This is a genomic window from Crossiella sp. S99.2, from assembly GCF_023094165.1.
Classification (GTDB): domain Bacteria; phylum Actinomycetota; class Actinomycetes; order Mycobacteriales; family Pseudonocardiaceae; genus Crossiella.
This window is the reverse complement of record NZ_JALMDK010000028.1, coordinates 1-48,348: the sequence shown is the minus strand read 5'-3', so window position 1 is coordinate 48,348 and position 48,348 is coordinate 1. Positions and strand designations below refer to the sequence as shown.

Genomic DNA, 48,348 nt, shown 5'->3' with positions numbered 1-48,348 from the left:
TAGGACGCCGCCGAACTAAATTTGCGTGTGGCCTCAGAACTTCGGTTCTGGGGCCACACGCTTTTTTTGCGTTCGAACCCGGGCGCGGGCGTGGGTGGCGCCGAGGCCGTGGCCGCAAAATTGAGTCGCCGGAACCTTCGACCCGGCGCACCCTGGGTACATGGATGCGCAGGTGCACACCAATCCTCAGCTCTTCTGGAAGCTTGCGGGGCCGCACTTCCTCGCGGACCCCGTGCGCAACACCGTCGCGATCACCGTCATGGAGCGCTGCCTGACCGGCACCGAGCCCGGTTACGCCAATCCGCTCATGCTCACGGTGCACGACAACTCCGGCGCGTTGGTCGGCGCCAGCCTGCGTACCGCGCCCTGGCCACTGCACATCGGCGGGCTACCGCTGGAAACCGTCCCCGCCGCCGTGGACGCGGTACTCCTGCATGCCCCTGACCTGACCGCGGTGTATGGGCCGCGGGAGGCTGCCGCGGCGTTCGCGCGGGCCTGGACTGAGCGGACCGGGCAGCTGACCCAGGAGAAAATGGCTTCGCGGCTGTTCCGGTTGGGGGAGTTGGCGCCGCCGGCAGTCGCCGGTGCGGCCCGGATTGGCGGGGTGGCTGATCTGGAGCTGTTGGTGAAGTGGCGGGAGGCGTTCGGCCTGGAGCTGGACGGGGTGGGGCATTCGCTGGATGAGCGGGCCGGCGTGCTGGCCGCGTTCGAGGCGGGGGATCCGCACTTCGTCTGGGAGGTGGACGGGACGCCGGTGTCGTTGGCGTTCACCAATGTGCCCAGCGGGGGGATGGCCCGGGTCCGGTACGTCTACACGCCGGTGCGGCACCGGGGGCATGGTTATGCCTCGGCGGCCACGGCGGCGGCCTCGCGGTGGGCGCTCGACCAGGGGGCCACTGACGTGCTGTTGTTCACCGATCTCCGGGATCCGGTGACGAACCGGATCTATCCGCGGCTGGGTTATCGGCCGGTGTTCGACGCCGTGGAGATCGCCTTCTCAGCCGGGACTGCTGACGGGGCGGTTCCGCACATGCGAGGAGAACACGAGTGACGTGGTCGTCTCGCCGTACTGCTGCGCGTGATCGACGAGCTGCTCCAGTTCGGCCATCGACTTACATCGCACCCGCAGCAGCCAGCAGTCGTCGCCGGTCACGTGGTCGGCGTCGCACACCGACGGCAGGGCCAGCACCCGCTCGCGGAACCGCGGCGAGTCCAGGCTTCTGACCCGGACCCGGACGATGGCCTGAACGGGCAGGCCGAGCAGCTGGGGGTCGACCACCGCGGCGTAACCCGTGATCACTCCCAGCTGCTCCAGCCTGCGCACGCGTTCCGTGGTGGCGGGGGCGGACAGGTTGACCCGGCGGGCCAGCTCGGTGAAGGTCATCCGGCCGTCCTGCTGCAGCAGGTCCAGGATGCGCCAGTCCAGTTCATCTAGGTCCACGCGACCAAATCCTCGTCAAAGCTCGATTTTCGCGGGGAAACACAGGCACAACCAGGCTAGAACCAGGAACGCCCCATGTTCGAGGGCGTCCCACTGCCCGAGAATTTCCAGCATGCAGACCACTTCCCACGTGCTTTCCCTCCCACTGGCCGAGCCCGCGGTGGCAGCGGCGCACTTCGCCGCCGAACTCGCCTTCGAGGCCGATCCGGACGACGTGCACCGGGATCTGGTGGCAGGGACGGTCACCGGGTACGTGCTGGTGGAGTGCCGGCGGCCGGCGGCGTTCGCGGCGGCCAGGATCCCCGGTGCGATCAACCTGCCCTACGCCACGCTGACCGAGGAGAGCACCGCGCAGCTGGACCGTGACCTGGTCTATGTCTGCTACTGCGAGAGCTTCCAGTGCAACGCCGCGACCAAGGGCGCCGCCCGGCTGGCCGGACTGGGGTTCACGGTGAAGCGGCTGGCCGGCGGGATCCAGGCCTGGATCGGGGCGGGCTATCCGGTCGAGGGCACCGCGGTGGGAGCGGGTGATCACATCCACCGGGCGGTGGCCTGCGCCTGTTAGGCGGTAGCGCCTAGGCTTTCTCCCATGACCTCGGTGCTTGTCATCCAGCCTTCCGACCTGGACCCGCTCGGCCCGCTCGCCGACTGGCTACTGGATGCCGGCGCCGAGATCCACCTGGTCCGGGCCGGGCAGGAACCCATCCCGGCCAGCGTCGAGGGCTACCAGGCACTGGTGTGCCTCGGCGGTGAGATGGGCGCCTACGACGACGCCGAACACCCCTGGCTCAAGGACGTGCGGGCGCTGCTGGCCAACGCGGTCGGCCGCCGGGTGCCGGTACTCGGCATCTGCCTCGGCGGGCAGCTCCTGGCCGCAGCCACCGGTGGCCAGGTCCGGCCCGGTGTGGCGGGGCCCGAGGTGGGCACCCTGCTGATCGCCAAGCGGGACGCGGCGGCGGGAGATCCGCTGTTCGAGCCGTTGCCGATGACGCCCGACGTGCTCCAGTACCACGTCGACGAGATCTCCGCGCTGCCCGGCGGGGCGGTCCTGCTGGCCTCCTCGCCGAAGTACGTCAACCAGGCGTTCCGGGTGGGGGACAACGCCTACGGGCTCCAGTTCCACATCGAGACCACCCCGGAACTGGTCCAGCGCTGGGCCGAGCACTCGCCCGAGGAGGCGGCGTTCGCGCCGCGTGGACACCTGGAACACGACCACCTGGTCGAGCGGCATCAGGACCTGGCCGAGGTGTGGCAGCCGTTCACCGAGCGGTTCGTCCGGCTCGCCGCCGGTGAGCTGAGTCAGGCGGGGCCCGGCCGGCGTCTGCCGCTGGTGTAGCGGATGACCTTCACCGATCCCAGCCGGGCCACGCCCTCGCCCGCGCGGTTCGGGCTGACCGATCCGCGCGCGGCCGACCTGCTCGGCGAGGTCGGCTGGTGGGGCAGGCCGGGTGCGGAGACCAAACTCGCCGCGCTCTCCCGCAGCGCTGATCCGGATCTGACCCTGCGCTGCCTGGTCCGGCTGCGTGAGGCCATCGGCGAGGGCTGGCCCGCGCTGGACGAACGGCTGCGCACCGAGGCGGGACTGCGCACCCGGTTGTTCGCGGTGTTCGGCGCCTCCAGCGCGCTCGCCGACTTCGTCATCGCCGATCCGGCCCGGCTGGAAGTGCTCGACGGCGCGCTGGACGCGCCACTGCCCGAGGTCGCCGAACTGACCGCGCGGCTACTCGCCGCGGTCGGCGCCGACCCGGCACAACCGGTGTGGCGGGCCGGACTCCGCGGGCCCGAGGCGGTGCGCACGCTGCGCGAGGCATACCGGCTGGAGCTGCTGCGGATCGCCGCCGCGGACCTGGCGCACACCATCGACGGCGACGCCCCGCAGGTCTCCTACGAGAACGTGGCCGCGGTGCTCTCCGACCTGGCCGGGGCCGCGCTGCAGGCCGCGCTGGCCGTGGGTGTGCTGGAGATCGTGCCCGCGGACACCGACGGGCTGCCCTGCCGGATCGCGGTGATCGCGATGGGCAAGTGCGGGGCGCGGGAACTCAACTACGTCAGCGATGTCGACGTCATCTTCGTGGCCGAGGGCGATATCGGCGTGGCCACCCGGCTGGCCGCCGCGCTGATGCGGGTCGCCGGCGAGGCGTGTTTCCAGGTGGACGCGGCGCTGCGGCCCGAGGGCAAGGCCGGTGCGCTGGTGCGCACCCTGGACGGGCACATCGCCTACTACAAGCGGTGGGCGCGGACCTGGGAGTTCCAGGCGCTGCTCAAGGCGCGGCCGGTGGCCGGGGACGCCGAACTCGGTCAGTCCTATGTGGACTCGCTCTCGCCGATGGTGTGGTCGGCGGGGGACCGGGACCACTTCGTGGCCGATGTGCAGGCCATGCGGCGCAAGGTCGAGGAGCACGTGCCCGCCGGGCTGGGCGACCGGGAGCTGAAACTCGGGCGGGGCGGGCTGCGCGATGTCGAGTTCGCCGTGCAGCTACTGCAACTCGTGCACGGGCGCGGCGCCGCCGAACTCCGCGTTCTGTCCACAATGGACGCGTTGCGGGTGCTCGGGCACGGCGGTTACGTCGGCCGCGCGGACGCGGCGGGGCTGGCCGAGTCCTACCGGTTCCTGCGCACCCTGGAGCATCGCCTGCAATTGCAACGGTTGCGGCGCACCCACCTCTTCCCCGCCGATGACGACCGCCTCGGCCTGCGCTGGCTGGCCCGCGCCGCCGGGGTCCGGCCGGATGGGCGGCGCAGTTCGGGCGCGGTGCTGCAGGCGGAGTTCCGCTCGCACTGCAACCGGGTCCGGCGGCTGCACGAGAAGCTGTTCTACCGGCCGCTGCTGGAAGCCGTGGCCAGGGTGCCCAGCGAGGCGCTGCGGCTGTCCACCGACTCGGCCAAGCTGCGGCTGGCCGCGCTCGGCTACGCCTCCCCGGACGGCGCGCTGCGGCACATCGAGGCGCTGACCACCGGGGTGTCCCGGCGGGCCGCGATCCAGGGCGCGTTGCTGCCGGTGCTGCTGGACCTGTTCGCGCACAGCCCCGACCCCGACGGCGCGCTGCTGGCCTACCGCCGGGTGTCCGAGGCGCTGGCCACCACGCCCTGGTACCTGCGGCTGCTGCGCGATGAGGGCGCGGTGGCCGAGCGGCTGGCCTTCCTGCTGGGCACCTCCCGGACGGTGCCGGACCTGCTGGTGCGCGCGCCGGAGGTGCTGCGGCTGCTCGCCGACACCCCCGCGCTGGCCGGCCGCGAGCCCGCCGAGGTCGCGATCTCCTTGCGCAGCACCGTCGCCCGCTACGCCGACCCGGTCACCGCGGTCACCGCCGCGCGCTCGATGCGCCGCCACGAACTGCTCAGGGTGGCCTGTGCGGACCTGCTCGGTGAACTGGAACTGCCCGCGGTGTGCGCCGCGCTGAGCAGCGTGTGGGTGGCGGTGCTGGAGGCCGCGGTGGACGCGGCCTGCCGTGCGGTGGCCGCCGAACGCGGGTCCCAGCCGGCCCGGATCGCGGTGATCGGCATGGGTCGTCTTGGCGGCGCCGAACTCGGCTACAGCTCCGACGCCGATGTGCTCTTCGTGTGCGAACCCGTTGCGGGCGCGGGGGAAACCGAGGCGGTGCGGTACGCGGCCGCGGTCGCCGAACTCATCCGCAGACTGCTCGGCGCGCCCAGCCAGGACCCGGCGCTGCAGGTCGACGCCGACCTGCGACCAGAAGGCCGCAGCGGACCGCTGGTGCGCACCCTGGAGTCCTACCGCGCCTACTACGCCCAGTGGGCCGAGGTGTGGGAGCAGCAGGCGCTGCTGCGGGCCCGGCCGATCGCGGGCGATCCCGGACTGGGACAACGATTCGTCGAGATGATCGACCCGGTGCGCTACCCGGCGGCCGGCCTCGACCACGCCAGTGTGCTGCAGATCCGGCGGATCAAGGCCAGGGTGGACGCCGAACGGCTGCCCCGCGGCGCCGATCCGGCCACCCATACCAAACTCGGCCGCGGCGGGCTGGCCGACGTCGAGTGGACGCTGCAGGTGCTCCAGCTTCAGCACGCGCACACCGTGCCTGCCCTCCGCACACCGTCCACAGTGGAGGGACTGGCGGCCGCGGAGACCGCGGGACTGGTCCAGCACGCCGACGCCGCCGCGTTGCAGGCGGCCTGGACCATGGCCACCAGGGCCCGCAACGCGGCCACCCTGGTCCGCGGCAAACCCACCGACCAGCTGCCCCGGCAGGGCCGGGAGCTGGCCGCGGTGGCCCGCGCCATGGGCTACCCGGCCGCGGCCGACCCCGGTGAGTTCATCGACGAGTACCGCCGGGTAACCCGTCGTGCCCGGGCGGTGGTGGAGCGGCTGTTCTACGATTCCTGAGAGTGAAGGCAATCGCGTTCGACGAGTTCGGCGGCCCCGAGGTTCTGCGCCTCCAGGAACTGCCCGAACCGCTCCTCGGTCCGGAGAACTCGCTCATCCAGGTGCGTGCCGCGGGGGTGAACCCGGTGGACTTCAAGATCCGCCTGGGCTACCTCCAGGGCGTGATGCCGCACCACCTGCCGTTGATCCCCGGCTGGGACGTCGCCGGGGTGGTGACCGCGGTGTTCCCCAACGTCACCGAGTTCGCCCCGGGTGACGAGGTGTTCGGCTACATCCGCAAGGACAGCGTGGAACACGGCGCCTACGCCGAACAGGTCGCCGCCCCGCAGCGCGCCATCGTGCGCAAACCGGCAGGCCTGGACTGGGTGACCGCGGGCGCGCTGCCACTGGTCGGCCTGACCGCGTTGCAGGCCCTGCGCGCGGCAGGCGTCGGCGATGGCGACACCGTCATCGTGCACGCCGCCGCGGGCGGGGTCGGCCACGTCGCGGTGCAGCTGGCCAGGGAACTGGGCGCCAAGCGGGTCATCGGCACCGCCTCCGAGCGCAACCACGACTACCTGCGCGAACTGGGCGCTGAACCGGTCACCTACGGCGAGGGCCTGGTGGAGCGGGTGGCCGCGCTGGTCGGTGGCGACGGCAAGGTGGACGCCGCGGTCGACCTGATCGGCGGCCAGGCGCTCACCGACTCACCCCGGCTGATCCGCGACCCGGCCCGGCACTCCTCGATCGTCGGCAACGAGGTGCTGGCCCAGGGCGGCCGCTACGTCTTCGCCCAGGCGGACAAGGAACAGCTCACCTTCCTGGGCGAGCTGGCCGCGGCAGGCCGGCTGCGGGTGGACGTGCAGCAGACCTTCCCACTGGCCGAAGCCGCCGCGGCGCACCGCCTCCTGGAGGAGGGGCACGTCCGCGGCAAGCTGGTGTTGGTGGTGGACTGAGTTACGGCGTGGCTTGCCCGGCGGGCACGGCGGCGATCTCTTCGTCGTCGTCCTCGTCGGGGAGGTCGTCCTCGTCCTCCTCCAACGGCGGCGCGTCGTAGACATCGACCACCCACTCCTCCAGCAGCACCTCGCCGCTGTCGTCGTTGGCGCCCTGCAGGACCACGCGATTGCGCACGGTCACGCCGAGTCCGAGCCGCTCGGCGGCCTCCAGGGACTCGACCGCGTCGGCGAGGTTGTCGTAGAAGTGGCTGACAATGCGGGTGGGCACATCGGGCTCGTCTTCGCGGAGACTGTCGGTCACGCCTGGCAAGCTACTCGCCGAGGAGCCGGAACGCGGGGAGGCACGAGCGTGATCAGCGAGGCGGACTACCTGTTCTTCGTCGACCGGGCCCTGGACGGTATGACCGAGGTGCTGCTGGAGCTGGGTGACGAGCTGGCCAACCGGAAGCCGGACCTGCCGGGGGCGAACACGCCCTACCAGATCCTGACCCACTGCCTGGGCGTGGTCGCCTTCTGGGGCGGGCAGGTGGTGGCCGGGCGGGAGGTCGAGCGGGACCGGCCAGCCGAGTTCACCGCGGCCGGGCCGGTGGCCGAACTGGTCGAGCGGACCGCGGTGGTGCGGGCCCGGTTCGGCGCTGACGTGGCCACCGCCGAGTACGACCAGCCGGTCCGGCGGGAGCCGCCGCCGCACTGGCGCACCTTCCCCGGCGGCATCAGCCAGGGCGCGGCGCTGCAGCACGTCTACGAGGAGCTGGCGCAGCACCACGGTCAGCTCCAGGTCACCAGGGATGCCCTGCTCGGCGGTTGAGCGTTCACCGCGGTCTGCCAGGATGAGGGCTGTCGTCCAGGAGGAGTGAGAGTGGCCATCTCCCGCGCCAGCGCGTCCCTGCGGTTGTTCAGCACCAAGGCCGCCGCGGCCGTGGTCACCGAAACCCTCGGGTTGGACCCGACCACCGTCGCCGAGCGCGGTGAGCCGATCGGCAAGAGCATCTCGACCCTGCGCGAGCAGTCCATGTGGCTGCTGGAGAGCGAGGCCGAGCCGGCCGAGCCGCTGTCCGCGCACCTGGAGTGGCTGCTCGACGAGCTGGACGGGAAGCTGGGCGCGCTCGCCGGGCTGCTCGGCGACTTCGAGGTCGACGTGTGGTGCACGGTGGAGGCCACCAACGGCCAGGGCCAGCTCACCTTCACCCCGGCGCTGACCGCCCGGCTGGCGGGCCTGCCCTGCCCGTTCTCGGTCGACCTCTACCTCTCCGATGCCGAGGATGAGGACGAAGAGGACGAATTCTGAAGATCTTGTCCAGGTATCCGGACCAACTCCAGGGTGCAAGGCGGATTGTCATCCCACGCGGGTAAGCGCTGGTCAACAGCGTGTTTGCGATCATTTGCGCGGCGTCCGGAATCGATTCCGACGCGCTCCGCAGTCGCAGATTCGCCTGATGGGGTGACGCGGACCGGCCTAGCCTCGTGGGCAGTTGGTTAGTACCCGGCTGGAGGAGGACGTAATGGTCGAGCAGAACGGGCAGTCGCCACGGGCCGCCAGTGACCAGGCCGCTCGGACATCGCCGGTGCACCGCGCCCCCTCGCCCATGCTGTTGGCCGAGGCCGCGCGCGCCCGCAAGGAACGGGCCCAGGCGGAGACCCAGCCCCAGGAGCACCAGTCCTGACCCTCTGACTCAAGGAGTCCCAGGGCCGGGCGGCGACACGCTGCCCGGCCCTCGGTCTGTCTGCCCTCGGTCTGTCTGCTGAGTGCGGCCGCGACCACAGGTGGACGCGGGCTGACGACCCCGGTCGGTACCAAGGAGACAGCAGAGTGGACGGGGGAGCGTGTGGACGACCGGGTGTACTGCTGGCACATCCCGCTCAAGGAGCACCTGGCCGTGCACCGGCTGGCCGGCCAGTACCAGGGCGCGCTGCGCCGACTCCCGCAGCTGCACCCGTGCGCCCCGCCCTGGCTGCGCTTGCCACTGCGCGAGCTGGGCCCGGCCGAGCGCCTGCGCTACACCGAGGTGCAGGCCATCACCGCGGCCGCGCGGGAACGGCTGGCCGAGGTCCCGGCCCGGGAACTGGTCACCGGCCGGGTCATCCGGCGGCGCGGCACGGTGGCGCTGGCCGTGACCGGCGACCTGCGACCGGTGCGCCGGGCGCTGGCGGCCGCGGTGGCCGGGGTGCTCGGCAGGCGCCCGCGGTGGCCCCAGCCGTCCCGGCTGCTGCTGGCCGAGCACACCGAGCCGGTTGACGGGGCTCAGCTGCGCCGGATCCTGGCCGCGGTGCGGGCCGAGCCGGTGCGGATCCCGGTGGAGTGCGTGTCGCTGGCGTTGCTGCGCAGGCACCGCGGGCAGCGGCTGTGGAGCGAGCTGGACCGGGTGGAGCTGGGCCTGCCGGTCAGCCGCTGAGTTCCTCGGCGGACTCCTGCGCGGCCAGCACCTCGTCCCCGTGCCGGTAGGCCCAGGCGCCGAATGCCTCGATCGGCCCGAGCAGGCTGCGGCCCGGGTCGGTCAGCCGGTACTCCACCCGCGGCGGGGCCTCCCGGTAGCAGTCCCTGGCGATCAGGCCGTGGTAGGTCAGCCGGTGCAGGGTCTCGGTGAGCACCTTGGTGCGGATGCCGCCGATCTCCCGGCGCAGCCGCACCGGCCGGCGCGGCCCGTCCTTGAGCGCCCACAGCACGACCGGGTTCCAGGTGTTGGCCATCAGGTCGAAGGCCAGCCGCGCCCGGCAGTCGGCCAGTAGGTCCCGTTCCAGCGTGAACACCGCCCCAGCCTGCCGCACTCGACGGACACCAAACGGTGCCCATCGTCCTTCCTACCGTGTGCCCATCGCCAACTCCAACGGAAGGAACCTGATGCGCATCGGCATCCTGGGCGCGGGCAACATGGCCGAGGCCCTCGGCACCCAGTGGATCCGCAAGGGCCACGACCTGATGATCGCCACCCGCGCCAACCCCGCCCCGCTGGCCTCCCGCCTGGAGGCCCGCACCGGCAGCTACGCCGAGGCGGCGGCCTTCGGCGAGGTGCTCCTGCTGGCCGTGCCCGCGGCCGCGGCCCTGGACGTGCTCACCGAGGCGGGCGCGACGGGTCGCACCGTGATCGACTGCACCAACCCGGTCGGCCCCGACTGGACCCTGACCACCAAGGACATCAGCCTGGCCGAACAGCTCGCCACTACCGGCGCGCACGTGGTCAAGGCGTTCAACCTGTGCCACGTGGATACCTGGCGGCTGACACCCCCGGTCTTCGCCGGCCGCCCCCTGGTGGTCCCGCTCTGCGGCGACGACCCCACCGCCCTGGACCAGGTCCAGACCCTGGTCCGGGACCTGGGCTGCGATCCGGTGGTGGCCGGTCCGCTGTCCAGGGCCGGACTGCTGGAGGCCACCGCGGCCTTCGCCATCGGGCTGTGGATGCGGGGTGCGGACGCCCAGGCGATCCTGCCGCCGCTGGGCTGAGCCTCAGTCCCAGTGGTTGAAGGTCAGCTCGCCGACGGTGTCCGGCCGCCAGTGGCGGATCTGCTTGTGCTCGAACGTGTTCAGCTCGCTGAGGTCCACTCTGGACAGTGGGGTGTCGAGTTCTTCCTTGGTGTAGACCCGGAATTCCGACCTGGCCTGGAGCAGCTCGGCCCAGGGCGGCTCGTTCCGGAAGACCGGTGGCGCGCCGGGAGTTGTTGACACCTCGGCGAAAGCGAGCAGGAACAGCGAGTCGTGGCAGAGCAGCTCGAAGCGCCGCTGCCGTTCGTTGACGCGGGCGGTGACGTGGTTCGGTGTCCCGTCGGGGACCAGGAACTCCTCGACGTGGGCGCCGAACTCCCGGGCCACGGCGGTGATCAGGGTGCGGAAGTGCTTCGGGCCGGGGCCGGGGGTGGTGATGTTGAAGCTGGTCGAGCCGTGCGGGAGGCGCATGTGGACAGTGTGCCGTCCGCGATAGTGCCTGGGCGCCCCGGAAACCGATGGCCCGGCCGGTCCGCGCTGACTAGCCTCGGCGACCATGACCGACTGGGCGCGCGGGGTGCGGCGGATCGCCGTGCTGACCGGCGCGGGCATCTCCACCGACTCCGGCATCCCCGACTACCGGGGCCCGGACGGCATCTGGACCCGCGATCCCAAGCTGGCCAACCTGTTCACCCTGGACAACTTCCTGTCCGACCCGGAGATCCGGCAGCGTTTCTGGCAGCGTTACCTGGCGCACCCGGCCTGGCTCGCGCAGCCCAACCCAGCTCACCTGGCGCTGGCCGGGTTAAGCGCGGGGCCCGCGGTCCGGGTGCTGACCCAGAACATCGACGGCCTGCACCAGCGGGCCGGGGTGCCCGCCCGCAAGGTCCTGGAACTGCACGGCAGCATGCATGGCGCCGTCTGCGTCGGCTGTGCCGCGCGCACGCCGACGCCGGCGGTGCTGGACAGGGTCCGCGGTGGTGAGCTGGACCCGTCCTGTGTGGACTGTGGCGGCATCCTGAAGCTCGCGGTGATCCTGTTCGGCCAGCAGTTGGACGGCGAGGTCATCGGCAAGGCGCGCACGATCGCCGCGGCCAGTGAGGTGTTCCTGGCGGTGGGCAGTTCGCTGCAGGTCGAGCCGGCCGCCTCGCTGTGCGCGGTGGCGGTGCGGGCCGGGGCGAAGCTGGTGGTGGTCAACGCGGCGCCGACGCCCTATGACGAGTACGCGACCGAGGTGATCCGCGAGCCGATCGGCGTGGCGCTGCCCCGGATCTGCCAGGCGTTGCTGGCCAGGTGATCCGGGGCCGCGGGGGTCAGACCAGGCCGGTGAGCCGGTCGGCCAGGTAGGCGAGTTTGGCGTCCTGGTCGCGGGCGGATTCCAGGTAGTGCGACCAGGCCACCCGCTCGTGCGTGGTGGGGCCGAGCTCCCACACGCACTGGGTCGGGGTGAGGCCGTCCGCCTGCTGCACGGGGGTGAACGGGCCGCCGCCGGTGCTGGCGTAGGCGGCCTGCCACATCTCGTTGACGCCGCGCCACAGACACAGCAGCACGAAGAGCACCTCGCCCGAGCTGTGCAGCACGACGAACCCCAGGTCACCGCGGGTCACTACCCGGCCGTCGGCCACCTCGGCGGTGAGGAACTCCCGCGCGCGGGCGCGGTCCACGGCCGGGATTGGCTGGTCAGGGCGGTGCACGTGGTACCACTTCAGGCAGGTGCCGGGCAGCGCCAGCTCCTCCGCCGGCGTGACCTGCTTGCGCAGGTGCGTCCAGGCCGGGTCGATGTTGCCCAGCGTGGACAGGTCAAGGGTGTCGGGCACGGCGATGCTCCCCGGTCGTGGTGCCGCCCAGTGCGGCTCGCCGCCTACCCTGCGCCCGCGGCGGGCCGCTCCGCCCACCATTTCGCGCTCGCTTAATTGACGGACCCGGCGTTTACCCTGGGGCCGTGATCAGCCTCCGGATGCGTGCCGAGGACCTGACCAAGGTCCGGCTGGCCCGCTCGCCGCTGTACGAGGTGACCGGCAGCCTGCGCACCCTGGGCGACCCGGCGCGGCACTTCGTGCACCAGCGCTGGATCGCCGCGGCCCGCCGCGAGATCACCGGCCTGGACCTGACCGTGGCACTGGCCCTGACCTGCCGCCCCGGCTGGCTGCCCGACTTCCTGCTGCTCCCGCCCGCGGGCTGGGACACCGACTTCGGCGCCGAACTCGACCAGCTGCTGGCCACCCCGGCCACCGCGGTCCGCTCGGCGCTGGAAGAGCTGGCCCCAGCCGCCGCGCTGCCACCCGCACTGCGTCCACTGCACGCCGATCCGGCACGCGAACTGCCCCGCCTCGCCGACACCCTGGTCCGGTACCGGCGGCTGGTCATCGAGCCGAGTCAGCCGCGGATGAACGCGGTGCTGGACGCGGAGTTCACCAGGCTGGCCACCGGCCTGGCCACCGGCGGCACCGCCGCGGCGTTCGACCGACTGCACCCGGATGTCCGCTACACCGATGGCAGGCTCGACATCGACCTGGCCAGGCATTCCGGCGAGAAAGATCTTCCGGGGAACGCGGGATTGCTGCTGGTGCCGACCGTGTTCGCCTGGCCGACTCCCTTTGTCGTGCTGAACGAGCCCTATCGGCCGACCTTGGCTTATCCACCGCACGGCGTGGCTTCGGTCTGGCGAAATCCCGGCGATGCGGAATACGATCTGCCGTTGGGTGATCTCATCGGCCGCAGCCGCGCTTTGTTGTTACTGCAATTGGATTTACCCAGGTCGACCACGCAACTGGCCGCCACGGTGGGCCTGACCGCGCCCGCGGTCAGTCAGCACCTGTCCGTACTGCGGCGCAACGCCCTGGTCACCTCACAGCGGCGGGGCCGGGAGGTGCTGTACGTGCGCACCCGGCTGGCCAGTCAGCTGCTGGCCACAGTGGACCAGAGCGAGACTGGGTAAACGTTGGCGACTGGTCCGAATTGATTTTACCTTGAACCGGACTCGGTGCTGCTTGCCCGATCGGGCAGCATTTGGGACCCTCGATGGCGAGCGGCGGTATTTCCCGCACCGCACTGGGCTCTACTGGACTGAAGGGGCAATTTCGCCCGTCACGGCAAGGGGGAAACACCGTGCTGGAAGTGGAACTCGACATCTTCTCCGGAATGCCGAACCCGACCTGGCGACTCACCGACACGCAGGAACGCGAGCTGATCGAGCGGGTCACCGCCTACCCCGACCAGCTCTCGCCGGTGGCCACCGAGGACGAGCAGTTCAGCCTCGGCTACCGCGGCCTGCTGGTCCGCATGATCAAGTCCACCGACGGCGCCTGGAACGACACCCAGCTGGCCGACGGCGCCGGCCTCCCGCTGACCTTCCGCGTCGGCAGCCGCCCGGCCGACGAGCCGATCGCCGACTGGCTGCTCGGCACGTCCAGCTCGGTCAAGGACAGCGGCGTGGACGACGAACTGACCGAGATCGCCGGCCAGGGCGTCAGCCTCATCCAGACCGCGGCCCAGTCCATGGCGCCCACCGACCGCGTCCAGCAAGCCACCGAAGGCGAAAACCCCGACCAGGCCAACGAGTCCGGCGACCTGGGCGTGCAGGGCGGCACCTGGTGGGCCTGCGGCTCGAACGTGTTCAGCGCCAACGCGAACTACTTCAACGACCCGGCCCACGTCACCCGAAACAACTGCTACTGCTTCGCCAGCAACCACCTCGCCGACGTCCGCTACGCCCTGCCCGGCAGGCGCGGCGGCCGCCCGGCCACCGTGATGAGCTGCGGCAACGTCACCGACGGCCTGCGCGCCGACGGCTGGGTCGACGGCTGCCAGACCAACACCCTGACCATCGCCATGGTCATCTGGCCCGGCCGCGACTACCACTTCTACCGCCTGGTCACCGGCGGCCCGAACTGGTGGTGGGGCCACAAACCCGGCGGCACCCCCGCGAAGTACACCGACGACTGCGGCCACTCGATCTACCAGGAGAACGGCCGAGGCTACGCCCCGAACAACATCTGCCGCGGCAACTACACCGACTTCTGCGGCTACTTCTACCAAAACAACGACACGGCCTACGTGGCATGAAACCCCAGCTCGGCGTCGCACTGCTACTGGCGTTCCTGGTCGCGTGCGGCACACAGCAGTCAGGAGCCCCACCGGTGACCGACCCGATCGAAGTAGAACTCGACATCTACTCGGGAATGCCCAACCCGACCTGGGTGCTCTCGGCCACCGATTCGACCGAACTACGCCGCCGCATCGACGCGCTGCCCACGACCAAGGCCGCGGCCCCCGCGGAGAACCTGGGGTATCGGGGGTTTCTGGTGCGGCTGGCCGAGGGGGCTGAGCCTGCCCGGGTTCGGCAGGTGGTGCGGCTGGCGGACAAGTCGGTGCGGGATGCGGGGGATCGCGGGTTGGAGCGATGGCTGCTGGGCACCGGGCGGGGGAAGGTGCCGGCGGACGTGATCGCCGTGGTGGAGAAGGAACTTGGGTAGGGATCGCGGGTTGGCAACTAGTGCGTCCGTGAGTTCGAAACGGCCGAGGGCCGGGTGGTCGCACTGACCACCCGGCCCTCGGCCGTTTCAGTTACCGCGGATCACACGTCGTAGGAGTGCCACAGCCCGTCCCTTACCAGCGTCGCTTGCATCCGCACCCGTTCTGGCCTGCTGGTTCTCTGTCGATGTTGGTCGTCGTTGGTTGACCTTCGTCGGCCTCAGACGGCCTGGAACGCTTGGGAGTCCAACTGCAAGTAGTTGGTTGAAAGGTCGCACACCTGTTCGATTTCTAGTTGAAAGATGTCCACATGTAGTGTGATCTACTGCTACGTAACACTAGATGTTGCGATCGAGGTGTGAGTGTCGCCTAGGATTTAACGTGCTTCTAACGTAAGCTGCGGCTGCGAGCATGAAAGACCCCGACTGGGGTCTATACCTCAGCCGGGGTCTATGCGTTGGTCGCGCAAGGTGACCCTAACAAGGCAGCGTCGGATGGCAACAGGGCTGTCCGAGGCTTGGTAGTAACGCTTGCGGAAAGGCGGTTCCTGCCATGGCTGGCAAGAAGCTGCCCCCGGGTACCCCTGCCCCTTCGTCCGGTCAGTACAAGATTCCCGGAAGCAAGACCGAAGTCACTGCGGTCGAAGGTAAGCCGCTCCCCCCGACGCCTAAGAAGGGTCAGGGGTACGTCCAGGTCGACAAGACCAAGCACAAGGGTGACTGACATCGGGGTGCGGTCTCGGCCTAGGCGGACCTACGGTCTCCCTGTGGCGCTGACCGGCAGGTCGTGACGCGTCTCGGAGTTTAAGAGGTCGGGCCGAGAGCACCATCTCGGCCCGACCTAGCTGTAGCTACGCCAGTTTTCGTTGGCAAGCCGGTGGGTTGGTCGATCCGGTCACGGGTCGAGCTGTCTACGGGAGCGGCAGCGATTGCCGGAAGCAGTCAATCAGGGTGACCGAGCTGGCGATCGTGACGGCCTGGTACCGCTGGCAGTTCGACTTTGGTATCGGCGCGCGGCCACCGGCACCGGCTGGGAACCGCGGGTTCGCCGGGCGCAGCGGCGGGTCGGGCGCCGCAGCGGAGCGGATGGCGGCCGTGCCCGGATGGGTGCGCCCGGCGAAGGCAGTGCGACCATCCGGGCACGCGCCGCCTGGCGGCGCGCCTTGATCCGGACAAGGGGCGGGTGCTGTTCCGGAAGCTCGGTGAGGACTGGCTGAACTCGCGGACGTTCGATGACTCGAGTCGGGAGGGGACGGAGTTCCGTCTCAAGCTGCGTGTGTTGCCGTACTTGGGAGACAAGGAGATCCGGGCGATCCTGCCGTCCCACATCCAGGAGCGGGACCGGGAGCTTCAGAAGAAGGGGCTCGCCGAGACGTACCGGAGGACGATCTTCGCCAACATTTCGGCAATCTTCCCGGCCGCGATCGACGATGAGCGGATTACGAAGAACCCGTGCAACGCGAAGTCGGTGACGAAGCCGCAGGGCGAGTACCCGAAGGTGGTGCCGTGGCCGGAGGAGCAGGTGCACGCGGCGCGGGCCAAGTTGGGGGAGCGGTACCGGGTCATGATCGATGCTGGGGCTGGGTGCGGGCTCCGGCAGGGTGAGGTGTTCGGGCTCTCGCCGACTGACGTCACTAAGGATGGCCAGACGTTGCGGGTCGAGCGGCAGATCAAGATCGTCCGGGGGCGCCTGGTGTTCGCGCTGTCCAAGCATCGGAAGGTGCGGGAGGTGCCGCTCTCCGCGACCGGGAATGCCTCGATCAAGGCGTACAGCGAGAAGTTCGAGCTGCTGCCGGTGACGCTGCCGTGGGAGGAGCCGGACGGCAAGCTGGTGACGGTGAACCTGCTGCTGTACACGCGGGAGCGGAAGCCGATCTACCGGCACTCGTTTAACCACCACGTGTGGAAGCCCGCGTTGCGGGAGGCCGGGGTGAAGGATCCGAAGTGGGCAGATGGGTTCCACGCGCTGCGGCACTTCTTTGCCTCGCTGCTGCTCGATGACGGGATCAGCATCCGGGCACTGGCCGAGTTCCTCGGGCATGCTGACCCGGCGTTCACACTGCGGGTGTGCACGCACCTGAGCCATCCAGTCATGAGCGCACTCGTGGTGCCGTTGATCGTGTATTCAGCAGCACTAAGAGGGAAGCGGCTTGACCATACCGCTGGCGTTACTCGCCATTGGCGAGGTCACGAGCCAGCGTGACCGTGAGGTCGTCGAGACTGGATTCGATCACTGGCCAGGAGATTTGCTCCGGTGGCGCCTGCTCCAAGGCGACGTAGCCGGTCATCATGTCGAGCTTCTCGACGTGGGTGAGAACCGACGGTGCGGTCTGAGGCGACAGCAAGCGCACGCGCCCCAGAAGGAGATCCATCTGTCGGCGGTCGATGTCACCGGCGGACTTCGCGTTGACCCAGTGGCTCCACAGCTTCGGAGAAGGGGATCGCCCGATGATCATGTGGTGCTGGAACTCCCGAAGGTTGCGCTGCCACTTGTCGACGGTCGCAAGTACGTCGGCGTACAGATCTCGCTTCTGGTCAGTGAATCTGTGGCGGTCCTCGCGCACCCACTGGCTTTCGCGGAGCTTGAACTCTCGCCGTCCTTGCATCAGTTGGCCAACCACAACGCCGGCAAGCGCGATCAGGGCACCGATCGCAGATGCACCCAACGGGATGAGCAGGTTGATGTTGGTCATGCGGACACCGTGAACCGTCAGTGTCACCGAGTGATGCCGACAGGGACACAAATGGCCGAGGGCCGGGTGGTCGTGGTGACCCACCCGGCCCTCGGCCGTTGGAACTGCTGGCGTCTTAGGTCGTAATCACACGGCCTGGGGACGGCCTGCCCAGGGCATCAGACCAGGAAATGCCTGGTAGGAGCCCGGGAGCGATCACACGTCGTAGTAGAGCGCGAACTCGTACGGGTGCGGGCGGAGGCGGATCGGGTCGATCTCGTTCTCGCGCTTGTAGGAGATCCAGGTCTCGATGACGTCTGGGGTGAACACGCCGCCCTCGAGGAGGAAGTCGTGGTCGCGCTCCAGGTTGTTGAGGACCTCGTCCAGGGAGCCGGGGACCTGGGGGACGTTCTTGGCTTCCTCGGGGGGAAGCTCGTACAGGTCCTTGTCGATCGGGGCCGGGGGCTCGATCTTGTTCTTGATGCCGTCCAGGCCGGCCATCAGCATGGCGGCGAAGGCCAGGTACGGGTTGCCGGAGGAGTCCGGGCAGCGGAACTCGACGCGCTTGGCCTTGGGGTTGTTCCCGGTGATCGGGATGCGGATGCAGGCCGAGCGGTTGCGGGAGCTGTAGACCAGGTTGACCGGGGCCTCGTAGCCGGGGACCAGGCGGTGGTAGGAGTTCACCGTCGGGTTGGTGAAGGCCAGCAGGCTCGGGGCGTGGTGCAGCAGGCCGCCGACGTAGTGCCGGGCGGTGTCGGACAGGCCGCCGTAGCCGGACTCGTCGTGGAAGAGCGGGGAGCCTTCCTTCCACAGCGACTGGTGGGCGTGCATGCCCGAGCCGTTGTCACCGAAGAGCGGCTTCGGCATGAAGGTGGCGGTCTTGCCGTTGGCCCACGCGGTGTTCTTGACGATGTACTTGAACAGCTGCAGGTCGTCCGCGGCGTGCAGCAGGGTGTTGAACTTGTAGTTGATCTCGGCCTGTCCGGCGGTGCCGACCTCGTGGTGGGCGCGCTCGACGGTGAAGCCGGAGTCGATCAGGTTCAGCGTGATCTTGTCGCGCAGGTCGGCGAAGTGGTCGGTCGGGGAGACCGGGAAGTAGCCGCCCTTGAACTTGACCTTGTAGCCCTTGTTGCCGCCCTCTTCGTCGGTGCCGGTGTTCCACCAGCCCGCGACGGAGTCGATCTCGTGGAAGGAGGCGTTCTCGGTGGTGTCGAAGCGCACCGAGTCGAACAGGTAGAACTCCGCCTCGGCGCCGAAGAAGCAGCTGTCGGCGATGCCGGACTCGGCGATGTACTGCTCGGCCTTGCGCGCGATGTTGCGCGGGTCGCGGCTGTACGGCTCCCGGGTCAGCGGGTCGTGCACGAAGAAGTTGATGATGAGGGTCTTCTCGATCCGGAACGGGTCGAGGCGCGAGGTGGCCACGTCGGGCAGCAGCAGCATGTCCGACTCGTGGATCGACTGGAAACCACGCACCGAGGACCCGTCGAAGGCGAGGCCCTCCTCGAACGTCTCGCGCTCGAACGAGGTGGCCGGCACGGTGAAGTGCTGCATGATGCCGGGCAGGTCGCAGAACCGCACGTCAATGAACTTCACATCGTTGTCAGAGATGAAGCTCAGGACCTCGTCGGGATTGGTGAACACCCTCGTTGGCTCCTTCGTCGTTGTGCCGGCAGGGCCGGCGTGCTCGCACGCGGTCAGGAGAACCGGTGCGGGACCGGCCCTGTTGCCAGCAGACCGTATGACCATGGTGTTGCTCGGTCATCACCCGAGTGTTTCACCGGTGTTAACGACACCCCATTTCGGGGAACGGCGCCACCTGGTCGGGGCAAGGTCAACCGCCCGTCCTACCCTTGACACCGTGAGCAGGTGGACGGGTTCGTGGCTGTCAGGACCGGGCTCGGCGCGGGAGAGTGATCCGGCGGCGGAACCTGGTTACCGAGGGGAGCGACTCGGGCTCCCGGAGGCCGGGCTGGGCTCGGTGGCCGGTACCGGTCGCCGGTTCCTGGCCCTGCTCATCGACTGGTTGCCGGGCGCGTTGATCGGCAACTTCCTCACCACCAACCCGGCGGTGTCGGCGATGGCGCTGTTCGCGTTGCTGACCGTGGTCAGCCTGGCCGCCTTCGGCCGGACCCCCGGGCACTGGGTGGCGGGCATCAAGCCGGCCTCGCTGGCCGGCGCCGGGGAGCGGATCTCGTTCGGGCATTCGGTGCTGCGCACCCTGCTGCTGTGCCTGGTGATCCCGCCGCTGGTGATGGATGTGGACGGACGTGGCCTGCACGACCACGTCGCCCGCACCGTCATGACCATCGCGCGCTGACCTGCCGGGAGCCGGGCCGCCAGGGCCCGGCGGCGGCTCAGCGGCGGCGGATGGTGCGCTGCACGTTGCGCATCTTCGCGCCCTGCGGCAGCGGACCCTTGGGCAGGGCCGCGCCGCGGCTGGCCAGCGCGGAGAGCCGCTTCTCGATCACGTCCATCTGCGCCACGGTGATGTTGCGCGGCAGCTTGGACAGGTAGGTCTGCAGGCGGCGCAGCGGGACCTGCTTGTCCGCTTCCTCGTTGCCGACGATGACGTCGTAGATCGGGGTGTCGCCGATGATGCGGCCGATGCGCTTCTTCTCCTGCGCGATCAGCGGCTTCACCCGGTGCGGCGCGCCCTCGGCGACCAGCACCACACCCGGGCGGCCGAGCACCCGGTGCACCGCGTCGAGCTGGGTGGTGCCGGCCACTGCCTGGGTGACCCGCCACTTGCCGCGCAGGTTGTCCAGCGCCCAGGCCGCCGCGCCGGGCTGGCCGTCGGCCTTGGAGTACACGTTGCGCTGCACCCGGCGGCCGAAGATGCTCACCGCGATCAGCGCGCCGATGGCGATACCCAGCGGCAGCACCACCCACGGGTAGCCGATCAGCCAGCCGATGCCGAACACCACGCCGGTAGCGCCCAGCACCGAGAGGATCATCAGCGGCACCAGCCACTTGTCCTCACGGCGCTGCATCTTGAACGCTTCGAAGATCTGCTTGCGACGTGCCTTGGACGCGGCGCGCTTCTCGCGGCTTGCCGCCTTGGCAGCCGCCTTGTCCGGCTTGGGGGGCTTCGAGGCCATGGTCCCAGGATACGGCCGTGGCCCCGGCTCACCTATTCGGGCGGTTGATCCTCACCTCGCGAGCAGGGCGGTGATCTCCTGGGCGCCCGGACCGGCCTCCGAGAGGTGGTTCAGGTGCTCGGGCACCTGCTCGCCGCGGAACTTCTTCGCCTGGGCGTAGAGCCGGCCCGCGCGGTAGGAGGAGCGGACCAGCGGGCCCGCCATGACCCCGGCGAAACCGATCTTCTCCGCGGTCTCCTTGTGCTGCACGAACTCCTCCGGCTTGACCCAGCGCTCCACCGGGTGGTGGCGCAGGCTCGGCCGCAGGTACTGGGTGATGGTGATGATGTCGCAGCCCGCGTCGTGCAGGTCCTGCAGCGCCTCGGTGACCTCCTCGGGGGTCTCGCCCATGCCGAGGATCAGGTTGCTCTTGGTGACCAGGCCGAACTCGCGGGCCTCGGTGATCACCTGCAGGGAGCGCTCGTAGCGGAAGGCAGGGCGGATCCGCTTGAAGATCCGCGGCACCGTCTCCAGGTTGTGCGCCAGCACCTCGGGGCGGGAACCGAAGACCTCGGCCAGCTGCTCGGGGTCGGCGTTGAAGTCCGGGATGAGCAGTTCGACGCCGGTGCCCGGGTTGAGCGCGTGGATCTGGCGGACCGTCTCGGCGTAGAGCCAGGCGCCGCCGTCGGGCAGGTCGTCGCGGGCAACGCCGGTGACGGTGGAGTAGCGCAGGCCCATCGCCTGCACCGACTCGGCGACCCGGCGCGGTTCCTCGGCGTCGAAGTCGGCGGGCTTGCCGGTGTCGATCTGGCAGAAGTCGCAGCGCCGGGTGCACTGGTCACCGCCGATGAGGAAGGTGGCCTCGCGGTCTTCCCAGCACTCGTAGATGTTGGGGCAGCCGGCTTCCTCGCAGACCGTGTGCAGGCCCTCGCGTTTGACGAGGCCCTTCAGCTCGCGGTACTCGGGACCCATCTTCGCCCTGGTCTTGATCCACGAGGGCTTCTTCTCGATGGGCGTCTGGCTGTTACGAACCTCCAGCCGCAGAAGCTTGCGGCCCTCGGGCACCACGGTCATGACCGCCAGCCTACGTCCCCGGGGCCGGGGACCCCAGCCCAGCGGGGGAGTGGCCGATCACACGTCAGGCCGGGTCGGGTGCGATCCCGGTCAACTCGCCGCTCAGCTCGTACAACCCCGCCGCCACCGCGACGTCCTGGGACTCCGGTGAGCAGGCCGCCAGGCCAGGGCCGCCCCACACCTCGCCCGCGCCGGCCGGGCCGTAGTACTGGCCGCCGCGCACCTCCGGCGCGGTGGCCGCGTATAGCTGGGACAGCACGCCGCGCTCGGGGCGCATGGTGGCGACCTTGTTGAACAGGTTGACGCCCAGTTCGAGGACCTTGTTCTTGCGGGCCCGGCCGCCGTTGGCGCCCAGTTCGGTGTCGGTCAGGCCGGGGTGCGCGGCCAGGCTGCGCACGTCCAGGTCGGCCGCGGACAACCGGCGGTCCAGTTCCTGGGCGAACATCAGGTTGGCCAGTTTGGCCTCGCCGTAGCCGGCGAAGGCGTTGTAGCGGCGGCGTTCGTAGTTGAGGTCGTCCAGGCGCAGCGTGGTGCGCCGGTGCGCCAGGCTGGACAGGGTGACCACCCTGGCGCCGGGGCTTTGCCGCAGCGCGGGCATGAGCAGCCAGGTCAGCGCGGCGTGGCCGAGGTGGTTGACGCCCATCTGGGTCTCGAAGCCGTCCGCGGTGCGGCCCAGCGGCGGGCAGAACACGCCCGCGTTGTTCATCAGCACGTGCACCCGGTCGCCCGCGCGTTCCCGGATGTCCGCGGCGGCGGTGCGCACCGAGGCCAGGTCACCGAGGTCGAGGCGGACCAGCTCCACCTTGGCCCGCGGCGCGGTGGTGCGGACCTGGTCGACGGCGCGGGCGCCGCGTTCCGGGGAGCGGCAGGCCAGCAGCAGGTGGGCGCCCTTGGCGGCCAGCGCGTAGGCGCTGTGCAGGCCCAGGCCGGAGTTGGCCCCGGTGATCACCACCGTGCGCCCGTTCTGGTCCGGCATGTCCTCGGCCGTCCAGTTCCGCATGCCGTCCACCCCGTCTCGCCGCCGTCGGGGGTTCAGTGTCCTCGACACTCTGACCAACGCACCGGGCGGCCGGGAGTTCCGCCGCCGCACCCGGTCACCGGGTGCGGCGGGGTGACTCAGGCGCTGGCGGCGAAGCCGCGGAAGAAGTTCCGGGTGGAGGTGCAGCGGGTCGGGCGGGCACCGTCGCGGGCCAGGGCCAGGAAGGCCGCGCCGACGCGTTCGATCTGCTCGGCCGGTTCGCGGGCGTCGGCCAGGCCGGTGACCAGGGCCAGGGTGCGCTGTTCGTGCGCGATGGCGGCCGGGATGGTCTGGGCGCCGGCGTCGAGCAGGCGGCGCAGGGTGGGTTCCTCGGCGGCCAGGCGCTGCCAGGCGCTGGTGGCGGCCTCGACCCGGTCGCCGTGCTCGTGCAGGGCGAGTTCGAGGTGGCCGGTCAGGCGCAGCATCCAGCGGTAGTGCAGGGCGGCCAGCAACTCGGCGCGGTCGGCGAAGGTTTCGGAGACCTGCTTGGCCAGGGTCGACCCTGATGCAGCGGCGTGCGGGGCGTCCTCGAACGGCAGCACTGGATCCCCGGTCCGTTCGGCCTGACGCAGCACGGCGTTGATGACATCGCGCCGTCGGTAGAAGTCGTTCCAGCTCATGACGCCCCTCCTTGCCGTGGACCGCCCGTACCCGGAGTTTCCGGCGTACTGACGGTATGGCTCCGACACGGAGAACATACCATGAGTACGTACTGTCGGTATGTCGTAGTGTTGTGAGTATGGCGACAGCGCGGCCGCGGCGTATGGAATATTCGGAATCCACCAGGCAGGCCCTGGTGGACAGCGCCATGGAGCTGTTCAGTCGGAAGGGCTACGCGGGCACCTCGCTGGATGAGATCGCGGCCAGGGCCCGGGTCACCAAGGGCGCGCTCTACCACCATTTCGGCGGTAAGCAGGCGTTGTTCGAGGCCGCCTTCGACGCGGTGGAGACCGACATGCTGGCCCGGCTGGCCAAGATCGTCTCCCAGCCCGGCGACCCGTGGGAGAGTGCGATGGCGGGTCTGCGCGCCTACCTCAAGGTCTGTCTGGAGCCCTCCTACCAGCGGATCGTGCTGCACGAGGGTCCGGTGGTGATGGGCTGGGAGCGCTGGCGGGAGGCCGAGGAGCAGTTCAGCTACGGCCTGGTGCGGGCCACCGTGGTCGGGCTGGCCGAGTCCGGCGAGATCGACGACCTGCCGATCGAGCCGATGTCCCGGCTGATGTTCGGCGCGCTGGCCGGCAGCGCCACCCAGATCGCCAACGCGGCCGATCCGAAGAAGGCCAGCGAGGAGGTCGGCCTGTGCATCGAGCGGGTGATGGCCGGGCTGCGGCTGCTGCACAAGGTGGGCAACGCCGAACCGATCCGGGTGGAGGCCGCCACACCGCGCCGGACGCGCCGCCGCTGAACCCGGGTTAGCGTGTGCCGGTGGACTTCAGGATCTTCACCGAGCCCCAGCAGGGGGCGACCTACGACGATCTGCTGCGGGTGGCGCGGACTGCCGAGGACGCCGGTTACGACGCGTTCTTCCGCTCCGACCACTACCTCAAGATGGGCTCGGTCAGCGGCCTGCCCGGCCCCACCGACGCCTGGGTGACGCTGGCCGGGCTGGCCAGGGAGACCAGCCGGATCCGGCTGGGCACGCTGATGACCGCGGCCACCTTCCGCTATCCGGGACCGCTGGCGATCCAGGTCGCGCAGGTGGACGAGATGTCCGGCGGCCGGGTGGAGTTCGGGCTGGGCGCGGGCTGGTTCGAGACCGAGCACGCCAACTACGGCATCCCGTTCCCGGACGTGGCCGAGCGCTTCGACCGCTACGCCGAGCAGCTCGCGGTGATCACCGGTCTGTGGCGCACGCCGGTGGGCGAGACCTTCAGCTTCGACGGCGAGCACTACCAGCTGACCGACTCCCCTGCGCTGCCCAAGCCGGTGCAGGCGGGCGGTCCGCCGGTGCTCATCGGTGGCCGGGGTGCCAAGCGCACGCCTGCGCTGGCGGCGCAGTACGCGGCCGAGTTCAACCTGCCCTTCGCCGACCCGGCCACCGCGGTGCGCCAGTTCGAGCGGGTCGAGGCGGCCTGCACGGCCATCGGCCGGGACCCCAAGGAGATCACCCGCTCGGCCGCGCTGGTGCTCTGCGTTGGCCGGGACGAGGCCGAGGTGACCCGCCGGGCCGCGGTGATCGGCCGCGAGGTGCCTGAGCTGCGGGAGAACGGGCTGGCCGGCACGGTGGCCGAGGCGGTGGACAAGCTGGGCGCCTGGCGGGAGCGGACCGGGATCAGCCGGATCTACCTGCAGGTGCTCGACCTGAACGATCTGGATCACCTGGAGCTGGTGGCGACCGAGGTCATGCCGCAGTTCGCCTGAGCGGACCGGAGAACGGGGCCGGACCCACGCCGAGCGTGGGTCCGGCCCCGCTGTCAGGACTTGAGCTGTCCGGCGATGTCCGCGGCGGCGGCCAGCAGGATCAGCACCGGCACCATCGCCGTGGCGCGCAGCCGGTACCGGCCGCGGCCGTCCTGGTCCACCAGGCCGCTGGCGGTCAACGGCTTGAGGTGGTGGTAGAGCTGGCCGGTCGAGCCGACCTCGGCGGCGGCCTGGAGTTCGGCCGCGCCCTGCGGGCCGTGTTGGGCGAGCACGCGCACCACCTTGGCCCGGACCGGGTGGCCCAGCGCGGCCAGCACCTCGAGCCGCGGGCCGTCCGGCAGGCCCAGCACCCTGGCCACCGGCAGCGTGATCGTCCAGTCCAGCTCGCCCGGTTCGGTGAGCCTGCCCTGGTAGGAGACCACGCCGCCGGTGTCGGCCAGCACCTGCTCGGCGATGCCCTCCAGGGCCGCCACCCTGGCCTCCAGTTCGGCCACCCGGCCGGCCAGCTCCGTCTCGCTCATCGGCTCAGCATGCCCGGCTACCCGCGCAGTGCCCGCGCGACCCTGCCCTGCCAGGCCGGATCCAGCATCAGGTCCTCGAACACCGGGAAGAGCAGCGAGCCCTCGGCGTTCATGGCGGTCCAGTCCGCCAGGCTCAGCTCCTGGAGGAGCAACGCCGCCGAGCCGACCCGGCCGTCGTTCCAGCGGGTGTAACCGGCCAGTACCAGCACCCCGGCCAGCGAGCCGCCCTTCCAGCCGATGCCCGCGACGCCGGGCGGCAGCGAACCGGACCGGGTGTGTTCCAGGTGCCGCCGGGTGGCCTCGGGGAACCGGCCGGTGGCCGCGGTCCGGTGGAAGGCGGCCAGGGTGGCCGCACTCGCGCCGCCGCTGTCCCTGGCCCAAGCGACCTGGGCCTCCCAGGACGGGTGCGGGCCGGTGACGACGCGCGCCCTGGCCCGGTCCCGGAAGGCGGGTTCGGTCAGGAAGCGCTGTTCCAGCCGATCGCCCATCTCCCGCCGCGGCACCCCGGGCCGGACCTCCTCCGGCAGCAGCAGGTAGAGGAAGTCGGCCAGCTTGGAGCGGGTGTCCACGCCTGACCAGCCGCCGCGCAGCGCGGCCCGGCGCAGGGCGGCCGCGCCGAGGCGGTGCCGCAGGTAGTCGGTGGCCGCGTTGTCGCTGAAATAGATCATGGTGCCGGCGATCTGGTCCAGGGTGACCTGCTGCGCCGGGTTCTTGGCCAGCTTGGTCGCCGGGTCCGCCTCGATGCCGAGCAGCCGCTGGGAGTGCTCGTGCGCGCCGCCGTCGGTGTGCGGCAGGTAGAAGCGTTCCCACTCGCCGACGGTGACCTTGGTGTCCGGGGCCAGGCCGGAGAGCGTGTAGGCGGCCAGGTGCACTGGTTTGACCGCGGAGGCCAGTGGCTGGGACTCCTGCGCGCGGTGCGACAGGCAGGCGCGCGCGCCGTTGTCGGCGAAGACGCCGACCTGGTCGCGGTGGGTGGCCAGCCAGGCCAGCCAGCCCTCGCGGGTGCTGAAATCGCTGGTCGTGGACGTGCTGGGGGCGGCGTTGGCCAGGCCGGGCAGCAGCAGCGCGGACCCCGCGGTCAGCGCGCCGGCGGTCAGTAGGCGGCGTCGGGACAGCAAAAGAACCCCTCCTCTGGATTTCCGTAATTCCGGAAGTCTAGAGGATCGGAGTCCGTTCGTCAGTCAGGGTTTCGCCGAGCAGGGCCAGGCCGAGGTCCTGTTCCAGGCGCTGGCCGGTGCCGGTGGCCAGCCGGACGGCCTCCTCGGCGCTGGTACGGGCGGCGTCGGGGTCGCCGAGGTCGAGCTGGGCGGCGCCGAGGGCGAGCAGCGCGGCCGGGGTGAACCGGGTGGGTTCGCCCGCGGCGGCGATGAGGTCCAGGGCGGTGCCTGCGCTGTTCAGCGCGTCGCGAGGGCGGCCGGTCTGGCGGTGCGTGCCGGACTGGCCGAGCAGGGCGGCCACCTGGCCCCACACGTGCCCGCCGGAGGTGGCCAGGGCGTGCGCCTGGGCGTGCAGTTCGGCGGCGCGGCGGGGTTCGGCGCAGGCGGCCAGCGCGTTGAGCGCGTTGACCTCGGCGACCCGGTGCGCCATGCCGCGGGCCAGTCGCACCGATTCCTCGGCGTCGGCGCCTGCCCGGTCGTGGTCGCCGAGGTGGCGGCGGGTCTCGGCCAGCGCGGCCAGCACCTCGACCTCCATCCGCCGGTGGCCCAGTTCGCGGAAGGTGGCCAGGGCCTCGGTGAGCACGGTGTCGGCCTGGGCCAGCGCGCCGCGGGCGAGCTGGGCGCGGCCGAGCACGTAGTGGCCGTAGGTGGCCAGCAGCCGGGAGCCTTCGGCGGCGCCGATGGCCACGATGGCCCTGGCGTGCGTTTCGGCCTCGTCCAGGGCGGCCAGGGCCACGCACAGGTGGCCGAGGTTGGCCCTGGCCATGGCGTGCCGGTGCGGGTCGCGGGTGTCGGCGTGCGCGAGCGCGCTGCGCAGGTGCGCGCCGGCCTCGGTGAGCCTGCCCAGGTTGAGGCAGACCAGGCCGAGGTTGTTCAGCGTGGCCAGTTCGCCGTCGAGGTCGCCGAGCCTGCGCTGGATGCGCAGTGCCTGTTCGTAGTGCCCGGCGGCGGCCCGGTTGTCGCCGAGGGTCCAGTGCAGGGTGCCCAGGCTGAGCCGCATGGCGGCCTCGCCGGGTTCGTCGGGTTCGGCCAGCGCGGCGGCCAGGCCGGTCTCCACCACGTGCAGCCAGTCGGCGACGTGGCCGGTGTGGTGGAAGTAGCCGCGCAGCGCGTCGGCGAGCAGCCAGGAGTAGGCGGCGAGCGGGCCTGCGCAGATGGTGGCGGCGGCCACGATGTTGGCGGTTTCCGCGGTGAGCCAGGCGATCGCGGCCGCGGGGCGCGGGGCTGGGGCGGGCCGGGGCGCGGGCAGCGGGAGCTGGACGATCTCCGGGTAGAGGCTGCGGGCGGCGCCGCGGGCGGTGTGCAGGTAGTAGGCCAGCAGGGCGCGGCGTGCGGTGTCCAGTGCCTCGGCGGTCTCCTCGGCGGCGGCGCGTTCGGCCGCGTAGAGGCGGAGCAGGTCGTGTGCCTGGTACCGGTCGCCTGCCTGGTGCTGGACCAGGTTGGCGGTGCCGAGCTGGCGCAGCAGCGGCAGCGCGGCCTCGGGGGTGAGTCCGGCCAGCGCGGCGGCGACCTCCTTGGTGAAGTCGTTGCCGGGCACCAGGCCGAGCAGCCGGAACAGTCGTTGGGCCGGTGGGTCGAGCATGTCGTAGGACAGGTCGAAGGCGGCTTGCACGGCGGTGGCGTCGTCGCCTTCGATGCGCAGTCCGGCCAGGCGTTCGGCGCTGAGTTCGGCCACGTAGTCGGCGATCCGCGCGCTGGGCCGCCCGGCCAGGTTGCCCGCGGCCACCCGCAGGGCCAGGGGCAGGTGACCGCAGAGGCGGGCGAGTTCGGCCGCCGCGGCGGGTTCGGCGGCGACCAGTTCGGGGCCGAGGATGCCGCCGAGCAGGCGGCGGGCGTCGGCGGGGGAGAGGACTTCCAGGGACAGTGGGCGGGCGCCGTCGAGCACGGTCATCCCGCGCAGGGCGTTGCGGCTGGTGATGAGCACCGCACACCCGGGTTCGCCGGGCAGCAGCGCGCGGACCTGTTCCGGGCCGATCGCGTTGTCCAGCACGATGAGCAGCCGCCGCCCGGTGAGCAGCGAGCGGTACTGCGCGGCGCGTTCCTCGGGGTCGAGGGGGATCTGTTCCGGGGTGACGCCGAGGGCGCGCAGGAATCGGCTGAGCACGTCGGCGGGGGCCAGCGGCGGGCCGGGGGAGTAGCCGTGCAGGTTGACGTAGATCTGGCCGTCCGGGAAGTGCGCGCGCACTTCGTGCCCGGCCCGGATGGCCAGCGCGGTCTTGCCCACGCCGGGTGGTCCGGTGAGGGTGACCACGGGCACCGACATGGCCGAGCCCGCGCCGCGCAGCAGATCGCCGAGGTGGGTGATCTCCGGGCCGCGTCCGACGAAGTCGGCCACGCCGGGTGGCAGCTGGGACAGGCCGCTCTGGCGCGGGGCGGTCGTGACGGGGGTGCTGGTGTGCGCGGTGGCCGGGCCGAGTGAGCTGTCGTTGTTGAGGATGGCCCGGTGCAGGGCGCGCAGTTCCTCGCCGGGGTCCACGCCCAGGTCCTCCGACAGCCTGCCGCTGACCGCCTGGAACGCTTCGAGGGCCTCGACCTGCCGGTTGGAGCGGTAGAGGGCGAGCATGAGCTGGGCCCAGAACTGTTCGCGCAGCGGGTACTGGCCGGTGAGCCCGTACAGCTCGCCGACGACTTCCTGGTGCGCGCCCAGCCGCAGCCGGGCGTGCAGCCGGTCGGCCACCGCCTGCAGCCGCAGTTCGTCCAGCCAGCGGGCCTCGCCGCACTGCAGGGATTCCGAGGGCACGTCGGACAGCGCGGCGCCGCGCCAGAGGGCGAGTGCCTCGGTGAGCAGTCCGACGATCCGGCCGGGGTCGTCGCCGGCGAGTTTGACCTGGTCGGTGAGCCGCCGGAAGCGGTGGATGTCCAGGGATTCCGGGTCGAGTTCGAGGCGGTAGCCGTCGGGTTCGGTGTGCAGCTGCACGCCGCCCAGGGCCTGGCGCAACCGCATCACGTAGACCTGGAGGGTCTGCCGGGGCTGGCTGACCTGCTCCTCGCCCCAGACCCGTTCGGCCAGTTCGTCGAAGGCCACGTGCTGGTTGGCGCGCAGCAGCAGACTGGCCAGCACGGTCCGCTGTTTCGCGGCTTTCACCGCGATCGGCTGCCCCCCGCGCAGCACCTGAAGTGGACCGAGCAGACCGAAGGACAACGGGCCGTGCACAGACACCCTCCCCTGGACCGGACCCTCCGGCGCATGACCCCCAGCTTCCGGACAGCGAGGGGCCAGCTTACGTCGGTGAGTGGCGGGATTGGGCACGTCAGGGGTGGTGTAACCCCCGATCGGAGCAGTGCGGGCTAGGTCCGGCGGTTATCTGATCACTCGGAGTGTCAGTTCGGCAGCGCGAAAGTGATTCCGGGAGCGCTCAGTTCGGGACGCGGCACCCAGCATTCGGACAGCGGCAGCGCGCCGGAAAGCGCGTCCAGGACCGCCTTCTCGGCCAGCGGTTCGACCTCGGCCACGGTGACCTGGCGGCCCAGTTCGGCGCTGAGCGAGGTGACCCCGGCATCGGCGATGCCGCACGGGATGATCCGCTCGAACGCGGCCAGGTCGGCATCGCAGTTGATCTCGAAGCCGTGCATGGTGACCCCGCGCTGCACCCGGATGCCGATCGCGGCGATCTTGCGCTCGATCCGGGTCTCGTCGGCGGGCAGCCACACCCCGCTGCGCCCCTCGACCCGGCCGGCGGGCAGGCCGAGGTCGCGGCAGACCTTGATCAGTCCCTGCTCGACCCGGCGCACGTAGTCGACCACGTCCACCGGGTCGGTGAGCTTGACGATCGGGTAGCCGACCAGCTGGCCAGGCCCGTGCCAGGTGATCTTGCCGCCGCGGTCGACCTCGACCACCGGGGTGCCGTCGGTGGGCCGGTCCGCAGGCTGGGTCCGCTTGCCCGCGGTGTAGACGCTGGGGTGTTCCAGCAGCAGCAGGGTGTCCGGCCCGGCGCCGTCGGCACGGGCGTCCAGGACCTCGCGCTGGAGTTCCCAGGCCTTGAGGTAGTCGATGCTGCCGAGGTGGCGGACCAGTACGGGTTCGCCCGACTCCCGGCAGGACAGGGGATCGCTGTTGCGCACGTCTCGACCCTACGCCGCCGGTTCGCCTTCAGGCACGGCGGCGGCCAGGGCCGCGACCACCGTCGGGTGCTGGAAGACGTAGCCCTGCGCGCGCAGCACCCCGGGCAGCGCGCGCTGGCCGAACAACGCCATCTCCTGCGCGGTCTCCGCGCCGAGCACCAGTTTGAGCGCGAACTCCGGCACCACCCAGGGCGCGGGCCGGTGCAGCGAGTCGGCCAGCGCGGCGGTGAACTCGTTGTTGGTCACCGGTTCCGGGCCGGTGAGGTTGACCGGGCCGCTGACCTGGCTGTGTTCCAGGGCGAACCGGATCGCGCCGACCTCGTCGTCCAGGGAGATCCACGGCATGTACTGCGCCCCGCTGCCCAGCCGGCCGCCGAGCAGGAAGGAGAACAGCGGCCGCAGCCGCCCGAGCAGCCCGCCGTGCGCGGAGAGCACCAGCCCGGTGCGCACCCGCACCACCCGCGCGCCCACGTGCTCGGCCGGCTGGGTGGCGGCTTCCCAGTCCCGGCACAGCTCGGCCAGGAAGCCCGCGCCGGTCTCGGCGGTCTCGTCGATCTCCCGGTCGCCGGTGTCGCCGTAGTAGCCGACCGCGGAGCCGCTGACGAACACCGGGATCCGGTGCCGGGCAACGGCTTGCGCCAGCACGGTGGTCGGCACCAGCCTGCTCTCCCGCAGCCTGGCCTTGCGCTCCTCGGTCCAGCGTTTGTCGCCGATGCCCGCGCCGCCGAGGTTGACCACCGCGTCCGCGCCGTCCAGCGCGCCGTCGGCGAGCACACCGGTGGGTGGGTCCCAGCGGCGTTCGTCCGGGGCGGCAGGGGCTCGGCGTACCAGCCGGATGACCTCGTGGTCGTTCTCCCGTAATTCGCTCACCAGGGCGCTGCCGATCAGGCCGGAGGAACCGGCGATCACCACTCGCATGACTCGATCGTGGTGCATGCCAGGACATCGCGCGACCCGCCAATGGCCGAGAGGCCCTCGCCGCGGTGCGCGGCGAGGGCCTCTCGGAGGTCGTGCGAGGTGCCTCAGAGACCCAGGTCGGCCTCGAACGCGCCCTCTTCCAGGCGCTGCTTGACCGCGGTCAGGAAGCGGGCCGCGTCGGCGCCGTCGACCAGCCGGTGGTCGTAGGACAGGGCCAGGTAGACCATGGAGCGGATGGCGATGGTGTCGCCGCCCGCCTCGTCGGTCACCACGACGGCGCGCTTGACCACGCTGCCGGTGCCCAGGATGCCCACCTGCGGCTGGTTGATGATCGGCGTGTCGAACAGGGCGCCCCGGCTGCCGGTGTTGGTCAGCGTGAAGGTGCCGCCGCTCAGCTCGTCCGGCGAGATCTTGCTGCGCCGGGTCCGGTCGGCCACGTCGGCGATCTTGCGGGCCAGGCCCGCGATGTTCAGATCGCCCGCGTCGTGGATGACCGGGACCATCAGGCCCTTCTCGGTGTCCACCGCGATCACCAGGTGCTCGGCGCCGTGGTAGACGACCTCGTTGGCCTCGGCGTTGATCGAGGCGTTCAGCTTCGGGTGCTGCTTGAGCGCCTCGACGGCGGCCTTGGCGAAGAAGGGCAGGAAGGAGAGCTTCACGCCTTCCCGCGCCTCGAAGGTGCCCTTGGCCCGCGCGCGCAGCCGGGCGATCTTGGTGACGTCCACCTCGACCACCGTGGTCAGCTGCGCGGAGGTCTGCAGCGACTCGACCATCCGGCGCGCGATGACCTGGCGGGGCCTGGTCATCTTCACCGTCTTGCCCCGCAGTTCCGCTTCCGGCGTGGAGGCCGGGGCGGCGGCGCGCGGCGCGCCCGCGGCGGCCGGAGCCGACGGGGCGGCGGCGGGCTTGGCCGCGGCGGCCGCGGCTGCCGCCTTGGCCTCCTCGACCGCGGCGAGCACATCCTGCTTGCGGATGCGGCCGCCGACACCGGAGCCCTTGAGCGCGTTCAGGTCGACCTTGTGCTCCGCGGCGAGCTTGCGGACCAGCGGCGTCACGTACGGCGCGTCACCGTTGTCCTCGGCGGACGGCGCGGCCGGGGCCTGCGGGGCAGGCGCGGCGGCCGGAGCCGGTGCCGGGGCGGCCTGCTGCGGCGCGGGGGCCGGAGCGGGAGCCGGTGCGGCGGCCGGGGCGGGCGCGGGAGCCGGGGCAGGCGCCGGAGCGGCCTGCGCGGCGGGTGCGCCGCTGCCGATCACCGCGAGCTGGGCGCCCACGTCGACCGTCTCGTCCTCGCCGACGTTGATCTCCAGCACGGTCCCGGCCACCGGGGACGGGATCTCGGTGTCGACCTTGTCGGTGGAGACCTCCAGCAGCGGCTCGTCCACCTCGACGGTGTCGCCGACCTGCTTGAGCCACCGGGTCACGGTGCCCTCGGTGACGGACTCGCCGAGGGCGGGCATCGGCACCGGGGTGCCCTGCGCCGCGCCACCACCGGCCGGGGCCGCGGCGGGCTCCGGCGCGGGGGCCGGGGCGGCCTGCTGGACGGGCTCGGGCTCGGGGGCGGGCGCTGCCGCGGGAGCCTCGGCCGGCTGCTCGGCGGCGGGCGCCGGGGCGGAACCGCCACCGTCGCCGTCCCCGATGACCGCCAGTTCGGCGCCCACGTCCACGGTCTCGTCCTCGTTCACGACGATGCGCTGCAACACGCCCGCCGCGGGGGAGGGGATCTCGGTGTCCACCTTGTCGGTGGAGACCTCAAGCAAGGGCTCGTCGACCTCAACGATGTCGCCGACCTGCTTGAGCCACCGGGTGACAGTGCCCTCCGTGACGCTCTCGCCGAGCGCCGGCATCTGGACGGAGAAGGCCATCTTTCGCTAGCTCCTCGTGCTTGTGCTCACTGGGTTTGCCTCGCGCCGAGCGATCAGCCGTGCGCGTGCAGCGGCTTGCCGGCCAGGGCGAGGTGTGCCTCGCCGAGGGCTTCGTTCTGGGTGGGGTGCGCGTGCACCAGGGGGGCCACGTCGTCAGCGTATGCCTCCCAGTTGTAGATGAGCTGAGCCTCGCCGATCAGCTCGCCGACGCGGGAGCCGACCATGTGCAGTCCGACCACGGGGCCGTCGGTGGCCTTCACCAGCTTGATGGCGCCCTTGGTCTTGAGGATCTGGCTCTTGCCGTTGCCGGCCAGGTCGTAGGTGACGGTCTCGACGGAACCGTACTTGTCCTTGGCCTGCGCCTCGGTGAGGCCGACCGAGGCGACCTCGGGCTCGCAGTAGGTGACCCGCGGGATGCCCGCCTCGTCGATCGGCTTCGGGTTGAGCCCGGCGATCTGCTCGGCGATCAGGATGCCCTGCTGGAAGCCGCGGTGCGCCAGCTGCAGGCCCGGCACCAGGTCGCCGACCGCGTAGACGTTCGGCAGGTTGGTGCGCAGGTACTCGTCGGTGAGCACGAAGCCGCGGTCCATCGTGACCCCGGCCTCCTCGTAGCCGTGGCCCGCGCTGTTCGGGCCGCGGCCGACCGCGACCAGCAGGATGTCGGCGTCGAGCTGCTCACCGGACTCCAGGGTGATCGACACCGCGGAGTCGGTCTGGGTGGCGCCGGTGAACCGGACGCCGGTCTTGAACTTGATGCCGCGGCGGCGGAAGGCGCGTTCCACCTGCTTGGAGCAGAACTCGTCCTCGGCGGGCACCAGGCGGGGCAGCGCCTCCACGATGGTGACCTCGGCGCCGAAGGAGCGCCACACGCTGGCGAACTCCACGCCGATCACGCCGCCGCCGAGCACGACGACCTTCTCCGGCACGAAGTCCAGGTTGAGGGCCTGGTCGCTGGTCAGGACCCGGCCGCCGATCTCCAGGCCGGGCAGCGAGCGGGCGTAGGAGCCGGTGGCGAGCACGACGTTCTTGCCGGTGTAGCGCTGGCCGTCGACGACCACGGTGTTCGGGCCGACGAAGGTGCCCGCGCCCTCCACCACGGTCACGCCCTTGCGCGACTTGAACATCCCGGCCAGCCCCTTGTACAGGTTGCCGACCACGGTGTCCTTGTAGGTGTTGACCCCGGCGATGTCGATGCCGTCCAGGCTGGCCTTGACGCCGAACTGGTCGCTCTCCCTGGCGGTGTCGGCCACCTCAGCCGCGTGCAGCAGCGCCTTGGTCGGGATGCAGCCGCGGTGCAGGCAGGTGCCACCGAGCTTGTCCTTCTCGACCAGGATCACGGACAGGCCGAGCTGGCTCGCGCGCAGAGCGCAGGCGTAGCCGCCCGAGCCGCCGCCAAGGATCACGAGGTCGGCGGAGGTGTCGGTCACTTCGATCTCCTCATGGAGGCATCGTTTGCTGGCGTTCTCTTGGTGCCGGCGACGCCGGTTCAGCGCGACGGGCATCCGCCATCTTGTCACCATGTCAGGGGTGCTCGCGACGCGGGATGGCTACGTCTCAGTACGCATGTCCTGGGTCACGCTGGGTCGATCACCGTGGCGGAGTTTCGCCCGGAATGTGACGTCCGCCTGACAACTGGCCTGGCAAGATCGGGGGTTGGAGCGAAGGAGGTGTGCGGTGGGCCTGTTCGACCGTTTCCGCCGCAAGGAGCGCCCTGGGCAGTTGCGTTCGTCCTCGAACGCGGACACCGCCCATCTGGAGGCGTGGGCCGCGGCCCGGCATGGGGTCGAGTCCTACCTGGAACCGAAGACCACGGTGACCGAGACCACTGTCGTGTTCATCGCACACGACGGCGAGTGGACCCGGCGCCGGATCGGCGGCTTCGACGCGGCGCAGAAACTTGCCCGGAAATTGAAGATTCCGATGTACGAGGCCAACAAGGTCGGCTATCCACAGAGGATGCGCGACTACACCGCACGACAGCGCGCGCAGCAGCGCCGCGACGGGAAGGCGTCCAGCTAGGTGTCCACTTTTCTCGACCGACTCGCCGGAGTGGCCCAGGAGCCGTTGTTCCTGGACCCGGCTGACCGCGAACGCGAGCAGCGCGAGAACACCTGGTGGCTGACCACGGACGAGGCCGAGCACGCGCACCTGGACGTCACCACCCTGGCCGCCGTGCTCGCCGAACTGGCCGGCAGGCTGGCCGAACGCGCGGTGGCCCAGCTCGCCGCCGCCCCCGTCACCTTCTACGCCTGGTACGAGGAGCTGGCCCGCCAGCTCCGCTGCTCCACCGGCTCCTGCGCCCCCTCGGAACTGCCGTTCCCGTCCCGGGTTGTCCCGGTGACCGCGGAAACCGTCGCCGCCGCCTTCTTCGGCGAGAAGAAGCCAGGAGACCGCGAGCACGCGGTAGCCGCCTGGGTAGTCCCCCTCATCTGACCCCGGAACGCCGAGTTGGCCCAAGTGGTACGCCCAGTTGGCCCAACTCGGCGTACGAGTTGGGCCAACTGGGCGTGGTGGGCTGGGTCAGCCCTGGTCGGCGATGTCGGCCAGGACGGCGGCCAGGGTGCGGACCGGGACGCCGGTGCCGCCCTTGGAGGTGTAGCCGTAGGGGCTGTTGGAGTTGTAGGCCGGGCCCGCGATGTCCAGGTGGGCCCACTGCACGTTCTCCGGCACGAACTCGCGCAGGAAGATGCCCGCGGCGAGCATGCCGCCCCAGCGGTGGCCGGAGACGTTGGCCAGGTCGGCCAGGCGGGAGTCCAGGTCGGCGCGGAGTTCCTCCGGCAGCGGCATGGCCCAGCCGCCCTCGCCGGTGGCGCGGGCGATGGTGGCCACCCGGTCGCGGAACTCGTCGCTGCCCATGATGCCCGCGGTGTGCTTGCCCAGCGCCACGACCTGCGCGCCGGTCAGGGTGGAGGTCTCGATCAGGTAGTCCGGGTTGTCCTCGCCCGCGCGCACGATGGCGTCGGCCAGGATGAGCCTGCCCTCGGCGTCGGTGTTGAGCACCTCGACGGTCTTGCCGCCGTACATGGTCAGCACGTCGCCGGGGCGGTAGGCGGTGCCGGAGGGCATGTTCTCCGCCATCGGCACGGTCGCGATGATCTCCAGCGGGTACTTCAGCTTGGCCGCCAGCACCACGGTGGCCACCACGGCCGCCGCGCCGCCCATGTCCATGGTCATCTCGTCCATGCCGGGCGCGGGCTTGATCGAGATGCCGCCGGTGTCGAAGGTGATGCCCTTGCCGACCAGGGCGACCTTCTTCTTCGGCTTGGGGCCGGTGTAGCTGAGCCGGACCAGCCGGGGCTGGCGGGAGGAGCCGCCGCCGACGCCGAGCACGCCGCCGTAGCCGCCCTTGCGCAGCGCCTTCTCGTCCAGCACCTCCACGGTCAGGCCGACGGCCTCGCCGAGCTTGACCGCGCGCTCGGCGAAGGAGGCCGGGAACAGGTCATTGGGCGGGGTGTTGACGAAGTCGCGGGCGGTGGCCACCGCCTCGGCGATCGCGGTGTTGGCCTTGAGCACGGCCTTGGCGTGCTTGTCCTTGGCGTCGGCGACCACCAGGTCGGCCTTGGCCAGCGGGGCCTTGCCCTGGTCGGACTTGTAGCCGGTGAAGGTGTAGGCGCCCAGCACCAGACCCTCCACGGTGGCACCCAGGTCCACTGTGGACAGTGTCACAGTCGCCTTGGTCACCCCGGCCAGCGCGCGGGCGGCCACACCGGCGGCGCGGCGGACCTGCTCGCCGCCGGGACCGTCGGCTCCGGCGGGGGTCTTGCCGAGGCCGACGGCGAGCACCAGCGGGGCGGTCAGCGCGCCGCGCGCGGGCAGCTTGACCAGCTCGTCGGCCTTGCCGGTGGCGCCGAGGGTGCTCAGCAGGGCGGTCAGCTCACCGTCGAAGGCGGCGTCCACCTGCTCGGCGCCCGGCGCGAGCAGCACGCCGTCGGATCCCTGGATGGTGCCGATGACCACCGCGTCGGTCGCGACGGACTTGGGATCGCTGTCGGTCAGCGCAAGCTTGGGCGCGGTCACGTGTGCTCCTTAATCCCGTCCCGCTCGAGCTGCGCGCGCGTGTCGAGGCCGGCGACGGCGTGTGGTTCGTCGTTGTCGCGGCAAGCGGTTTCTTCGCCGCAAGCCCGGTCTTCTTCCCAGGTTCAGTGTTGCGGAAGGCTAATCCGAGTGGGCTATCCGCCCCCACGGCGGCTATCGCTCTTTAATACAGTCCGAATACTGTGTGTCGGTGGCATTGGACGTTCCGCGAGCATCAAGCGCCGAATCCGCGCGCGCGGTCGGCGTACCCGACCTGGTGGTGCTCGGTCTGGGCGGCATGCTCGGCGCGGGCGCCTTCATCGGGCTCGCGCCCGCGGCCGAGGCGGCGGGCCGCTGGTTGCTGGTCGGGGTGGTGCTCGCGGCGCTGGCGGCATTGTGCACAGCCTTCTCCACTTCTGACCAGTCCGCCGCCTATGTCGGCTACGGCAGCGGCTATGCCTGCACAAAAGAGCACCTGGGCCGCTGGCCGGGCAGGCTGGCCGGGACCGGGTTGCTGGTCGGCAAGCTCGCCTCGCTGGCCGCGGTGGCCGGCGCGTTCGGCGCGTACCTGATGCCCGCGCGGCCCTGGGTGGCCGCGGTGACGGTGATCGTGGTGGCCGCGGCGATCGGCGCGGCGGATCTGGCCACCCCGCGCTGGGTGAGCTGGGCGGTGGCCGGGTTCGTGCTCGCGGTGCTGCTCGTGGTCATCATCGTCTGCTTCACCGTGCCTCCACCCGAACAGGTGATACCGGTGGCCGGTCAGCCGGGTGCGGACAATCCACGGATGCTGCTCACCGCGGGCTCGGTGATGTTCTTCGGCCTGGTCGGCTTCGAGCGGATCACCTCCCCGGCCGACGGCCGCGCCTACGCCGGGCGCAAGGTGCGCCGGGCGATCCCGTTCGTCATCGGCCTTGGCCTGCTGCTCTACCTGCTGCTGGGCTGGGCCGCGCTGCGCCAGCTCGGCGCCGCCCGGCTCGCGCTGTCCCCGGCCCCACTGCGGGACGCGCTGGTCGCCGCGGACGGCGCGGTGCTGTTGCCGCTGGTCAGCGCGGGCGCCGCGGTGGCGCTGGGAGCGATGGCGCTGATCGTGAGCGTGGACCTGCGGCGGGCGCTGTTCTCCCTGGCCAGGGACCGGGACCTGCCGCTGGGACTGAGCCGCTCCCCGTGGCGGGCCCAGCTGCTGGCCGCGGCGGGCGCGAGCGGGCTGGTGCTCTTGCTCACCCCGGAGATCGCGCTGCAGTTCGCCGCCTGCTGCCTGCTCACCTACTACGCCTTCACCAACGCCGCGGCCCGGTTGCTGCTGATCGAGGACCGCACCTGGCCGATGCGCACCGCCTGCCTGGGCCTGGGCCTGTCGGTGGTGCTGCTGATGAGCCTGCCGCCGATGATGCTGCTCGCGACCCTGGTCACGGTCGTGACTGGATCCTGCGTCGCCGCGCTGCTCACCCGCCAATGGCGGTAACTTGCCCCCTTGTGACTGACACACCGTTGCGCACCAGCCCCCTGCACGAGTCACACCGTGCCCTCGGCGCCACCTTCGCGCCCTTCGGCGGCTGGGAGATGCCGATCCAGTACACCGGCGGCGGCGTGGTCGCCGAGCACACCGCGGTGCGCGAGTCGGTTGGCGTCTTCGACGTCTCGCACCTGGGCAAGGCGCTGGTCGCCGGTCCCGGCGCGGCCGAGTTCGTCAACGCCTGCCTGTCCAACGACCTGAACCGGATCGCGCCCGGCAAGGCCCAGTACACCCTCTGCTGCACCGAGACCGGCGGCGTGGTCGACGACCTGATCGCCTACCTGGTCTCGCCGGAGGAGGTCTTCCTGGTCCCCAACGCCGCCAACACCGCCAAGGTGGTGGAGCTGCTGGTCGCGGCCGCGCCCGAAGGCGTCACGGTCACCGGGCAGCACGACGGCTACGCGGTGCTCGCGGTGCAGGGCCCCAAGTCCGCCGAGGTGCTGGCCGAGCTGGGCCTGCCCAGCGATATGGACTACATGGCCTTCGCCGACGCCGACTGGAACGGGACCACGGTGCGGATCTGCCGCACCGGTTATACCGGTGAGCACGGCTACGAGCTGATCCCCGCCTGGGACGACGCGCCCGCGCTGTGGGCGAAACTCCTAGAGGTCGCGGCCACCCACGGCGGCCGGGCCTGCGGTCTCGGCGCCCGCGACACCCTGCGCACCGAGATGGGCTACCCGCTGCACGGCCAGGACCTGTCCCTGGACATCAGCCCGGTGCAGGCCGGTTCCGGCTGGGCGGTCGGCTGGAAGAAGGCCGAGTTCTGGGGCCGGGAGGCGCTCAGCGCCGAACGCGCCGACGGCCCGGCCCGCAAGCTCTTCGGTCTGCGCGCGCTGGACCGCGGCGTGCCCAGGGCCGGGATGGTCGTGCTCCGCGACGGCGAGAAGGTCGGCGAGACCACCTCCGGCACCTTCTCCCCGACCCTGCAGGCCGGGATCGCGCTGGCCCTGCTGGACACCGCGGCCGGGCTGGCGCCGGGCGCCGAGGTCACCCTGGACGTCCGGGGCCGCTCGCTGCGCTGCGAGATCGTGAAGCCCCCGTTCGTGGACACCCACGTCCGATGACCCGCACCCAGCCCCCACCCGAGTCGGTGACCATGCACTGGCAGCCCGGCGACGAGGTCCTGTACCGCTTCCGCCGCCTGGACGGCAGCCTGGGTTCGGTGACCCCGGCCCGGGTGCTGCGCGATGACGGCGCGCAGCTGGTGTGCTGGATCCCGGACGGCACCCGGGTCCGCGCGACCCGGCTGGCCGACGGCCGCCACCAGCGCGACGCCCCGCTGTCCGAGCGGTTCCGGATCCCGCGCATCCCGGTGCTCTCCAGCTGGCACGGGCACTCGAACCTGCGCCTGGTGGACGAGCACGAGTGGTCCAGCGTGTGGTGGTTCTTCAACCCCGACGGCAGCTTCCGGCACTGGTACGTCAACCTCGAACTGCCGATGGGCCGCGGCGAGGGCTACGTGGACCGGGTGGACGGGGTGCTCGACGTGGTGGTCGAGCCGGACCTGACCTGGTGCTGGAAGGACGAGGACGAGGCGGCCGAGGCGGTGGACGCCGGGCTGTTCACCGTGGCCCAGATGGGGCGGCTGCGGGCCGAGGGTGAACGGATGATCGCCCTGGCCGAACAGGGCGCCTTCCCCTTCGACGGCAGCTGGTGCGATTTCACCCCGGAGGCAGGCTGGCCGCTGCCGATGCTGCCCGCGGAGATCGCCGACGGGCTGCCGGTGGTGTGAGACACGGGGGAGGGCCGACGCTCGGCTCTCCCCCCCGCGGTCATCGTGGCCGGTACTATCACCGCCGATGATCATGGAGTCAGCCAGTGCCGATCCCGGTCCGGCCGGGCGGCAGGTGCGGTTGCGCGCGATCACGCCGGCGGACCGGCGCACGCTGGCCGGGTTCGACCGGGATTCCGCGGCCGAGCAGGCCACCCGGATCGGTGGCTACCGGCACTGGGCGGCGCACCGGGCGAGTTCCGGGGACGACCTCCAGTTCGCCATCGAGACCCTGCGCGGCCGGATCCTGGTCGGCTCGCTGCACGTCATCCCGGCCGGTCCGCACGCCGACCGGTTCAGCTACGGCATCGGCATCGGGCCGCGGTACCGGCGCTGTGGTTACGCCGCCGACGCGATCACCGTGCTGCTCGCGATCATGTTCGGCCGCGGCTACCGCGGCTGCCAGGTCACCGTCTACGGCGGCAACCTGGCCTCGCTCGCGCTGCACGGCAGCCTCGGTTTCCGCGAACAGGCCCGGCTGCGCGACGCCGAACTGTCGCTCGGCGAGGTCAAGTACCCGGTGACGATGGACCTCACCGCGACCGAGTTCGCCCGGCGGCACCCGGAGTTCAGCAGGCCGGGCGCGCCGGAGCCCGCCCGGCGGGGCAGGCACTGGCGCAACCGGCGCGGGCGACACTGGGACCCCGGGGTACGGATCGGGTCCCGCTGAAACACGGGGTACTAAACAGTAGGACGTCCGATCGTTGGGATGACGATGGTCGGGGGCAACACGAAGTACTACGCTGCTGCCATGACGTCAACGGTGTCGTTCACCCGTAGCCTGAACCCCCAGCCCGCGTCTGGGGAGCGGCGGGCCGAGATCCTGGCCAAGCCCGGTTTCGGCCAGTACTTCACCGACCACATGGTCACCATCCGCTGGAACCCGGAGCAGGGCTGGCACGACGCCGCGGTGGTGCCCTACGGCCCGATCCCGTTCGACCCGGCCGCCATGGTGCTGCACTACGGGCAGTCGATCTTCGAGGGGCTCAAGGCGTACCGGCAGCCGGACGGCTCGATCGCCTCGTTCCGGCCGGAGGCGAACGCGGCCCGGTTGCGCGCCTCGGCGCGGCGGATGGCCATGCCGGAGCTGCCGGACGAGCTGTTCCTGGGTTCGGTGCGCGAGCTGCTCGACGTCGACAAGGACTGGGTGCCCACGGCCGCGGACGAGTCGCTGTACCTGCGGCCGTTCCTGTTCGCCACCGAGGCGGGGCTGGGGGTGCGCCCGGCCAAGGAGTACCTGTACGTGCTGATCGCCTCCCCGGCAGGCGCCTACTTCGCCGGCGGGGTCAAGCCGGTGAGTGTGTGGCTGTGCACCGAGTACGTGCGCGCCTCGCCCGGTGGCACCGGCGCGGCCAAGTTCGCCGGCAACTACGCCGCTTCGCTGCTGGCCCAGGCCCAGGCCGCGGAGCAGGGCTGTGACCAGGTGGTGTGGCTGGACGCGGTGGAGCGCCGGTGGGTGGAGGAGATGGGCGGGATGAACCTGTTCTTCGTCCTCGGCGAGGGCGAGAACGCCCGCGTGGTCACCCCGGAGCTGAGCGGCGCGCTGCTGCCCGGCATCACCCGCAACTCGCTGCTGACCCTGGCCGCCGATCTGGGCTACGCGGTGGAGGAGCGGCGGATCTCCACCGAGGAGTGGGAGAAGAAGGTCGATTCCGGCGAGCTGACCGAGGTCTTCGCCTGCGGCACCGCCGCGGTGATCACGCCGGTCGGCCGGGTCAAGCACGCGGGCGGGGAGTTCCTGATCAACGGGGGCGAGTCCGGCGAGCTGACCATGAAGCTGCGCGGCGCGCTGACCAGCGTGCAGACCGGCGGGGCCGACCCGCACGGCTGGATGACCACGCTGGCCTGATCAGCTCCGCACGATTTCCCTGGTGAGCGCCAGGAACTCGGTGAGTCGCGGGTGGCGGTGCCCGGCGGGCCAGGCCAGGTAGACCGTCACCGGCGGCACCCCGGAGAGCGGCACGTAGGCCACGCCGGCGTGCATGTGGTGGTGCCGGGTGCCGTCCGCGGTGACGCCGACGGCCCGGCCGGCCGCGATCACGGTGAGCCATTCGTCCACGTTGTGCACGCGCACGGTCTCCCCTGGCTGCGCGTCCGGCGGCCACAGCTCGGGCGTGGTGGTGCCGGAGAGTTCGTTGCGCGCGATGGGCAGTCCGCCCAGTTCGCGCAGGGTCAGTTCGGGCCGGTCGGCCAGTGGGTGGTCGGCGGCCAGGGCGGCGTAGCGGCGTTCGTGGTACAGCGCGCAGCTGTGCAGGCGGGGGTCGGTGACCTCGGTGCGCAGCAGGGCCACGTCCACCTCGCCGCGGCCGAGTCCGGCGGTCCGCTCGTCGAAGCGCCGGATCTCCAGGGGCACCTCGGGCCGGCGTTCCCGCCAGGCCCGCAGGATCGCGGTGGTGTGCGGTCCGGCCGCGGCCCAGGCGTAGCCCACCCGCAGTGGTGGTTCGGGGCCGGGGTCCAGGGCGGCGGCCACCGCGGCGAGCACCGCGCGGGCCTTGTCCGCGAAGGCCTCCCCGTCGGCGGTCAGCCGCAGGTGCCGGGTGGAGCGGTCCACCAGCCGCCGCCCGAGTCGCTGTTCCAGCTGGCCGAGGGTGCGCGAGACCGCGGGCTGGGTGAGGTGCAGCCGCGCGGCGGCCGCGGTCACCGAGCCCTCCTCGGCGATGGCCAGGAAGCACCGGAAGTGCCGTAGCTCGACATCCATTACCGCCAAGCATAACCGCTGCGTGGGAAGCATTTCCGGGTTGCCGACCGGCTACTTAGGCTGAGGCCGTGACCGCGACCCTCGCCCCGGCCGAACAGCTCGGCAGCCGCCTGCACGGGGTCGCGCTGATCCTGGTCGGGATGAGTTCGGTGCAGTTCTCCGCCGCGCTGGCGGTGAGCCTGTACCCGGTGCTGGGCCCGCTGGGCGTGGTCACCCTGCGCCTGGTCGGCGCGGCCGTGCTGCTGCTGGCCTTCGCCCGTCCCCGGCTGCGCGGCCGCTCCCGCCGCGACTGGCTGACCATCGCCCTGTTCGGCGTGGTGATGGCCGCGATGAACGTCTGCGTGTACCTGTCCATCCAGCGCCTGCCCCTGGGCGCGGCGATCACCTTCGAGTTCCTCGGCCCGCTGACCCTGGCGATCGTGTTGTCCCGGCGCAGGCTGGATCTGGTGTGGGCGGCGCTGGCCGGGGCAGGGGTGCTGTTGCTGGGCAGCGGGCTGGGCGGGGTGGACGCGGTGGGCGTGCTGTTCGCACTGGCCGGGGCGGCCTGCTGGGCCGGCTACATCCTGCTGACCCGGCGGCTGGGGCAGGCTTTCCGCGGGATGGAGGGGCTGGCGCTGGGGGCCGCGGTGGGCGCGATCGCGGTGCTGCCGCTGGGGATCGGGGCCGCCGGGGGTGAGCTGCTGCGGCCGGCGAATCTCGCGCTGGGGTTGCTGGTGGGACTGCTGGCCTCGGCGGTGCCGTACTCGATGGACCTGCTGGCGTTGAAGCGGCTGCCCGCGGCGGCGTTCGGGGTGATGATGAGCCTGAACCCGGCGCTGGCGGCACTGGCCGGGTTCCTGGTGCTGGGGCAGGAGCTGAGCTGGACGCAGCTGCTGGCGATCGGGCTGGTGGTGCTGGCCAGCGCGGGCGCGACCGCGGGCGCCGGGGTCAGCGGAACGAGGTCACCGCGAGCACGATCAGCACGGTGATCTCCGCCGCCGCGCCGAGCACGTCGCCGGTGACACCGCCGAAGCGCTGCCGGACATGGCGGATCAGCAGCAGCACCACGCCCAGGGCCAGCAGCACGCCGATCGGGCCGAGCCAGGGCCGGTCGTGGGTGGCGGCGGCCGCGGCGATGGTCAGCAACACCGTCCAGGCAACGGGAACCAGGGTGGGCTGGGTGCCCGCGACCAGGGCGCCCAGGCCCTCGGGGCGGGCGGCGGGCACGCCCTGGCGGCAGCACCAGGCGAAGGCGGTGCGGCCGGCGGCCAGCGCGACGACCACCGCGGCCCAGCGGCCGGCGTCGGCCAGCGCGGACAGGCTGACCGCCTGGGCGCCGAGCACGATGATGAGGGTGACCACGGCGAACGGGCCCGCGGCGCCGTCCCGCATGACCTGCAGGGCGCGCTCCGGGGGGCCGTAGCAGCCCAGGCCGTCGGCGGTGTCGGCCAGGCCGTCCAGGTGCATGCCGCGGGTGGCCAGCGCGAGCAGGCCGACGACCAGCAGGCCCGCGAGCAGGCCGGGGGCGCCGAGCCAGGTCAGCGCGAACAGCACCGCGGTGGCCGCGGCGCCCAGCAGCAGGCCGACGAACGGGGCCAGCGCGATGGCGGTGCGAGCCATCGCGGTGTCGACCTGGCCGGTGCGCACCGGCAGCACGGTGAGCCAGGACAGGGCCAGGCGGAGGCCGGACATCAGAGGTCGGTCGGCGGGGCCACGGTGATGGTCGGGGCGGCCGGTGGCGGGGCGGGGTAGGAGGTGTCGGCCGGATTGTCGCGAGGTTCGTCCGGCGCGGTGGCGGTGTGGCCGTGGCCGTAGCCGTGGGTGGTGTCCGGGTAGGCCGGGGCGTGGCTGGCGGCGGTCGCGGCCGGGGTCTGGCTGGTGGGGACGGCGGTGTCCAGCTCGGGGCTGGGGGCGTGGCTGGTGGCCTCGCCGAGCACGGTGGCGGCCAGGCCGGTGGCGGTGGCCGCCAGGGCGTCCAGCGGGGTGGTCTCGCTCGGGCCGGAGATGCCGGCCTCGGCGAAGGTGGCCATCTCGGTCAGGATGCGCCCGGCCATGGTCAGCAGTGGCAGCGCGGCGACCGCGCCGGAGCCCTCGCCCAGGCGCAGGCTGAACTCCAGCAGCGGCACCAGGTCCAGGTGTTCCAGCACGATGGAGTGCGCGGGTTCGACCGAGCGGTGCCCGGCCTGCCACCACTCGCGGGCGCCGGGGGCCAGTTCCTCGGCGACCATCGCGGCCGCGCCGACCACCACGCCGTCGAGCAGCACCGGGGTCTGCCGCACCGCGGCCTGGGCCAGGAAACCGGCCATCGCGGCGATGTCCGCGCCCGCGCTGGTGCGCAGCAGGCCGACCGGGTCGGCGCTGACCGGGCGGGCCCGGCGCAGGGCGTCCCGGATGGCGGCGGTCTTGCGCATCCAGCCGTGGTCGTCGATGCCGGTGCCGCGGCCGACCACGGCCACCGGCTCGCTGCCGGTCAGCGCGGCGATCAGCACCGCGGACGGGGTGGTGTTGCCGATGCCCATGTCACCGGCGATGAGCAGGTCCGCGCCGCCGTCGACCTCCTCGTCGGCGATGGCCCGCCCGGCGGCGAGGGCGGCGAGCACCTCGGCCTGGGTGAGCGCGTCCTCGCGGTCGATCACGCCGGAGGAACGGCGGACCTTGTGCCCGGAGACCGAGTCCGCGGTGTCGGCGTCCACCGACATGTCCACCACGCGCACGGTCGCGCCCGCCGCCTCGGCCAGCACGTTCACCGCGGCGGTGCCGGCCAGGAAGCCCTGCACCATCTGCCCGGTGACCTCGCTCGGGTAGGCCGAGACGCCGTGCCGGGCGATGCCGTGGTCCCCGGCGAAGACGACCACTCGCGGCCGGGCCAGCGGCCGCGGCGGGCAGACGCCCTGGCAGGCGGAAAGCCACACACCGAGCTGCTCCAGCCTGCCCAGCGACCCGGCGGGTTTGGTCAGCTGGGCCTGGCGCGCCTCGGCGTCGCCGCGGACCTGCGAGTCGGGCGGCGCGACCGGCGGGAACCGGACAGCCTCGTCCGAGACACTCTCGTCCACTGGGGAACCTCCGTCAGCGCAGCTTCAGCGGGACACCGGCGACCAGCAGCACAACCTGGTCGCACACCTCGGCGAGCCGGGCGTTCAGCCCGCCCAGCTCGTCACGGAAGAGCCTGCCAGAACGGGTCGCGGGGACCACGCCGAGGCCGACCTCCGCGGAGACCAGCACCACCGGCGCCGGGCAGTCCGCGACCGCCGCGCGCAGTGCCGCACCCCGCTCGCGCACCGGGACCAGGGTGTCCGGACCGCCTTCCCAGGCGCCCGCGTCGTCGAGCAGACCGGTCAGCCAGGTGGCCAGGTCGTCCACCAGGATCGGCGGATCCCCTTGTGCCGCTTGGGAAAGCAGTTCGGGCAGGTTCGCCCCGCACTCGACGGTGCGCCAGCTCGCCGGGCGGCGGCGCACGTGCTCGGCGATCCGGGCTTCCCAGTCCGCGTCGGCGGGATCGCGGCGGGCGGTGGCGAAGTAGGTGGCCGCCGTGTCGGGCAGCAGGCCTTCGGCGTGCGCGGACTTGCCGGAGCGGGCGCCGCCCAGCACCAGCGTGCGTCGCGTCACTGCTCGCTCCTCCTGCTCCGGGCCTGGTGATCACGTTACCGTTGCCGCATGGCGTACCGGTGGCGATACGAGGACTCCGGCGGCGGCGAGCTGCCCGGCCCCGCGGTGGAGTTCGAGGACCAGGACGAGGCCGAGGCGTGGTTCAGCGCGCAGTGGGATCAGCTGTCCACCACCGGGATCGAGCAAGTCACGCTGCTCGACGGTGAGGACGAGGTCTACGGGCCGATGAGCCTGCGCCCAGCCGAGTAACCAGGCGCAGGCCCGGCGGATTCAGGCGACCACGGTCTTGCGCGGGTCGGTCTCGACGAACCCGTCCAGCACCGCGTCGATCTTCTCCAGCAGCTCCGGCTCCAGCACGACCCCGGCGGCCTTGACGTTGTCGTGCACCTGCTCGGGCCGGGAGGCGCCGACGATCGCGGAGGCCACGTTCGGGTTCTGCAGCACCCAGGCCACCGCGAGCTGGGCCATGCTCAGCCCGGCCTCGGCGGCCAGGGGCTTGAGGTTCTGCACCGCGGTCAGCAGGTCATCGCGCAGGAACCGGCCGACGAAGCCGCTGCCGCGTTCGTCGGTGGCCCGCGATCCGGCGGGCGGGGCCGCGCCGGGCAGGTACTTGCCGCTGAGCACGCCCTGCGCGATCGGCGACCAGACGATCTGGCTGACCCCCTCGCGCTCGGAGGTCGGCACCACCTGGGACTCGATCACCCGCCACAGCATCGAGTACTGCGGCTGGTTGGAGATGAACGGCACCTTCAGCTCACGGGCCAGCGCCGCGCCCCGGCTGATCTGCTCGGCGTTCCACTCCGAGACGCCGATGTAGAGCACCTTGCCCTGCCGCACCAGGTCGGCGAAGGCCAGCATGGTTTCCTCCAGCGGCACCGTGCGGTCGTACCGGTGCGCCTGGTAGAGGTCCAGGTAGTCGGTGCCCAGCCGCTGCAGCGAGCCGTGCGCGGCCTCCATGATGTGCTTGCGGCCCAGGCCCTTGTCGTTGGGCCCGCCGGGACCGGTCGGCCAGAAGACCTTGGTGAAGATCTCCAGGCCCTCCCGCCGCTGCCCGGCCAGCGCCCGCCCCAGCACCGACTCGGCCGCGGTGTTCGCGTAGACGTCGGCGGTGTCGAAGGTGGTGATGCCCGCGTCGAGGGCGGCCCGCACGCACTCGTGCGCCTGCTCCTCCTCGACCTGCGAACCGTGCGTGATCCAGTTGCCGTACGAGATCTCACTGACCGAGAGGCCGCTACGACCCAGACGTCGAAACTCCATGCACACGATCCTAGAGGCAGATCGTTCGCCCCGCTAACGAGTTGATCGTACGACTTGGGCCAACTCGGTGTACCAGTTGGGCCAAGTTGGCGTATGACGTGCCCCGAAAAATCTGGACTCGACCCAAAAGGAAAATATCACGCCGCCGACTGGTTCACAAACCACCCGGCC

General features: G+C 71.5%; 50 protein-coding genes and 1 pseudogene. 27 read left to right on the top strand and 24 right to left on the bottom strand.

Translation table 11 applies throughout. The annotated features are described in order from the left end of the window. Positions 1-160 precede the first annotated feature (160 nt). Positions 161-1,051: a GNAT family N-acetyltransferase gene (locus MZC64_RS46920; protein ID WP_247766116.1), complete on the top strand. Its 891-nt coding sequence runs from the start codon at positions 161-163 to the stop codon at positions 1,049-1,051. Here the strand turns inward: MZC64_RS46920 and MZC64_RS46915 are convergent. Then, on the bottom strand, positions 998-1,441 hold the full coding sequence (locus MZC64_RS46915) for an Lrp/AsnC family transcriptional regulator (RefSeq protein ID WP_247766117.1): 444 nt from the start codon (positions 1,439-1,441) through the stop codon (positions 998-1,000). The two genes, MZC64_RS46920 and MZC64_RS46915, sit on opposite strands and share 54 nt — an antisense overlap. Positions 1,442-1,553: 112 nt before the next feature. Here MZC64_RS46915 and MZC64_RS46910 point away from each other — a divergent pair, with 112 nt between their 5' ends. The 4 genes from MZC64_RS46910 to MZC64_RS46895 are packed head-to-tail and all read left to right on the top strand — an operon-like array spanning position 1,554 to position 6,721. Then, complete coding sequence (locus MZC64_RS46910) at positions 1,554-2,006, top strand: rhodanese-like domain-containing protein (protein ID WP_247766118.1); 453 nt, start codon at positions 1,554-1,556, stop codon at positions 2,004-2,006. A 24-nt stretch (positions 2,007-2,030) separates the two neighbouring features. Continuing rightward, positions 2,031-2,777: a type 1 glutamine amidotransferase gene (locus MZC64_RS46905; RefSeq protein ID WP_247766119.1), complete on the top strand. Its 747-nt coding sequence runs from the start codon at positions 2,031-2,033 to the stop codon at positions 2,775-2,777. 3 nt (positions 2,778-2,780) lie between these two features. Next, the gene (locus MZC64_RS46900; protein ID WP_247766120.1) at positions 2,781-5,786 is read left to right on the top strand and encodes a bifunctional [glutamine synthetase] adenylyltransferase/[glutamine synthetase]-adenylyl-L-tyrosine phosphorylase; all 3,006 of its coding nucleotides are present in this window, start codon (positions 2,781-2,783) and stop codon (positions 5,784-5,786) included. Between the two features lie 2 nt (positions 5,787-5,788). Beyond that, positions 5,789-6,721, top strand: a complete 933-nt coding sequence (locus MZC64_RS46895; RefSeq protein WP_247766121.1) for an NADP-dependent oxidoreductase — start codon at positions 5,789-5,791, stop codon at positions 6,719-6,721. 1 nt (position 6,722) lies between these two features. Here MZC64_RS46895 and MZC64_RS46890 read toward each other — a convergent pair whose 3' ends face one another. Further along, positions 6,723-7,025, bottom strand: coding sequence for a hypothetical protein (locus MZC64_RS46890; protein ID WP_247766122.1), 303 nt, complete (start codon positions 7,023-7,025; stop codon positions 6,723-6,725). A gap of 48 nt (positions 7,026-7,073) precedes the next feature. Here MZC64_RS46890 and MZC64_RS46885 point away from each other — a divergent pair, with 48 nt between their 5' ends. The 4 genes from MZC64_RS46885 (at position 7,074) to MZC64_RS46870 (ending at position 9,117) form a co-directional block, all read left to right on the top strand. After that, a complete protein-coding gene (locus MZC64_RS46885) occupies positions 7,074-7,532 on the top strand; it encodes a DinB family protein (RefSeq protein WP_247766123.1) in 459 nt (152 codons plus the stop codon). 51 nt (positions 7,533-7,583) lie between these two features. Further along, a complete protein-coding gene (locus MZC64_RS46880; RefSeq protein WP_247766124.1) occupies positions 7,584-8,012 on the top strand; it encodes a DUF4279 domain-containing protein in 429 nt (142 codons plus the stop codon). Positions 8,013-8,226: 214 nt separating this feature from the next. Continuing rightward, a complete protein-coding gene (locus tag MZC64_RS46875; protein WP_185002414.1) occupies positions 8,227-8,388 on the top strand; it encodes a hypothetical protein in 162 nt (53 codons plus the stop codon). A 162-nt stretch (positions 8,389-8,550) separates the two neighbouring features. Then, positions 8,551-9,117, top strand: coding sequence for a hypothetical protein (locus tag MZC64_RS46870; RefSeq protein ID WP_247766125.1), 567 nt, complete (start codon positions 8,551-8,553; stop codon positions 9,115-9,117). Here MZC64_RS46870 and MZC64_RS46865 read toward each other — a convergent pair. Further along, entirely contained in the window at positions 9,107-9,412 is a 306-nt protein-coding gene (locus MZC64_RS46865) for a helix-turn-helix domain-containing protein (RefSeq protein ID WP_247766162.1), read from the bottom strand. The two genes, MZC64_RS46870 and MZC64_RS46865, sit on opposite strands and share 11 nt — an antisense overlap. A 151-nt stretch (positions 9,413-9,563) precedes the next feature. Between MZC64_RS46865 and MZC64_RS46860 the strand changes: the two genes are divergently transcribed. Next, positions 9,564-10,163, top strand: a complete 600-nt coding sequence (locus MZC64_RS46860; protein WP_247766126.1) for an NADPH-dependent F420 reductase — start codon at positions 9,564-9,566, stop codon at positions 10,161-10,163. Between the two features lie 3 nt (positions 10,164-10,166). On the opposite strand, the gene MZC64_RS46855 is transcribed toward MZC64_RS46860, so the two are convergent. Further along, positions 10,167-10,613 (bottom strand): hypothetical protein, encoded by a 447-nt coding sequence (locus tag MZC64_RS46855; RefSeq protein ID WP_247766127.1) that lies wholly within the window; start codon positions 10,611-10,613, stop codon positions 10,167-10,169. Between the two features lie 85 nt (positions 10,614-10,698). Between MZC64_RS46855 and MZC64_RS46850 the strand changes: the two genes are divergently transcribed. Next, entirely contained in the window at positions 10,699-11,439 is a 741-nt protein-coding gene (locus MZC64_RS46850) for a Sir2 family NAD-dependent protein deacetylase (RefSeq protein ID WP_247766128.1), read from the top strand. A 16-nt stretch (positions 11,440-11,455) separates the two neighbouring features. Here the strand turns inward: MZC64_RS46850 and MZC64_RS46845 are convergent, their stop codons facing one another. After that, complete coding sequence (locus MZC64_RS46845; RefSeq protein ID WP_247766129.1) at positions 11,456-11,959, bottom strand: hypothetical protein; 504 nt, start codon at positions 11,957-11,959, stop codon at positions 11,456-11,458. Between the two features lie 125 nt (positions 11,960-12,084). On the opposite strand from MZC64_RS46845, the gene MZC64_RS49050 reads away from it, so the two are divergent. From MZC64_RS49050 to MZC64_RS46825, 4 genes are all read left to right on the top strand, one after another. Next, on the top strand, positions 12,085-13,080 hold the full coding sequence (locus tag MZC64_RS49050) for a helix-turn-helix domain-containing protein (RefSeq protein ID WP_247766130.1): 996 nt from the start codon (positions 12,085-12,087) through the stop codon (positions 13,078-13,080). A 170-nt stretch (positions 13,081-13,250) separates the two neighbouring features. Next, a complete protein-coding gene (locus tag MZC64_RS46835) occupies positions 13,251-14,207 on the top strand; it encodes a hypothetical protein (protein WP_247766131.1) in 957 nt (318 codons plus the stop codon). Between the two features lie 74 nt (positions 14,208-14,281). Continuing rightward, positions 14,282-14,617 (top strand): hypothetical protein, encoded by a 336-nt coding sequence (locus MZC64_RS48460; RefSeq protein WP_282107029.1) that lies wholly within the window; start codon positions 14,282-14,284, stop codon positions 14,615-14,617. Between the two features lie 1,180 nt (positions 14,618-15,797). After that, a complete protein-coding gene (locus MZC64_RS46825) occupies positions 15,798-16,817 on the top strand; it encodes a site-specific integrase (protein ID WP_247766132.1) in 1,020 nt (339 codons plus the stop codon). Here MZC64_RS46825 and MZC64_RS46820 read toward each other — a convergent pair. Together MZC64_RS46820 and glnA are read right to left on the bottom strand one after the other, a co-directional pair. Then, complete coding sequence (locus MZC64_RS46820; RefSeq protein WP_247766133.1) at positions 16,783-17,307, bottom strand: hypothetical protein; 525 nt, start codon at positions 17,305-17,307, stop codon at positions 16,783-16,785. The two genes, MZC64_RS46825 and MZC64_RS46820, sit on opposite strands and share 35 nt — an antisense overlap. A 195-nt stretch (positions 17,308-17,502) precedes the next feature. Beyond that, positions 17,503-18,927, bottom strand: coding sequence for a type I glutamate--ammonia ligase (gene glnA / locus MZC64_RS46815; RefSeq protein ID WP_247766134.1), 1,425 nt, complete (start codon positions 18,925-18,927; stop codon positions 17,503-17,505). Between the two features lie 217 nt (positions 18,928-19,144). On the opposite strand from glnA, the gene MZC64_RS46810 reads away from it, so the two are divergent. Then, positions 19,145-19,603: an RDD family protein gene (locus tag MZC64_RS46810; RefSeq protein ID WP_247766135.1), complete on the top strand. Its 459-nt coding sequence runs from the start codon at positions 19,145-19,147 to the stop codon at positions 19,601-19,603. A gap of 37 nt (positions 19,604-19,640) precedes the next feature. Here the strand turns inward: MZC64_RS46810 and MZC64_RS46805 are convergent, their stop codons facing one another. The 4 genes from MZC64_RS46805 to MZC64_RS46790 form a co-directional block, all read right to left on the bottom strand. Then, on the bottom strand, positions 19,641-20,384 hold the full coding sequence (locus MZC64_RS46805; protein ID WP_247766136.1) for a DUF4191 domain-containing protein: 744 nt from the start codon (positions 20,382-20,384) through the stop codon (positions 19,641-19,643). 51 nt (positions 20,385-20,435) lie between these two features. Continuing rightward, on the bottom strand, positions 20,436-21,437 hold the full coding sequence (gene lipA, locus MZC64_RS46800) for a lipoyl synthase (protein ID WP_247766137.1): 1,002 nt from the start codon (positions 21,435-21,437) through the stop codon (positions 20,436-20,438). A 64-nt stretch (positions 21,438-21,501) separates the two neighbouring features. Then, positions 21,502-22,437 carry an oxidoreductase gene (locus MZC64_RS46795; RefSeq protein ID WP_247766138.1) on the bottom strand — a complete coding sequence of 312 codons (936 nt, stop codon included), beginning with the start codon at positions 22,435-22,437 and terminating at the stop codon, positions 21,502-21,504. Positions 22,438-22,553: 116 nt separating this feature from the next. Continuing rightward, entirely contained in the window at positions 22,554-23,075 is a 522-nt protein-coding gene (locus tag MZC64_RS46790; protein ID WP_247766139.1) for a hypothetical protein, read from the bottom strand. Positions 23,076-23,194: 119 nt separating this feature from the next. On the opposite strand from MZC64_RS46790, the gene MZC64_RS46785 reads away from it, so the two are divergent. Then, positions 23,195-23,860, top strand: a complete 666-nt coding sequence (locus MZC64_RS46785) for a TetR/AcrR family transcriptional regulator (RefSeq protein WP_247766140.1) — start codon at positions 23,195-23,197, stop codon at positions 23,858-23,860. Between the two features lie 20 nt (positions 23,861-23,880). Beyond that, positions 23,881-24,816 (top strand): LLM class F420-dependent oxidoreductase, encoded by a 936-nt coding sequence (locus MZC64_RS46780; protein ID WP_247766141.1) that lies wholly within the window; start codon positions 23,881-23,883, stop codon positions 24,814-24,816. Positions 24,817-24,869: 53 nt separating this feature from the next. On the opposite strand, the gene MZC64_RS46775 is transcribed toward MZC64_RS46780, so the two are convergent. The 7 genes from MZC64_RS46775 to lpdA all read right to left on the bottom strand — a co-directional run bounded on the left by MZC64_RS46775 (position 24,870) and on the right by lpdA (position 34,763). Beyond that, entirely contained in the window at positions 24,870-25,337 is a 468-nt protein-coding gene (locus tag MZC64_RS46775; protein ID WP_247766142.1) for a helix-turn-helix domain-containing protein, read from the bottom strand. A gap of 17 nt (positions 25,338-25,354) precedes the next feature. Further along, complete coding sequence (locus MZC64_RS46770; protein WP_247766143.1) at positions 25,355-26,455, bottom strand: serine hydrolase; 1,101 nt, start codon at positions 26,453-26,455, stop codon at positions 25,355-25,357. Positions 26,456-26,492: 37 nt separating this feature from the next. Continuing rightward, positions 26,493-29,648: a BTAD domain-containing putative transcriptional regulator gene (locus MZC64_RS46765; protein WP_247766144.1), complete on the bottom strand. Its 3,156-nt coding sequence runs from the start codon at positions 29,646-29,648 to the stop codon at positions 26,493-26,495. Between the two features lie 167 nt (positions 29,649-29,815). Continuing rightward, positions 29,816-30,556, bottom strand: coding sequence for a lipoyl(octanoyl) transferase LipB (gene lipB / locus MZC64_RS46760; protein WP_247766145.1), 741 nt, complete (start codon positions 30,554-30,556; stop codon positions 29,816-29,818). Positions 30,557-30,565: 9 nt separating this feature from the next. Next, the gene (locus MZC64_RS46755; RefSeq protein WP_247766146.1) at positions 30,566-31,474 is read right to left on the bottom strand and encodes a TIGR01777 family oxidoreductase; all 909 of its coding nucleotides are present in this window, start codon (positions 31,472-31,474) and stop codon (positions 30,566-30,568) included. A 104-nt stretch (positions 31,475-31,578) separates the two neighbouring features. Then, entirely contained in the window at positions 31,579-33,336 is a 1,758-nt protein-coding gene (gene sucB, locus MZC64_RS46750) for a 2-oxoglutarate dehydrogenase, E2 component, dihydrolipoamide succinyltransferase (protein ID WP_247766147.1), read from the bottom strand. A 53-nt stretch (positions 33,337-33,389) separates the two neighbouring features. After that, positions 33,390-34,763: a dihydrolipoyl dehydrogenase gene (gene lpdA, locus MZC64_RS46745; RefSeq protein WP_247766148.1), complete on the bottom strand. Its 1,374-nt coding sequence runs from the start codon at positions 34,761-34,763 to the stop codon at positions 33,390-33,392. Between the two features lie 247 nt (positions 34,764-35,010). Here lpdA and MZC64_RS46740 point away from each other — a divergent pair, with 247 nt between their 5' ends. Both MZC64_RS46740 and MZC64_RS46735 read left to right on the top strand, forming a co-directional pair. Then, on the top strand, positions 35,011-35,355 hold the full coding sequence (locus MZC64_RS46740) for an oxidoreductase (RefSeq protein WP_247766149.1): 345 nt from the start codon (positions 35,011-35,013) through the stop codon (positions 35,353-35,355). Beyond that, a complete protein-coding gene (locus MZC64_RS46735; protein WP_247766150.1) occupies positions 35,356-35,769 on the top strand; it encodes a hypothetical protein in 414 nt (137 codons plus the stop codon). 87 nt (positions 35,770-35,856) lie between these two features. Here the strand turns inward: MZC64_RS46735 and MZC64_RS46730 are convergent, their stop codons facing one another. Further along, complete coding sequence (locus tag MZC64_RS46730) at positions 35,857-37,353, bottom strand: leucyl aminopeptidase (RefSeq protein ID WP_247766151.1); 1,497 nt, start codon at positions 37,351-37,353, stop codon at positions 35,857-35,859. A gap of 208 nt (positions 37,354-37,561) precedes the next feature. Between MZC64_RS46730 and MZC64_RS46725 the strand changes: the two genes are divergently transcribed. The 5 genes from MZC64_RS46725 to MZC64_RS46705 all read left to right on the top strand — a co-directional run bounded on the left by MZC64_RS46725 (position 37,562) and on the right by MZC64_RS46705 (position 42,486). Beyond that, positions 37,562-38,812 (top strand): APC family permease, encoded by a 1,251-nt coding sequence (locus MZC64_RS46725; protein ID WP_247766152.1) that lies wholly within the window; start codon positions 37,562-37,564, stop codon positions 38,810-38,812. A gap of 11 nt (positions 38,813-38,823) precedes the next feature. Continuing rightward, entirely contained in the window at positions 38,824-39,930 is a 1,107-nt protein-coding gene (gene gcvT / locus MZC64_RS46720) for a glycine cleavage system aminomethyltransferase GcvT (protein WP_247766153.1), read from the top strand. Beyond that, a complete protein-coding gene (locus tag MZC64_RS46715) occupies positions 39,927-40,598 on the top strand; it encodes a DUF402 domain-containing protein (RefSeq protein WP_247766154.1) in 672 nt (223 codons plus the stop codon). The genes gcvT and MZC64_RS46715 overlap by 4 nt, the downstream gene beginning before the upstream one ends. 67 nt (positions 40,599-40,665) lie before the next feature. Further along, positions 40,666-41,307 carry a GNAT family N-acetyltransferase gene (locus tag MZC64_RS46710; protein WP_247766155.1) on the top strand — a complete coding sequence of 214 codons (642 nt, stop codon included), beginning with the start codon at positions 40,666-40,668 and terminating at the stop codon, positions 41,305-41,307. An 81-nt stretch (positions 41,308-41,388) separates the two neighbouring features. Continuing rightward, entirely contained in the window at positions 41,389-42,486 is a 1,098-nt protein-coding gene (locus MZC64_RS46705) for a branched-chain amino acid aminotransferase (RefSeq protein WP_247766156.1), read from the top strand. Here MZC64_RS46705 and MZC64_RS46700 read toward each other — a convergent pair whose 3' ends face one another. After that, positions 42,487-43,335: a LysR family transcriptional regulator gene (locus tag MZC64_RS46700; RefSeq protein WP_247766157.1), complete on the bottom strand. Its 849-nt coding sequence runs from the start codon at positions 43,333-43,335 to the stop codon at positions 42,487-42,489. It lies immediately after the preceding gene. Between the two features lie 68 nt (positions 43,336-43,403). Between MZC64_RS46700 and MZC64_RS48455 the strand changes: the two genes are divergently transcribed. Then, entirely contained in the window at positions 43,404-44,303 is a 900-nt protein-coding gene (locus tag MZC64_RS48455; RefSeq protein WP_308301146.1) for an EamA family transporter, read from the top strand. On the opposite strand, the gene cobS is transcribed toward MZC64_RS48455, so the two are convergent. The 3 genes and pseudogenes from cobS to cobU form a co-directional block, all read right to left on the bottom strand. Further along, positions 44,263-45,006: an adenosylcobinamide-GDP ribazoletransferase gene (gene cobS / locus MZC64_RS46690; RefSeq protein ID WP_247766158.1), complete on the bottom strand. Its 744-nt coding sequence runs from the start codon at positions 45,004-45,006 to the stop codon at positions 44,263-44,265. The genes MZC64_RS48455 and cobS overlap by 41 nt on opposite strands. A gap of 287 nt (positions 45,007-45,293) precedes the next feature. Further along, positions 45,294-46,367: pseudogene (cobT, locus tag MZC64_RS46685) on the bottom strand (nicotinate-nucleotide--dimethylbenzimidazole phosphoribosyltransferase); the annotation flags it as partial. A gap of 13 nt (positions 46,368-46,380) precedes the next feature. Further along, positions 46,381-46,920: a bifunctional adenosylcobinamide kinase/adenosylcobinamide-phosphate guanylyltransferase gene (cobU, locus tag MZC64_RS46680; RefSeq protein WP_247766159.1), complete on the bottom strand. Its 540-nt coding sequence runs from the start codon at positions 46,918-46,920 to the stop codon at positions 46,381-46,383. A 48-nt stretch (positions 46,921-46,968) separates the two neighbouring features. On the opposite strand from cobU, the gene MZC64_RS46675 reads away from it, so the two are divergent. Then, the gene (locus tag MZC64_RS46675) at positions 46,969-47,169 is read left to right on the top strand and encodes a hypothetical protein (protein ID WP_247766160.1); all 201 of its coding nucleotides are present in this window, start codon (positions 46,969-46,971) and stop codon (positions 47,167-47,169) included. Positions 47,170-47,190: 21 nt separating this feature from the next. Here MZC64_RS46675 and MZC64_RS46670 read toward each other — a convergent pair whose 3' ends face one another. Further along, positions 47,191-48,177, bottom strand: a complete 987-nt coding sequence (locus MZC64_RS46670; protein WP_247766161.1) for an aldo/keto reductase family protein — start codon at positions 48,175-48,177, stop codon at positions 47,191-47,193. Between the last annotated feature and the right edge of the window lie 171 nt (positions 48,178-48,348).

Bases quoted from the DNA above. Each gene is read 5' to 3' on its own strand.
- cobS (WP_247766158.1), bottom strand. From the start codon at position 45,006: ATGTCCGGCCTCCGCCTGGCCCTGTCCTGGCTCACCGTGCTGCCGGTG.
- MZC64_RS46820 (WP_247766133.1), bottom strand. From the start codon at position 17,307: ATGACCAACATCAACCTGCTCATCCCGTTGGGTGCATCTGCGATCGGT.
- lipA (WP_247766137.1), bottom strand. From the start codon at position 21,437: ATGACCGTGGTGCCCGAGGGCCGCAAGCTTCTGCGGCTGGAGGTTCGT.
- MZC64_RS46905 (WP_247766119.1), top strand. From the start codon at position 2,031: ATGACCTCGGTGCTTGTCATCCAGCCTTCCGACCTGGACCCGCTCGGC.
- MZC64_RS46860 (WP_247766126.1), top strand. From the start codon at position 9,564: ATGCGCATCGGCATCCTGGGCGCGGGCAACATGGCCGAGGCCCTCGGC.
- MZC64_RS46850 (WP_247766128.1), top strand. From the start codon at position 10,699: ATGACCGACTGGGCGCGCGGGGTGCGGCGGATCGCCGTGCTGACCGGC.
- MZC64_RS46790 (WP_247766139.1), bottom strand. From the start codon at position 23,075: ATGAGCTGGAACGACTTCTACCGACGGCGCGATGTCATCAACGCCGTG.
- MZC64_RS46670 (WP_247766161.1), bottom strand. From the start codon at position 48,177: ATGGAGTTTCGACGTCTGGGTCGTAGCGGCCTCTCGGTCAGTGAGATC.
- MZC64_RS46755 (WP_247766146.1), bottom strand. From the start codon at position 31,474: ATGCGAGTGGTGATCGCCGGTTCCTCCGGCCTGATCGGCAGCGCCCTG.
- MZC64_RS46675 (WP_247766160.1), top strand. From the start codon at position 46,969: ATGGCGTACCGGTGGCGATACGAGGACTCCGGCGGCGGCGAGCTGCCC.
- sucB (WP_247766147.1), bottom strand. From the start codon at position 33,336: ATGGCCTTCTCCGTCCAGATGCCGGCGCTCGGCGAGAGCGTCACGGAG.
- MZC64_RS46785 (WP_247766140.1), top strand. From the start codon at position 23,195: ATGGCGACAGCGCGGCCGCGGCGTATGGAATATTCGGAATCCACCAGG.
- MZC64_RS46700 (WP_247766157.1), bottom strand. From the start codon at position 43,335: ATGGATGTCGAGCTACGGCACTTCCGGTGCTTCCTGGCCATCGCCGAG.
- MZC64_RS46775 (WP_247766142.1), bottom strand. From the start codon at position 25,337: ATGAGCGAGACGGAGCTGGCCGGCCGGGTGGCCGAACTGGAGGCCAGG.
- MZC64_RS46855 (WP_247766127.1), bottom strand. From the start codon at position 10,613: ATGCGCCTCCCGCACGGCTCGACCAGCTTCAACATCACCACCCCCGGC.
- MZC64_RS46900 (WP_247766120.1), top strand. From the start codon at position 2,781: ATGACCTTCACCGATCCCAGCCGGGCCACGCCCTCGCCCGCGCGGTTC.
- MZC64_RS46705 (WP_247766156.1), top strand. From the start codon at position 41,389: ATGACGTCAACGGTGTCGTTCACCCGTAGCCTGAACCCCCAGCCCGCG.
- MZC64_RS46805 (WP_247766136.1), bottom strand. From the start codon at position 20,384: ATGGCCTCGAAGCCCCCCAAGCCGGACAAGGCGGCTGCCAAGGCGGCA.
- MZC64_RS46710 (WP_247766155.1), top strand. From the start codon at position 40,666: ATGATCATGGAGTCAGCCAGTGCCGATCCCGGTCCGGCCGGGCGGCAG.
- MZC64_RS46865 (WP_247766162.1), bottom strand. From the start codon at position 9,412: ATGGCCAACACCTGGAACCCGGTCGTGCTGTGGGCGCTCAAGGACGGG.
- MZC64_RS46875 (WP_185002414.1), top strand. From the start codon at position 8,227: ATGGTCGAGCAGAACGGGCAGTCGCCACGGGCCGCCAGTGACCAGGCC.
- MZC64_RS46795 (WP_247766138.1), bottom strand. From the start codon at position 22,437: ATGCGGAACTGGACGGCCGAGGACATGCCGGACCAGAACGGGCGCACG.
- MZC64_RS46910 (WP_247766118.1), top strand. From the start codon at position 1,554: ATGCAGACCACTTCCCACGTGCTTTCCCTCCCACTGGCCGAGCCCGCG.
- MZC64_RS46715 (WP_247766154.1), top strand. From the start codon at position 39,927: ATGACCCGCACCCAGCCCCCACCCGAGTCGGTGACCATGCACTGGCAG.
- MZC64_RS46920 (WP_247766116.1), top strand. From the start codon at position 161: ATGGATGCGCAGGTGCACACCAATCCTCAGCTCTTCTGGAAGCTTGCG.